Origin of the sequence: Coprococcus sp. AF38-1, from assembly GCF_003603945.1 — a bacterium.
Lineage (GTDB): Bacteria > Bacillota > Clostridia > Lachnospirales > Lachnospiraceae > Coprococcus > Coprococcus aceti.
The window spans coordinates 173,553-228,817 of sequence record NZ_QVGO01000008.1 but is presented as its reverse complement, the minus strand read 5'-3'; the positions used below and the strand labels follow the sequence as shown (position 1 = coordinate 228,817).

General features: G+C 43.2%; 71 protein-coding genes (2 of these 71 cut by a window edge). 10 read left to right on the top strand and 61 right to left on the bottom strand.

Features of this window, described 5'->3' with window-relative positions; all coding sequences use genetic code 11:
- From DW025_RS13270 to DW025_RS13070, 45 genes are all read right to left on the bottom strand, one after another.
- On the bottom strand, positions 1–349 hold the beginning of the coding sequence (locus tag DW025_RS13270; RefSeq protein ID WP_120000307.1) for a hypothetical protein. The gene continues 689 nt to the left of window position 1, outside the view; only the first 349 of its 1,038 coding nucleotides appear in the window; its start codon is at positions 347–349; the stop codon falls past the left edge of the window.
- Between the two features lie 16 nt (positions 350–365).
- The gene (locus DW025_RS13265; RefSeq protein ID WP_120000306.1) at positions 366–1,316 is read right to left on the bottom strand and encodes a hypothetical protein; all 951 of its coding nucleotides are present in this window, start codon (positions 1,314–1,316) and stop codon (positions 366–368) included.
- Positions 1,307–2,131 (bottom strand): hypothetical protein, encoded by an 825-nt coding sequence (locus DW025_RS13260; RefSeq protein ID WP_118649399.1) that lies wholly within the window; start codon positions 2,129–2,131, stop codon positions 1,307–1,309. The genes DW025_RS13265 and DW025_RS13260 overlap by 10 nt, the downstream gene beginning before the upstream one ends.
- Positions 2,124–4,460 (bottom strand): phage tail protein, encoded by a 2,337-nt coding sequence (locus DW025_RS14995; RefSeq protein ID WP_207666814.1) that lies wholly within the window; start codon positions 4,458–4,460, stop codon positions 2,124–2,126. Before DW025_RS14995 ends, DW025_RS13260 begins: the two co-directional genes overlap by 8 nt.
- A 58-nt stretch (positions 4,461–4,518) precedes the next feature.
- Entirely contained in the window at positions 4,519–4,818 is a 300-nt protein-coding gene (locus DW025_RS13250) for a hypothetical protein (protein ID WP_120000304.1), read from the bottom strand.
- Positions 4,819–4,832: 14 nt separating this feature from the next.
- Positions 4,833–5,348: a hypothetical protein gene (locus tag DW025_RS13245; RefSeq protein WP_120000302.1), complete on the bottom strand. Its 516-nt coding sequence runs from the start codon at positions 5,346–5,348 to the stop codon at positions 4,833–4,835.
- Positions 5,349–5,373: 25 nt separating this feature from the next.
- On the bottom strand, positions 5,374–6,027 hold the full coding sequence (locus DW025_RS13240) for a hypothetical protein (RefSeq protein WP_133302890.1): 654 nt from the start codon (positions 6,025–6,027) through the stop codon (positions 5,374–5,376).
- 7 nt (positions 6,028–6,034) lie between these two features.
- Positions 6,035–6,409, bottom strand: coding sequence for a hypothetical protein (locus tag DW025_RS13235; RefSeq protein ID WP_120000298.1), 375 nt, complete (start codon positions 6,407–6,409; stop codon positions 6,035–6,037).
- 14 nt (positions 6,410–6,423) lie between these two features.
- Positions 6,424–6,906, bottom strand: coding sequence for a hypothetical protein (locus DW025_RS13230; protein ID WP_120000296.1), 483 nt, complete (start codon positions 6,904–6,906; stop codon positions 6,424–6,426).
- Complete coding sequence (locus DW025_RS13225; RefSeq protein WP_118649406.1) at positions 6,906–7,244, bottom strand: phage head completion protein; 339 nt, start codon at positions 7,242–7,244, stop codon at positions 6,906–6,908. The genes DW025_RS13230 and DW025_RS13225 overlap by 1 nt, the downstream gene beginning before the upstream one ends.
- A 1-nt stretch (position 7,245) precedes the next feature.
- A complete protein-coding gene (locus DW025_RS13220) occupies positions 7,246–7,779 on the bottom strand; it encodes a hypothetical protein (RefSeq protein WP_118649407.1) in 534 nt (177 codons plus the stop codon).
- A 12-nt stretch (positions 7,780–7,791) separates the two neighbouring features.
- Positions 7,792–8,034 (bottom strand): hypothetical protein, encoded by a 243-nt coding sequence (locus tag DW025_RS13215; protein WP_120000294.1) that lies wholly within the window; start codon positions 8,032–8,034, stop codon positions 7,792–7,794.
- 20 nt (positions 8,035–8,054) lie between these two features.
- Entirely contained in the window at positions 8,055–9,068 is a 1,014-nt protein-coding gene (locus DW025_RS13210) for a major capsid protein (RefSeq protein WP_120000292.1), read from the bottom strand.
- Positions 9,069–9,093: 25 nt separating this feature from the next.
- Positions 9,094–9,747, bottom strand: a complete 654-nt coding sequence (locus DW025_RS13205) for a phage scaffolding protein (protein WP_165854794.1) — start codon at positions 9,745–9,747, stop codon at positions 9,094–9,096.
- Between the two features lie 170 nt (positions 9,748–9,917).
- Positions 9,918–10,085, bottom strand: a complete 168-nt coding sequence (locus DW025_RS14915; protein WP_158576516.1) for a hypothetical protein — start codon at positions 10,083–10,085, stop codon at positions 9,918–9,920.
- Complete coding sequence (locus DW025_RS13200) at positions 10,085–11,587, bottom strand: phage minor head protein (protein WP_120000289.1); 1,503 nt, start codon at positions 11,585–11,587, stop codon at positions 10,085–10,087. The genes DW025_RS14915 and DW025_RS13200 overlap by 1 nt, the downstream gene beginning before the upstream one ends.
- A 3-nt stretch (positions 11,588–11,590) precedes the next feature.
- Complete coding sequence (locus DW025_RS13195) at positions 11,591–12,346, bottom strand: hypothetical protein (protein WP_120000287.1); 756 nt, start codon at positions 12,344–12,346, stop codon at positions 11,591–11,593.
- Positions 12,346–13,032, bottom strand: coding sequence for a hypothetical protein (locus DW025_RS13190; RefSeq protein ID WP_120000285.1), 687 nt, complete (start codon positions 13,030–13,032; stop codon positions 12,346–12,348). Before DW025_RS13190 ends, DW025_RS13195 begins: the two co-directional genes overlap by 1 nt.
- Positions 13,022–14,497, bottom strand: coding sequence for a phage portal protein (locus DW025_RS13185; RefSeq protein ID WP_120000284.1), 1,476 nt, complete (start codon positions 14,495–14,497; stop codon positions 13,022–13,024). The genes DW025_RS13190 and DW025_RS13185 overlap by 11 nt, the downstream gene beginning before the upstream one ends.
- 12 nt (positions 14,498–14,509) lie before the next feature.
- Positions 14,510–15,913 (bottom strand): phage terminase large subunit, encoded by a 1,404-nt coding sequence (gene terL / locus DW025_RS13180; RefSeq protein ID WP_120000282.1) that lies wholly within the window; start codon positions 15,911–15,913, stop codon positions 14,510–14,512.
- Positions 15,903–16,493 (bottom strand): terminase small subunit, encoded by a 591-nt coding sequence (locus tag DW025_RS13175; protein WP_207666813.1) that lies wholly within the window; start codon positions 16,491–16,493, stop codon positions 15,903–15,905. Before DW025_RS13175 ends, terL begins: the two co-directional genes overlap by 11 nt.
- 19 nt (positions 16,494–16,512) lie before the next feature.
- Positions 16,513–16,734 carry a hypothetical protein gene (locus DW025_RS13170; RefSeq protein ID WP_118649416.1) on the bottom strand — a complete coding sequence of 74 codons (222 nt, stop codon included), beginning with the start codon at positions 16,732–16,734 and terminating at the stop codon, positions 16,513–16,515.
- A gap of 199 nt (positions 16,735–16,933) precedes the next feature.
- The gene (locus DW025_RS13165) at positions 16,934–17,380 is read right to left on the bottom strand and encodes a hypothetical protein (protein WP_120000280.1); all 447 of its coding nucleotides are present in this window, start codon (positions 17,378–17,380) and stop codon (positions 16,934–16,936) included.
- An 11-nt stretch (positions 17,381–17,391) separates the two neighbouring features.
- Entirely contained in the window at positions 17,392–17,538 is a 147-nt protein-coding gene (locus tag DW025_RS14910) for a hypothetical protein (RefSeq protein WP_165854793.1), read from the bottom strand.
- Between the two features lie 4 nt (positions 17,539–17,542).
- A complete protein-coding gene (locus tag DW025_RS13160; RefSeq protein WP_120000278.1) occupies positions 17,543–17,809 on the bottom strand; it encodes a hypothetical protein in 267 nt (88 codons plus the stop codon).
- A 6-nt stretch (positions 17,810–17,815) separates the two neighbouring features.
- The gene (locus tag DW025_RS13155) at positions 17,816–18,241 is read right to left on the bottom strand and encodes a YopX family protein (RefSeq protein WP_120000276.1); all 426 of its coding nucleotides are present in this window, start codon (positions 18,239–18,241) and stop codon (positions 17,816–17,818) included.
- On the bottom strand, positions 18,231–18,935 hold the full coding sequence (locus tag DW025_RS13150) for a hypothetical protein (protein ID WP_207666812.1): 705 nt from the start codon (positions 18,933–18,935) through the stop codon (positions 18,231–18,233). Before DW025_RS13150 ends, DW025_RS13155 begins: the two co-directional genes overlap by 11 nt.
- Entirely contained in the window at positions 18,925–19,191 is a 267-nt protein-coding gene (locus DW025_RS13145) for a hypothetical protein (RefSeq protein ID WP_120000274.1), read from the bottom strand. The genes DW025_RS13150 and DW025_RS13145 overlap by 11 nt, the downstream gene beginning before the upstream one ends.
- Positions 19,181–19,390 (bottom strand): Lar family restriction alleviation protein, encoded by a 210-nt coding sequence (locus tag DW025_RS13140; protein ID WP_120000273.1) that lies wholly within the window; start codon positions 19,388–19,390, stop codon positions 19,181–19,183. Before DW025_RS13140 ends, DW025_RS13145 begins: the two co-directional genes overlap by 11 nt.
- A 6-nt stretch (positions 19,391–19,396) precedes the next feature.
- The gene (locus DW025_RS15325) at positions 19,397–19,531 is read right to left on the bottom strand and encodes a DUF4837 family protein (protein ID WP_165854792.1); all 135 of its coding nucleotides are present in this window, start codon (positions 19,529–19,531) and stop codon (positions 19,397–19,399) included.
- A 299-nt stretch (positions 19,532–19,830) separates the two neighbouring features.
- Entirely contained in the window at positions 19,831–20,343 is a 513-nt protein-coding gene (locus tag DW025_RS13135) for a hypothetical protein (protein ID WP_120000271.1), read from the bottom strand.
- Between the two features lie 87 nt (positions 20,344–20,430).
- Positions 20,431–21,111 carry a BRO family protein gene (locus tag DW025_RS13130; RefSeq protein WP_120000269.1) on the bottom strand — a complete coding sequence of 227 codons (681 nt, stop codon included), beginning with the start codon at positions 21,109–21,111 and terminating at the stop codon, positions 20,431–20,433.
- A 16-nt stretch (positions 21,112–21,127) separates the two neighbouring features.
- Positions 21,128–22,726, bottom strand: coding sequence for a DNA cytosine methyltransferase (locus tag DW025_RS13125; protein ID WP_120000267.1), 1,599 nt, complete (start codon positions 22,724–22,726; stop codon positions 21,128–21,130).
- Positions 22,723–23,979: a hypothetical protein gene (locus tag DW025_RS13120; RefSeq protein WP_330522147.1), complete on the bottom strand. Its 1,257-nt coding sequence runs from the start codon at positions 23,977–23,979 to the stop codon at positions 22,723–22,725. Before DW025_RS13120 ends, DW025_RS13125 begins: the two co-directional genes overlap by 4 nt.
- Before the next feature lie 89 nt (positions 23,980–24,068).
- Positions 24,069–24,728 carry a replicative helicase loader/inhibitor gene (locus tag DW025_RS13115; RefSeq protein WP_120000265.1) on the bottom strand — a complete coding sequence of 220 codons (660 nt, stop codon included), beginning with the start codon at positions 24,726–24,728 and terminating at the stop codon, positions 24,069–24,071.
- Positions 24,728–25,648 (bottom strand): DUF4373 domain-containing protein, encoded by a 921-nt coding sequence (locus DW025_RS13110; RefSeq protein ID WP_120000263.1) that lies wholly within the window; start codon positions 25,646–25,648, stop codon positions 24,728–24,730. Before DW025_RS13110 ends, DW025_RS13115 begins: the two co-directional genes overlap by 1 nt.
- A gap of 7 nt (positions 25,649–25,655) precedes the next feature.
- On the bottom strand, positions 25,656–26,054 hold the full coding sequence (locus DW025_RS13105; RefSeq protein WP_120000261.1) for a DUF1064 domain-containing protein: 399 nt from the start codon (positions 26,052–26,054) through the stop codon (positions 25,656–25,658).
- A 106-nt stretch (positions 26,055–26,160) separates the two neighbouring features.
- Entirely contained in the window at positions 26,161–27,003 is an 843-nt protein-coding gene (gene bet, locus DW025_RS13100) for a phage recombination protein Bet (RefSeq protein ID WP_120000259.1), read from the bottom strand.
- Positions 26,990–27,238, bottom strand: a complete 249-nt coding sequence (locus DW025_RS13095) for a hypothetical protein (RefSeq protein ID WP_120000257.1) — start codon at positions 27,236–27,238, stop codon at positions 26,990–26,992. Before DW025_RS13095 ends, bet begins: the two co-directional genes overlap by 14 nt.
- Positions 27,239–27,248: 10 nt before the next feature.
- Positions 27,249–27,569, bottom strand: a complete 321-nt coding sequence (locus DW025_RS13090) for a hypothetical protein (RefSeq protein WP_120000255.1) — start codon at positions 27,567–27,569, stop codon at positions 27,249–27,251.
- Positions 27,570–27,580: 11 nt separating this feature from the next.
- Positions 27,581–28,483 (bottom strand): DUF1351 domain-containing protein, encoded by a 903-nt coding sequence (locus tag DW025_RS13085; RefSeq protein WP_120000253.1) that lies wholly within the window; start codon positions 28,481–28,483, stop codon positions 27,581–27,583.
- 10 nt (positions 28,484–28,493) lie between these two features.
- Complete coding sequence (locus DW025_RS14900; RefSeq protein ID WP_158576519.1) at positions 28,494–28,661, bottom strand: hypothetical protein; 168 nt, start codon at positions 28,659–28,661, stop codon at positions 28,494–28,496.
- Positions 28,658–29,305, bottom strand: a complete 648-nt coding sequence (locus DW025_RS13080) for a YqaJ viral recombinase family protein (RefSeq protein ID WP_120000251.1) — start codon at positions 29,303–29,305, stop codon at positions 28,658–28,660. Before DW025_RS13080 ends, DW025_RS14900 begins: the two co-directional genes overlap by 4 nt.
- Positions 29,306–29,308: 3 nt before the next feature.
- Positions 29,309–29,536, bottom strand: coding sequence for a hypothetical protein (locus DW025_RS13075; protein ID WP_120000249.1), 228 nt, complete (start codon positions 29,534–29,536; stop codon positions 29,309–29,311).
- Positions 29,537–29,626: 90 nt separating this feature from the next.
- The gene (locus DW025_RS13070) at positions 29,627–29,959 is read right to left on the bottom strand and encodes a hypothetical protein (RefSeq protein WP_022215959.1); all 333 of its coding nucleotides are present in this window, start codon (positions 29,957–29,959) and stop codon (positions 29,627–29,629) included.
- Between the two features lie 53 nt (positions 29,960–30,012).
- Between DW025_RS13070 and DW025_RS13065 the strand changes: the two genes are divergently transcribed.
- Entirely contained in the window at positions 30,013–30,357 is a 345-nt protein-coding gene (locus DW025_RS13065) for a hypothetical protein (RefSeq protein ID WP_120000247.1), read from the top strand.
- On the opposite strand, the gene DW025_RS14895 is transcribed toward DW025_RS13065, so the two are convergent.
- Complete coding sequence (locus DW025_RS14895) at positions 30,329–30,469, bottom strand: hypothetical protein (RefSeq protein WP_022215961.1); 141 nt, start codon at positions 30,467–30,469, stop codon at positions 30,329–30,331. The genes DW025_RS13065 and DW025_RS14895 overlap by 29 nt on opposite strands.
- 23 nt (positions 30,470–30,492) lie before the next feature.
- On the bottom strand, positions 30,493–30,711 hold the full coding sequence (locus tag DW025_RS13060) for a helix-turn-helix transcriptional regulator (protein ID WP_242859615.1): 219 nt from the start codon (positions 30,709–30,711) through the stop codon (positions 30,493–30,495).
- A 152-nt stretch (positions 30,712–30,863) separates the two neighbouring features.
- On the opposite strand from DW025_RS13060, the gene DW025_RS13055 reads away from it, so the two are divergent.
- From DW025_RS13055 to DW025_RS13040, 4 genes are all read left to right on the top strand, one after another.
- A complete protein-coding gene (locus DW025_RS13055; protein ID WP_120000245.1) occupies positions 30,864–31,247 on the top strand; it encodes a helix-turn-helix domain-containing protein in 384 nt (127 codons plus the stop codon).
- A gap of 74 nt (positions 31,248–31,321) precedes the next feature.
- The gene (locus DW025_RS13050; protein ID WP_055222309.1) at positions 31,322–31,549 is read left to right on the top strand and encodes a hypothetical protein; all 228 of its coding nucleotides are present in this window, start codon (positions 31,322–31,324) and stop codon (positions 31,547–31,549) included.
- Positions 31,550–31,573: 24 nt separating this feature from the next.
- Positions 31,574–33,151, top strand: coding sequence for a GIY-YIG nuclease family protein (locus tag DW025_RS14990; RefSeq protein ID WP_243104993.1), 1,578 nt, complete (start codon positions 31,574–31,576; stop codon positions 33,149–33,151).
- A gap of 261 nt (positions 33,152–33,412) precedes the next feature.
- A complete protein-coding gene (locus DW025_RS13040) occupies positions 33,413–34,459 on the top strand; it encodes a tyrosine-type recombinase/integrase (RefSeq protein ID WP_165854791.1) in 1,047 nt (348 codons plus the stop codon).
- A 254-nt stretch (positions 34,460–34,713) separates the two neighbouring features.
- Here DW025_RS13040 and DW025_RS13035 read toward each other — a convergent pair whose 3' ends face one another.
- The 5 genes from DW025_RS13035 to DW025_RS13015 form a co-directional block, all read right to left on the bottom strand.
- Positions 34,714–35,616, bottom strand: a complete 903-nt coding sequence (locus DW025_RS13035) for an NAD-dependent epimerase/dehydratase family protein (protein ID WP_120000241.1) — start codon at positions 35,614–35,616, stop codon at positions 34,714–34,716.
- Positions 35,617–35,647: 31 nt separating this feature from the next.
- Positions 35,648–37,462: an alpha-amylase family glycosyl hydrolase gene (locus DW025_RS13030; protein ID WP_165854790.1), complete on the bottom strand. Its 1,815-nt coding sequence runs from the start codon at positions 37,460–37,462 to the stop codon at positions 35,648–35,650.
- Between the two features lie 72 nt (positions 37,463–37,534).
- Positions 37,535–38,695, bottom strand: coding sequence for an ABC transporter permease (locus DW025_RS13025; protein ID WP_120000238.1), 1,161 nt, complete (start codon positions 38,693–38,695; stop codon positions 37,535–37,537).
- On the bottom strand, positions 38,682–39,878 hold the full coding sequence (locus DW025_RS13020) for an ABC transporter permease (protein WP_120000236.1): 1,197 nt from the start codon (positions 39,876–39,878) through the stop codon (positions 38,682–38,684). Before DW025_RS13020 ends, DW025_RS13025 begins: the two co-directional genes overlap by 14 nt.
- 85 nt (positions 39,879–39,963) lie before the next feature.
- On the bottom strand, positions 39,964–40,911 hold the full coding sequence (locus DW025_RS13015; RefSeq protein ID WP_120000235.1) for an ABC transporter ATP-binding protein: 948 nt from the start codon (positions 40,909–40,911) through the stop codon (positions 39,964–39,966).
- A gap of 302 nt (positions 40,912–41,213) precedes the next feature.
- On the opposite strand from DW025_RS13015, the gene DW025_RS13010 reads away from it, so the two are divergent.
- The gene (locus DW025_RS13010) at positions 41,214–42,371 is read left to right on the top strand and encodes a sensor histidine kinase (protein ID WP_120000233.1); all 1,158 of its coding nucleotides are present in this window, start codon (positions 41,214–41,216) and stop codon (positions 42,369–42,371) included.
- A 53-nt stretch (positions 42,372–42,424) separates the two neighbouring features.
- The gene (locus tag DW025_RS13005) at positions 42,425–43,078 is read left to right on the top strand and encodes a response regulator transcription factor (RefSeq protein ID WP_118016722.1); all 654 of its coding nucleotides are present in this window, start codon (positions 42,425–42,427) and stop codon (positions 43,076–43,078) included.
- A 115-nt stretch (positions 43,079–43,193) separates the two neighbouring features.
- On the opposite strand, the gene DW025_RS13000 is transcribed toward DW025_RS13005, so the two are convergent.
- Positions 43,194–43,808 (bottom strand): SH3 domain-containing protein, encoded by a 615-nt coding sequence (locus DW025_RS13000; protein ID WP_015533206.1) that lies wholly within the window; start codon positions 43,806–43,808, stop codon positions 43,194–43,196.
- Positions 43,809–44,088: 280 nt separating this feature from the next.
- On the opposite strand from DW025_RS13000, the gene DW025_RS12995 reads away from it, so the two are divergent.
- Positions 44,089–44,814, top strand: coding sequence for a pseudouridine synthase (locus DW025_RS12995; RefSeq protein WP_120000231.1), 726 nt, complete (start codon positions 44,089–44,091; stop codon positions 44,812–44,814).
- Between the two features lie 51 nt (positions 44,815–44,865).
- Here the strand turns inward: DW025_RS12995 and DW025_RS12990 are convergent, their stop codons facing one another.
- Together DW025_RS12990 and DW025_RS12985 are read right to left on the bottom strand one after the other, a co-directional pair.
- The gene (locus DW025_RS12990) at positions 44,866–45,978 is read right to left on the bottom strand and encodes an N-acetylmuramoyl-L-alanine amidase family protein (RefSeq protein WP_015533208.1); all 1,113 of its coding nucleotides are present in this window, start codon (positions 45,976–45,978) and stop codon (positions 44,866–44,868) included.
- 106 nt (positions 45,979–46,084) lie between these two features.
- Positions 46,085–47,356 carry a M18 family aminopeptidase gene (locus DW025_RS12985; RefSeq protein ID WP_120000229.1) on the bottom strand — a complete coding sequence of 424 codons (1,272 nt, stop codon included), beginning with the start codon at positions 47,354–47,356 and terminating at the stop codon, positions 46,085–46,087.
- Between the two features lie 274 nt (positions 47,357–47,630).
- Here DW025_RS12985 and DW025_RS12980 point away from each other — a divergent pair, with 274 nt between their 5' ends.
- Positions 47,631–48,725 carry a prephenate dehydrogenase gene (locus DW025_RS12980; protein ID WP_243104992.1) on the top strand — a complete coding sequence of 365 codons (1,095 nt, stop codon included), beginning with the start codon at positions 47,631–47,633 and terminating at the stop codon, positions 48,723–48,725.
- Between the two features lie 64 nt (positions 48,726–48,789).
- Positions 48,790–50,067, top strand: a complete 1,278-nt coding sequence (gene aroA, locus DW025_RS12975) for a 3-phosphoshikimate 1-carboxyvinyltransferase (protein WP_120000225.1) — start codon at positions 48,790–48,792, stop codon at positions 50,065–50,067.
- A gap of 176 nt (positions 50,068–50,243) precedes the next feature.
- On the opposite strand, the gene DW025_RS12970 is transcribed toward aroA, so the two are convergent.
- The 6 genes from DW025_RS12970 to pheT form a co-directional block, all read right to left on the bottom strand.
- Positions 50,244–51,140 (bottom strand): hypothetical protein, encoded by an 897-nt coding sequence (locus DW025_RS12970; protein ID WP_120000223.1) that lies wholly within the window; start codon positions 51,138–51,140, stop codon positions 50,244–50,246.
- Between the two features lie 66 nt (positions 51,141–51,206).
- On the bottom strand, positions 51,207–51,344 hold the full coding sequence (locus DW025_RS15225; RefSeq protein WP_243104991.1) for a hypothetical protein: 138 nt from the start codon (positions 51,342–51,344) through the stop codon (positions 51,207–51,209).
- 88 nt (positions 51,345–51,432) lie between these two features.
- Entirely contained in the window at positions 51,433–51,897 is a 465-nt protein-coding gene (locus DW025_RS12960) for a DUF2752 domain-containing protein (protein WP_120000221.1), read from the bottom strand.
- The gene (locus tag DW025_RS12955; RefSeq protein ID WP_120000220.1) at positions 51,837–52,382 is read right to left on the bottom strand and encodes an alpha/beta hydrolase; all 546 of its coding nucleotides are present in this window, start codon (positions 52,380–52,382) and stop codon (positions 51,837–51,839) included. Before DW025_RS12955 ends, DW025_RS12960 begins: the two co-directional genes overlap by 61 nt.
- A 102-nt stretch (positions 52,383–52,484) precedes the next feature.
- Positions 52,485–53,549, bottom strand: a complete 1,065-nt coding sequence (gene queA / locus DW025_RS12950) for a tRNA preQ1(34) S-adenosylmethionine ribosyltransferase-isomerase QueA (RefSeq protein WP_120000315.1) — start codon at positions 53,547–53,549, stop codon at positions 52,485–52,487.
- A gap of 127 nt (positions 53,550–53,676) precedes the next feature.
- Positions 53,677–55,265, bottom strand: the 3' portion of a protein-coding gene (pheT, locus tag DW025_RS12945) for a phenylalanine--tRNA ligase subunit beta (protein ID WP_120000218.1). It continues 841 nt past the right edge of the window; only the last 1,589 of its 2,430 coding nucleotides appear in the window; its start codon lies beyond the right edge, outside the window — the gene reads right to left on this strand; its stop codon occupies positions 53,677–53,679.

Sequence of the window (55,265 nt, the reverse complement as noted above, 5' to 3'; positions counted from 1 at the left end):
GTGATTGTGGCTCCTGTGAGGATTCTACAGGCTGCCCTGTCAAGATCAGCAATGACATATCCTCAAGTCCTTCCTCTGACAGCGTGTATCTTGCAACAAGAATATCAACTCGCTTTTTACCTGTTTCTCCACTAGGGAAAGTAAGATCTTCATATGTACCTGTAACCCTAGCATGGCACCCCTGAAACATAATGTCACACGGATATACTCTAAGTGTCGTTGAATTAACCAGCACTGGTGGCTGGGAGACCGACAAAAATCCATCGCCATCCCATTCTGCTCTGTGCAAGGCTCTATCATCTGCACTCGTTACATGTGGTTTCCCTGTTTTTCCTGTTATTATCTTCATAAAATCCGCCTTTCTTCTATGACACTGAATATTCAATGTCTATGCTGTTATCATCTATCTTCGCTATGATATTTGTTATCTGCTTTTTTACTGTTGCTCCTGTGATTTTCTCTGTGCCACCTGTGATATCGCCTATCTGCATTGACATATCTGGGAGTGTCATATCTAAGCTGTCCACATTAAGCTCCTGTATTCTTGCTATACCGCCTGTTCTAAGCTCATCAATATTTGCTGCCGAACTATAATCATATATTGCTGTGCGTTCTTCCAAACCTTTATATGTCTGCGTATCAGTGATATTTCCCACCTTATCAACGTACAAGTGCAGCACCTGACGGTCTTTGAGCTCGCCTTGACCAAGGCAGATAAGATGATTATATCCATTCTTGACCTGTGTGATATTGTAGTTGATATCCGATCTCATACAATCCTTATCCTCTGTATAATCGTAAGGCACCGCACTACTCATAGTCACATATCCATCTTTAATCGCAAGCCTGAGAACCCTGTTCTGGGTGCTCAACAGCGCACATATGCCATCATAGAGACTCACATATCTGTTGAACTGAAATGATTGTACATTCCATGATTCGCCTGTCATTCTGTATATGCTGCTAAGTCCAGCCACTTCAATGAGCTTATTGATCACTGTAACTGCATCACCTGATACAATCTTGTAATCCGTCCCCGCCGGAGGCTCTATGATCTTGTCACACAAGATTCCTCTGAGATTTCGGCCAGTGTATTTGATTTCTCTGTCGGATGTCACCACACCGACATTATCAACTATTCCGCCGTACTCAGTGTTGTTGATATACCACCAAGAACCGCCTTGCAGGATGTTGTTATCCTGCGCTACAGTGACCTCGAAATCCTTATCCTTTGCAACATCCACATCTATATTGAAGTTCTTGAGATATCCCTGTTCTACCCTGTCTGCATCAGTGTATATCAACCTTATGTCCATTTTGGTTCACCTCTCTCATGTATTACACTTAAATCAAAATCAAAGCTTCCATTCCACATCACACGATGATTCCCGGGGGATATCTTTTCAAACACATCGCTTTGCTTGTCCCTGTATCTGAACATGTTTTCCTGTGTTCCATCTGCTTTCACAAGAGTTATCGTAAGCTCTGCAGAATTAATAACAATCTTATCTCCATCGCCAACAACACACCTAACGCTGTAGTAATGATTGTCAACATATATGACTGGATTAACAGCACCACTATGTATGCTGAGTACAAAATCACAGCTTCTGAAGTCATCTACCTCTAGTTTACTGATATTGTCAGAAATTGAGTTGTAATCATATTCATAACAATACTCATAGCCTTTACCTTCAATAAACTCATCTGGTACATGCTTATAGTTGTGCAACTCTTCCTTCATCCATCTGCCACCATCTGTTACTACTTTAAGTGACAGATTCATCGATGTAGCCACGTCAAGATAATTGCTCTTCGCCGAACTAAACACATAGCATTCAAGATAGTAATCTCCTATATAGAGCCTTCCCTTCTTTTCTGCTATAATATCCTTCTCACAAACCTCATACAGCCTATTCTTAATATCTGTACACTTTTTCTTATTTGCCGCAGATATAACAATAGGGATGGTCTTTGAGACCACCCCTTTTCTAAAATTCTCAGCACGGTTTCTGCTGCTGTCGTATGTCCACTCATAATCTCTGAGATCATTACTGTTTGCAAATGTTCCTTTCTTGCCAAACTCTATAACCTCACCGAGATGATTCACATATTTAAGCTGTTCAAGCATTTCTCACCATCCTTCCGAACTCTCTGCCATCAAGTTTCAATCTCACACCCTCTGTAAGAGCTGTCAGTATCCACTCATACATGTTGTCATCTATGTGTCTTATAATCTCCAGTATCTTATAAAGTACCTTCAGTGATTCCGAATCACCAGTCACTGCTCCACCTGTAGCCTCTGCCATATCCTCGGCTACCTTCTTGATCCAACCAGTATTCTTCTCAAGTGGCACTACAGCCTCAGCTCCATTACCCTCAAGGATACCAACCTGACCACGCTTAAGCACACCACCTTCAGCAAGTTGCGGAGCGTCAAGCTCATCTATTCTCGATATCGACACCTTTGGGATCTTATTCAAGACTGATATAGCCGAATTGATTGCCCGGATAAAGCCATTGATAATCCCTGTAGCTTTACTAAGTATCGCATTGACCGCTGATGTCACAGCACCAGATAATCCGTCCGCTATTGCTGTTCCGACCTTGCTAAATATATTCTTGATCTTCTGCCAGGTGGAGCTAAAGAAATTCACCATCGGTGAAAATGCATTCTTTATACCAGCCCAAGCTCTGCCAAATATATCACTGAACCATGTGCCTACGGCAGAGAATGTGCCCTTAATACTTGACCATATTCCACTAAAGAACTCTGGTGCCGCGTTCCATGCTTTCTTGATTCCCCGCCAAGCCGCAGCAAATGATTCTTTACAGTTATTGATCACTTTAACTATCAACTTGATAGCAGACTTAAGCGTTCCTGAAAGCATCTTACAATACCATTCAAGGATTGGTTGCAGCACATTTAGGTAATCTTCCATCAGCATCGAAAGTAATTCCACCAGTGGTGGTAATATCATATTGATAAGATCTGTCAGCGGTGTGACTACCTGCATTACCAAGTCGATAATCGGTGTCAACATATCCAAAAACGGCTGTAACAATTCAAGTATAGGCTGCAAAATAGCCATCAAAACAGGCAGTAAAGACTGAATAATCTGAGTCACCGGCGGCAAAAGCATATTGATCAGATTCGTAAGTGGCGGTAAAACCGCCTGAATAATCTGCATCATCGGTGGTAAAAGCAGATTAAGCAGTGTTGTCAGTGTTGTCAGCACAGGTCCAACCAACTGCAGAATCGATGGTAAAATCGATGTCAGGGTGCTAAAAATAGAATTTAGAGCGGTTGATATCGACTGTCCCAATTCCCCACCTATGCCGGGCAGTAATGTCTCAAGTATTCCGGGCAGATTATTGACCACCTCAGACAACAACGATGTCGCTCCCTGCATCAACGATGGCAGTAACTGCTCAATAAGAGGCGGTATGTATGGTGCCAGCTTCTGTGCAAGACTTGATATACCTGTAACCACCCTCGGCAGTGTATCGGCTATCCTTGGTACAAGATTATCTGCTACAGCCATAGCCGAATCAACAAGGTTGTTCATCAGCACTCCCATATCCTGAGATGGGTCAGCCATACCTATGAGCAGATTCGTCCATGCGGACTTCATCATGCCGATGGAACCCTGTATTGTCGTGGCCGCTTCTTTTGCGGTGGTTCCCATAGCTGCAAGAGCCTCTTCCTGCGTCATGGTTCCATTCTTCACTGCCTCAGCCGCTTGTTCAGCAGTAAGTCCAGATATTCCCATCTCGACCTGAACGGTGTGAATAGCCTCAATCATCTTATCGAATGACACACTATTGACGTTATCTGCTGTCACAGTCATGGTGTCACCAAGTACACCAGAATCATTGATAAGTCTAGCCATCTCGGATGCAGTGCCGCCATAACCAAGCTTAAGGTTATCAAGCATCGTGTAGTTTTGCTTAGCAAAGCCCTGATATGCATTCTGTATAGATGCCATATCAGTTCCCATCTTGTTGGCATTATCAGCCATATCTACAATAGCTGTGTTTGCCACTTCAGCTGCCTGTGCTGTATCACCTTCCAGACCTTGCAGCAGCGAAGCTGAAAAGCTCGTTACAGTGTCCATGTAATCATTCGCCGACAGTCCCGCCGTCTTATATGCATTATTTGCATACTCAACAACCTTATCTGAACTGTCCTTGAACAGCGTCTCAACACCACCGACAAGCTGCTCGTAATCCGCATACTCGCTTACAGCCTTAGCAGTAATGCCAGCTATTCCAGTAGCCACAGCCATTGTTGCAACCACGGCGACCTTTGCTGCCTTGAGCGCAAACTTGCCGATATTGCCAAACACAGAACTCATCTTTTTGCTTGTCTTCTCTGCCTTGTCGCCAGTCTCTTCAATTTTCTCATTCGCATCCTCATTTGATACTGCGATTCTTCCCAGTAACTTAAATACTTCCAAAAGGGTCTACCCCCTTTCCTCGATAATAAAAAAATAGAGACACACGTTCTGTGTGCCCCTATGGTTTAAAATTCTCTATGATCGACATGGAATCCTTTATGGTTGTTTCAAGTTCGTCTCTGCTTTCAAATGCCCCTGATCTGACCGGCTGTGAACTGCCACCTGATGTGCCATACAGCCTTGCCTTGAAGTCATTGAATGATATGTTTTCCCAGCATTTGTGAATGTACATATCCCAGAGCTTATCATCATCGTCAAGACGCACAAACGTGCATACAAACTCATCAAAGCTCTGATTGTCTATCATCGTATCAAGCAGAGTGTACGGATCCGCATATCTGTGAAATATCAGATCCATGAACTTGAGATAGCCTACTGTCTCTTCTCGAACAATCTTGAAACAACCTTGATAAAATCCGCAAAGCCCGGAAGTGTGACCGCATCATATAACATCTGTGTGAACACAGAGAGGTCAAGATCTGCTACCTCATCCACTGTCATTCCTGACAGGTGTGACAGGCAGACAAATACCTCACGCTGACAGTCTGACAGCTTAGCCAGTATCACATCTACAAGCTCAAACGCAAGGCCAACACCCACATTCTCAAGGAACTTCGATGTGTCCTCATCATCCTCATCACCAGCAAGTTTCTCACGTTCCTTCGCAATGAGCTCTTTGAACCCATTGCCGCTGAATGAATCTTTGAAGTCCTTTACCCCCAGCTTGCTGAACAGCTTCAGGAATGAAGCGATATCTGTTGCTTTGGGATTTCTAAGTGTATATGGCTTGATCTCCTGCACATCCTCTACTGCCTCAGTATCTTCAACTACTTCGGCATTCTCTACTGCTTCTATATCTTTGTTCTCTTTTATCTCGGTTGTTCCCATGATTATCTCTCCTTTTCTATGTCAATTAGTCTGTTACTTCTGTACTGGAATCTATAGACTGCTGAACCTGCTCCGTTGTCGTGCCGGTAGGCAAATAGATGTGGTATGGCAGTGTATCAGCTGCTGGTGACAGATCCGCATAGCACTCCATTGTCAGCGCAAATGTGCCGTTCTCCTTGTTCTTGCCCTCTATCTCAAGGCCTGATGTACAGAGCGCATTGTCAAAGATCACGATAACAGGACGACCATCTAAGAATCTTCCAATGTATCCGAAGTTCTCAATGTAATCATCCTTTTCAATTCTTGCCTTGGATTCGATCACATCGTATCCTTCCGCTGTTGATGTGCCATTCTGTCCGATAATAGCCATCTTGATCGTCTCAGGCGACAGCTCCACCATGTTTGTATCCATCTGTGCTGTCTCGCCTGTCTTAACTGTTAACTCCTTAACTTTAACAAGCTCACCATCAACCTCTATATCCTTGAGCTCAGGTTTGATTGACAGCTTTGTGCCGCCGGATGTTGCACCAATCAGAGACTCTGCAAAGTTCCAAGCCTTCTTTGATGCGTCATACTTCAAGCCTTTGTGAATAGTTCCAGCACCAAACACAATGTTCTTCGGTGTCTTGTCTGTGATACCGGATGACTTAAACTCTTCAAAAGTTAATGTATCTGCCATGATATAATCACCTTCCATTCTTATATTCTTTAATAGTCAAATTGATCTGTATACGTTTGAGTTCTGCATCCCCTGTTGGTACCGGTGACGCATTCCCATAAAAAACGGCAACCCCCGCACCACTTGCAAGAATTGCCGTCCGTTCAATATTCTGTTCTATCTTCTGCTTGTACTTCTCCAGGCTGAACCACGAGCCTCTTGTGAAGCCGTCTATGATGAATGTTATTTCCTGACATCCATCCTCTTCAGGAGTATCACCCTCGGAGTATTCACCAACAAAGTATGCCTTTGGTGGATCATCCTGCCACTCCATGAATGCGTATGGAATCTCAAGCTCATCTGTGAGTACGCTATTGATATATGATAATGTCTCTGTCGTCATTCGTCATCACCGCCTTACTCACTGAACGTCTGATTTAGAATAGAGCCAAGTCGCCTGATGATCTTGCTCTTGGTCTTGTCAAAGGCTTTCTGTAAAGGTCTGAGTGGCTTCTTACCATAGGTAAAAACAGCTACTATATTTCCTGCCTTATCCTTTTTTACCTTACTGAACTTACTGGCTTGTTTCAAGCTCATTCCATCAGGTCCCACAGGAGCCCACCATCCGCCTTTACGGCCATTCTTTTTCAAAGCATATTCGCCTGTGCCGTATTCTTCCCAGATAGCATTCTCCCTAGGATTTCCAATTACAGCCTCACCCTTATCTTCATCGACATAGTGAGTCCATTCGCCTTTGGTGTGACCTGTATCAACTCTTGTCTGTGCTATCTTTGTCTGAGCCTCAACCTCTACAGCAACTTCATACAGGAATGCAACAATAGCATCATTCAGAGCTGCCTCAACCTTTATTCTGTTGTCTGTGAACTCCACATTTCCCATTACTGCCCTCCTGTATACTTCAGATATATCTCAAGCTGCTCATGCATCCCCATCGGATCATCTATCAGCATGATGTCATATACCTGGCCATTAACCACCATACGGCTGTTCTCAGCCTTGATCATGTCACTGAGCTGTTTATAATCAGCCACGAACATATGCGTGGATTCCTGCACCTTGGCATTGTATGTTGTGTACTTACTGTCACCGCCTGAGAGGTCAAGCCATCCGGTCAAGGTATCTTCAGATATCCATGTGACTTCCTGTTCGCCTATCTCATTTCTGGTTATGCTTTTAACCTGTATATCTGCAACTGCATTTCCGCCTATTCCTCGCATCTCAAAACCTCGCTTTCATGTACGGTTTTAAGAAGCCAAGAAGCGACTTTGGATATCCCATGAGGGAATTGTCGCCATCCATATTGAAATAGGTCACAGAGTGCCTACTGATAGTCTCAGACTGCACACCAACCTTATCCCTGTTGTTCAGGTCCCATGAAAGCATGTTGGCAACTCCCAGCTTGATATCCATCGGATATACTATCTTTGTCACCATGGCGACCGGTTCGCTTACAAGCTCCTCATTCACCTCTATATGTCCATTGTCCATATCCACAGCTTTGATGGTGTACAAGCCATCGTTGTAACGTGACTCTGACACCTGTATAGTGTCGCCAACCTTGAACAGCTCAGATGCATACTGAAAGCCTGTCACAGCGTCCACAGGAGCCACAAACCGCCTGTTCCTGTCCTGAAAGTTATTGTTTGTGTACTTCCGGATCAACAGCTCCAGTGCCTGAAGCTTAGCCTCAAGCACTGAATCTTTCTCCTCGGTGTCTACATACTTTTTCAACTCTTCGACAGTCATGATCATATGACCACCGCCTTACTTCTTAGGGATAACAGTATATCCGTCATGCTCCATGAACCAATCTGCCATACGCTTTGATGTGATCTCTGCCTTTCCGTTTGCGAACTGGACACCACCGGCGCCAATTCCACAGTAAGCAGTGCTATTATTGACAGATACTGTCCAGCCTGTAGACTCACTCTCTGTCTTTGGCTCTGCCACTACAGGCTCAATAACTTCGCTTGTCTGATTTGCTGTCTTCGTTTCCTTTGTTGCCATATTCAATCACCCATCCTTCCTTATGCAATCTTGATATTTCTGAGTACACCTGCATGCTGTGTATTCTTGAGGACTGTAGCTGCGATCATCTCAACCTCGGCATCCTTGACTGTACCAGGCTCGTTGAAGTTTGGAAGATACTGATCGATTACAGAACCGCCGTTCAGACTGATTCCGTGGAATCCATCGTTTACGTCAAACTTGACTGCATAGACGTCTGTAAGACCGGTTGTTGCCGAACTCTCCTTTGCGATGGTTCTTGAAAGTCCCTTCTTGACAACATGGCCAGTAGTTGCAGAGCCGCCGCTTACAGTGTAATAGTCCTGCATATCAACAAGCTTAACACCATCGATGGTGGTGACACGCTTTCCAAATGCCTCTTCACTCTCTGTCTTGTATCCAAGGATACGAGCCACTGTCTGAATCTTGGTGATCATCTCTGTGTTAGTGAGCACCGCATCAGCATCTGTGGTCTTGACAAGAAGGCTCAGTGCCTCATAGAACTCATCAGCATTAGACTTGATTGCTGTGATAGATGACAGATCAATAGCCTTGTCTGTGCCGTATTCTGTCGTGGTTCCTGCAAGCATGGAATCAAGTCCCTGGAACTCAGGGTGATCAGTTGATGCTGTTGTAGTTGCATCACCATTGATCAGTGTATAGTGGAAGAGGTTTACCACTGCCTTGATATGCTCCTCTATCTGATATGCCATATTGTCAAAGTTACCTGCTACCCTGTTGAGCACTCTGTCCATCTGAACTGCTCCGCCCATGATTGCAAGATTAGCCTCGCACTCCTGCTTAGTAGCCGCTGAAGCAGTATATGAGCCACCTATCTTTCTGAACTCTGCTGTTGCTGGAAGTACCTTTCTGAGATACTTGTACTTCATTGTTGAGCCACCACCTGATGCTGATACACAGTCATCAAATGTGAGCATCTGAAGTATTGTTGACTGTCTGAGGAAGATATCCACGATCTGTGAGAATACCTTATCACTCATACCCTTCTTGATTTCCTCTAATGTCATTGTCATAGTTTTCACCATTCCTTTCTACTTATTACTGGGTATTGTTCCCTTCATATTTCTGTCTCAATGCCTCTGCCAGGTCCTTAGGTTCTGCATTCGTATTGCCCTGATTCCCATCTGGCAGCTTATTCTCAATGATGTTCCTCTTGCCATCATCTGAGCTGGATGAAGCTGTGAACTGAGCCGGGAACTGTGTCTTTAAGTCTGTGAGTATATTGTCCCAACCTTTGATATGACCTTCATCATCAAGCTTAAGCTCCTCATTCTTCTCCTTGAGGGCCGTCTTGATCTTATAGGTCATATAATCAGTATCAACCGCATGAGCCTCAAGCAGAGCCACCTTGATAGCTGAGTTGACCTTAGTCTCCTCAAGCTCTTTCTGAAGCCTTGCATTCTCTGTCTCATAAGTTGATATCTTCTGCTGCATGCCCTCGTCACCCTTGGAAGCTTTCTTAAGCTCCTCAATGAGCTTATTTGCATTGCCAATCTCCGTGTCTTTGCCGGTGATCAGTCCGTTGAGCTTCTCAAGTTCTGAATCATACTTCTCCTTGCTGACGTACTTGCCCTCGGACAGATCTGTGTATCTTACATGCTTGAGCTTATCTGTCTCAGCGCCGTTCTTCTCGTCAATCTTTGCCTGCACCTGCTTATACAGGTCATCTCCTAACAGTTCCTTTAATTCCATCGTTTCCATCCTTTCTTGGCTTTAATCGTAGCCACACATGGTAGTTATCACTCTTGCCGGAGTTTATTCTTTGTCGGTCACAGTTTTATTGCCTTAAGCCGATTTTGGGCATAAAAAAAGACCATGTTTTTATCATGGTCTGAATTAGCTAAATATTATGTTTTAATTATTTATTTTAAATATCCATTCTCATACAAAAAAACGTTTTCTTCAACTGTCAAAGCTGAAAAAGGGTTAACCCAAGAATCATCCTCTGTTTCAAAATCAGGTGTTTTAAATTCCGATGGAATAAAGCCGAGTTTATCGCATATTCTCTGATATTCTATCTCTTTATCCATCACAGCACCTCCATTTTTACTCCAGCATCTTCAAATATGCTTCTTACATCGTCATTATACCCCTTTATCTCTAATTGAGCAAGTGCAGATGACGCTATTGGCGCATTAAATTTCTCTTTATCCACTGAATATTTATATATCTTCCCGTCGTGGCATGCGACTAGTCCAAATTTATAAGCACGTTTTTGGCAAACCATTAAATCTGCCAAGCTTGGCACGCCACTTCCCGGGTGATTATGGATTGCTATGATTGTATTTGGCCTGCTGTTGGCTAACATTTCCATCATTGCCTTATTTGGCTTTGCTGTACTTTCCTCATGATATTCCTTATTTATTTTAGATTTTCCAGTCATATAGTCAACAAATGCAATATCCTCGTATCTTGTTCCCGAACGATGAGTTAACATTTCTTTTGATCGCTGCCATGCGATTCTATTAACCCTATCACTATCTGATATTTGATTGAATTTTCTTCTGTAATCCGGAGATTCTATTATTTTTTTATGAATAACTGTATCTTTATAAATATATTTTGGTTTACTTTGTTCTTTTTCATGCTCAATCTCACACGACACCTTAAAATACTTCGTCTGGTACTCTTCAAAATCCTTTGTCTTATCCAACCCGAAGTATTCCGCTCGCTCCCTCAGTGTCTCAAGTTCTTCATCATCCAGCGCCCATCTGGCACGCTGTAAGAGACAGCAACGACAGTTACAGTCTTCCGCCGGATCTCCAAACATTCCAGGAGCCTTAATCTTACGACCACCAACCTCAAAGGGCTCATCGACTTCCCGGATCTGTCCATCAAGCATCTGATGATGTTCTCTCGTTGCTCCGTCAAGAGTGGCATCCCACTGTTTCAATACATCTGCCCCTTTGCTTTTTGCAATATACATAGCGTCCAGCGCTGACTGTACCTGTATACGATGCCCTTCAGTCCTCGCAATGCGGATAGAGTTGTTATAAGCCTTCTGAAATGGAGTATTTGCCATGTGTCTTGAGAGCTTACCAGCCACCTCATTCCACGTTGAGCCATTTGCAATGCCTCTTGATACCTCTGCTCTGACCGCTTTCTTGAGGTATGTCACATCCTCGCCCATTTTGTCGTAGAGCGACTTACTGAGCTTGCTGTCCGTCTGAATAGCTCTCACAACTGCCGCCTGATCTATCGGCATGATGATTGGGATGCCTGTCTTTTGCAGGTCATACATGACACCTGTGTATCCGTCTCTATAGCACTTCGTCAGGTAGTCAGACACAGTTGCATATGAGTTAGACTGCAGGTTACTCAGAACACCCTCAAGCTGCGCTTTCAAAGCCTCCTGATACTGTTTCTGATAGATGATGCTCTGCAGATTCTCCATATCAGTTCGTTCTGAAAGCTCTCTTATCTTCTGCTCACAATCTCTCAATGCCCGCTGATATACCTGTTTGAGTTCTTTGATTGCCTGCTTTTCTCTATTCAGTTGAGCTTTAGTTACTTGCTTTTGTGCTTTATTCATATGTTAACTCTCTTCTGATTTTGGTAGCTCTATTGCTATTCTCCAAATTGAACTTGTATTGCCTGGAATGAAATACTCTTGGTCATTTATAATAAAACTTTCACCAGAAACACCTGATGCAACATCTGGCCCAGCTAATATATAGTATGCTGATGGAATAGCGAGATACCCTGCAGGATACACATATTGAGCAAGACTTACCACGTCATGTATGTTGCTATCTTGACTCCATGCATGAGCATAATGAGATGCCTCATCCACATCAGAATAAATGATGTACCTAGCAGAAGTGAATGACATATAAGCTATTCTATCTTCATTTGTTTTTAGATCTTTTGCAGGCAATACGATATGTAATAGATCAGTAATGTTAGATCCCTCACTGAATATTCCAATTCCGAATACCACTCCTTCTTTGCATGATACAAAATGCAAAAATGCATTAGCCGCACCACTATTGGCTGATCTAGTCAAACTCATGTTATACGAATAACAATATGTAGATGTGGACGGAGTAGCCCCCTGAATCACAGTTGTCATAATCAGATTAGCTCCAGAAAGACTAAACTTAAAACCTGTTGTGTTGTGCTCATCATCTCCCATGTATAATATCCACGTAGTGTTAGACTCTACAATATTTAGTTTCATGCCAAGGGCTGCCGCAATCTCCTGCATTTTTGCGTCATTTACGTCCGCATTGTAAAACGTTGAATCCGCCTCTTTTTTTCCCAGTCTTATTCTTTGTACAGTATATCCCATCAACTAACCTCCGTTTCTGTTGGCAATAATCCATATATGCCGCATACATACCCATATGGTTTTGTATATAAAGATGTATTAATAATCATCCCATACGCTCCTGTACTAATTTTTTTCGCATTAGCAATCACATCATCAAAAGATTCATTGCTTGCGGTCGGCACTCCCTTCTCAGTGATGACCGCCGCAAGCCTTCCTTTGACATCACTGCCATGTTTTTTTACTTCATCAAGTTCCTTGTAAAGCTGTCCTGCAAGATCTGTCATATACCGCTCTTCAATCTCACTCTCAACTGCTTCACAGCCCTCAAGAACCTTCATTCTTGTGAGCTTGGTGTTGATCTCGTTGATGATGTTACCCTCACTATCAAGCTTCTTGAAGCATACAGTGAAGCCGACATTGCCCGGCACTGTACATGCAGTAGCACCAACAAGCCAATCAAAGGTTATAATGCTTGCATCATCAGAGAGTGTATAATTCTCTATAAAATACACATCTTTCTGCTCTTCTTCATTCACATAGTTGATTGATATCTGATATTCAGTGAGATCTATGCCCTTATACGTTGCCGGCACTTCAAATGTCAGCCGGTTTACATCTTTGTCATGATATACACCGATGACCTCGCCAGCCGGCATCTTCACCGCTCTTGTATCTAAATCTATCTTGTATCTTTTATTTTCCATCTGCTCCACCTCCGTTCTCGACATCTGTATTGATGTTATCAAGCACCTTCTGAGCCTCTTCCGTGTTCTCCTCCTCATTCTTAGGCAGCTTGTCCTTGATCTCCTCATAATCAATATCAAGCCAATCACAGATAGCTTTGATAATAGTCTCATCATTAAGTATGCTTGCAACATTAAGTATTGTATTGATCTCTGTCTGCCTTACCTGAGCCTCTGTAAGTTCTATTTGTGCATTTTCCTGTGCATTGCTCATAATCTCATGAGCGAACTCAAAATAAACATCCTCGGCCTTATATGCCTTGTTCTCAGCCTTGTTGATCTCGTCAATGACAATCTCTACTATCCTCCTCAAGAACTTTCTAAGAGCTTTCTCTATCTTTTTTGCCTTAAGGTCAAGCAATGAGTAGGCCGCCTTAATGGCTATATTCGTAGTTGCTGATGTGTCCTTGAGTCCGGCGGTATTCAGCCCCATGCCAAACCTGTATATATTCTTTTCATCAAGCTCCAGCTTAGCCTGCCTTGCCTGGTATGGGACGTCAACAGTCTTGACATCTACGTCACCATCCTCACCTATACCTATGATCTTCTTTGTTTTGAGGTTTGTCTGAAGCTCATTCAGGTTGTCTCCCTGAAAGCCTTTGATAGCATATAGTGGGGAATCAAAGTCTATGAGGTTGTTTGACAGGCTTGAGGCCATCAGGTCATAGTCATCTATGAGTGGCTTTACAGGCTTAAGGCTTGAGAACTGCTTCTTGTTGTTATCCAGCCGGAAGAATGGAATATAGCCAAATCCATCAAAGTAGGTGGCCTTATCTCCATTACTCTTTGTATAAAGTACATGAGGCTTTGGGTTGATTGGTTCAGTATCGTCTAACACCACCGCCCCATTATTAACCTGAACATAATAATATGTTTGCTTATCATCCCAGACCTGTATTCTCTCAATAGTCTTGTGCCCTTTGTCTATCCTGTCCGTATAGTGGTAAATCGTGTATGCACAGCCATCATCTGTGTCCTTAGCTCTTACCTCAATAACTCCGATACTGTCAGCATTGGCAAATGACATCATATCTTTGGCGTTCTTGTATGCGTACATATACGCAAAGCCTTTGACCTGCATATCCGTGATAGCGTCAGAAAGCTCAGACATGAACTCATCATTGTTGTTGAAATACTTGTCCATGTGCTTCTGCAGTTCAGTGTCGTTGGACTTTACAATGCCATCCCCTGATAAGATATACTGAGTGCATTGGTCAACCAGCTCTGTGAAGAACGGATGCGGTATCTTCACATTGCTTCTAGTCTTGTCCTCTACCAGTTCGCCGTCCGCATTGTAATAGAACAATCTATACTTCTCTATGTCATGATCGCCGTCATAGTATCTTTCGCCTGTCCGGGCGAACTGCTTCTTTTCTGATGTGCGGTCACTGTCTATCAATTCTTTTATCTCGTCAGGGGTTAGCATTTTTTCACCTCTCTATACCAGCCATGTTCCCTTAGGCTTATCATTCTCATATACACCAGTCAGAGCATCCGGAGCATCATCATGAGCATTCTTACCCTCTTTCTGATACTTCCTTATTGCTTCCGCAAAATCTGGCCATCTGTCTTCCCAATTCACAGGGAAGAGAACGTTCTGCATTACTCCTGTGCTATTTGACAGGATCCTTGATGTCTTATTCTTTGACTGAAAGAACCACTGTATTTTAGTGTGAGTATTTCCCAAAGATTTCAGTTCTCTTATAACGTTTCTGCTGAATCCTCGACCGCCATTATTGCTCTCTATTAAAGCATTACCAACGTTATTGTTTGTCAGCATCTGAGCTGTTGCCGGCTCAGTAACTTCCATTGGCTCTTTTGTATATAAAACGTCAAGTATGTAATATGTACTCTCATACATGCCATAACAAATAGAACACAGGTAATCGCCACCTGTGTCTGCTGTATCTGTATAATTCAATATATATTTGAATAGGTTATTACCCTTGCTATCCCTCGGAATATCCGTATATGTCTTGATATGACTGTATAGTCTGCCCTTGACATCTATAGGCTCCTGCTGGTAATTTGCAAGGATTATATCCTTGTTCATATTCTTGGTCTTTATCTTGTAATCCTTATATGACAGGATAGCTTCACAGAGCATTGCCCCATCGTCTTGTACTGCCTTGTAATTGATATGAACTACATTGTCATAGTTGGCAAGTACATATCCGGCAAGATCTTTTGTTGACCATCTTGTCATAATTATGATGATTTTAAAATCATTCTCTGTTCTGGAGAGCATTGTATTGTTGAACCAGTCAATCTGCTTCTGCAATACTGATTCATTGTAGGCTTCCTCACTGTTCTTGATAAGATCATCTATTATCATGATATTACAGCCAAATCCTGTTGCTGTACCTGTCGGAGAAGTTGCAAGGTAATTGGCCTGTTGACTGCCCTCAAGACTCCATTTCTGTGCTGCAGCCTCGCCATACTTTATCTTTGTGTCAGGGAATATATCTCCATATGTCAGAATGCCCTCTGTAGGCTTTTCTGCTATAACATCCCTGACAGCCTTTGCAAATGTTCCTGACAGGGTCTCATTATATGATCCTGTCATAACCTTTTTGTCTATACCATATTTACCAAATAACCACTGAACAAATTTAGTAGCTGTTCGTGATTTTCCGTGTCTTGGTGGCATATTCACCACCATTATCTGTTGCTCTGCTTCTTCTACGAACCACTGCAGCTTATCCGCAAGATCATGCAAGAACGCTCTGTCGTTACTGTAGAAGTCAGGAGAGGTCAGCTTGCAATACTGCCAGAACTCTCTCCTTGATAGCTCTATCTTTAGCTGTTGCTGTAATAAAGGGTCATGTCTATCAAACGTCATCAATAAGTTTCTTCAATTCTTCGGTTGTAAGCCCCTCAAATACATTTGGTGTGGTATTCTTCACTTCCACCTTTTCTGTGAACATACCCAAATGCTTACCCAGGAGCTCCAACGCCTGTATCTTGCTATAAGGCTTTATTTCAAAGCCATCTCGACCCTTTTTTATAACTGCAATAGCTTTCTTCTGATCCTCTGTCAGTTCATCTGTCAGAATAGGCTCTACTGTCCTGTATTTCACCTGATTGCCGTCCTCGTCAAGTACCGGGACCATGTTCCCATCAACTTCTACCATGGCATCCTTTTCAACTACTCTTGCATAGTCAGATGCCTTTGCAAATGCGATAAGTGCAAGCTCATGTAATACGCTATCCTGAGTTATTTCTGTGCGCTTTTCACGCTCTTTCTGACGTTCTTGAATATATACTTTGACGTTAACATTAGTTAACAATCTGCTTGCAGCGGCCTTTGCCGTCTCGTCTTTTTTCACAGATGGATAAGCAGCCTTATAAGCTCGTGTGCCATTAAGGTCAACCAGCCATTCATCTGCAAATCTTTTTTGCTTTTCTGTTATTGCTCCCAAATGTCACACCTTCTTTCTGTTACTTTCTCACTCTCTTCGGAATCACAATCTTGTACAGCGGTTTACATACATTCTTTACCTCTCCACCCCAATTTATAGTTGGCTGAAATTTGTATATCTTAGTGCACTTAACCATCACCTTTATCATGGCTATTGGTAAAGCCAGCCTGCCAAGTATCGGATGTATGTATTCAAAACTATATTCAGGTCTCACGACCTCAAACCTTTTAATCTTACTCATATCTCACACCTCAAACAAAATAGCCCAGTGGGGGAGAGAATCAACAACGACATTTTCACATTTAACTTAAGGAGTTTACATTTTTAACCACTGGGCATAAGAAAAGGGACACAACCGATTATGGCGAACGGTCATGTCCCTTATGAATCAATATTTCATGGTCTATCTTACAGCACAACCATGTGTTTGTACAATGCTTTTAGTGTGCTATAAATGTGTCAGATTTTAGATAATCGCCCCATGTCCGCTGGAACTCCTGCAGAGCCCAGCCATGAGCATGTCTTATCCAGTCATATGAATATTCCATCTCCTCTGCAATATCCTTTAACGATTTATAATTTATGTACTTCTGATACAGTATCTCTGTATACTTCGTATTACGCAACTGACACATCTGGTGAACTGCTTTATTTCGGAAATCTTCAAATGTTTTTCTGCATTCATTCATCTCAGTTTCAAGGTCAACATATCTGCCAACTGTACGACTCATAGTATCTGCCACGGCACTGGACTGTACCCTTTCCTTTGAATAGTCAAATCCCCCCGGATTCATTGCAAGTTCTTTCATCTTGAAATATTCATTGCTTAACCTGTCCATGTAATCCTCAAGCATTTTGACCTGATTTAGATACTCTTTCGCTTTCACCGCCTCACCTCCTACTTGTTGACCTCAAGCGGAACAAACATGGCTCCTCTGGTCTTTAGTTTTTTCTCTGCTGCTTCCATCTGTGTCTTGATGACATTCATCAGCCATGCAGCACCCGCCATTCTTGCTTCGTGTAGCTTTCTATCTGATTTTGCCATCCTCTCACTCCTTCCGCATGAATCTGTTCATCAAATGGTTGTCAGGATCCATCTTCATTCTGAATCCTATCTGGTCCTTGCCCTGTTTTTCACTGGCAAGCTCTGTGCCCCCAAGAAAACTGTGAAGTTCTTTCAGACAGTCCGGGCAAAGGTTCTTCGATTCCACCGGGTCATCGAATACATCAACTACTCTTGTTCTTATAGCTATTCCATGTTCAAACGGCAGGTCGTAGAACCCGCCGCATCTATCGCATTTGCCTGCATATGCCATTATGTATCACCTCTCCTTTATCAATTCTGGATTATCAAATATGTTGCCAATAACTTCAACTCGATTTCCGTTTTGAACATATTTCCATAAATCATCATTCAAAGACCCACTTCCACTCTCTCCCATTCCGATAGCAAAAGTTGTCCTAAAATCTTTATAAAATACTTTTCCAAGTCTTTTCTTTGTATCTTTGTCCGGGAATGGACAATCATCATTATCTCGTTGGAACAAAATAATGTCACCTTCCCATATCAGCTTGCCGTTCTTATCCTTCAAGCCTGTGCACTGACAGATAGTATCTGGTCGCACTTCAAATGCAAATGGTGCCCCTGCTTTATTGCTGATATACCATTTATTTTCCTTACAATGTAAAAATCCTGCAACCCACTCTCCATTACAAATTTTCGCCTTGAATAGGCATCTATCTTTCATCTACTCCACCTCTTTCGCATCGTTCAAATTCTATTACCCACACCCACGGATTCGCACTCCAACCGTAGTAATCAAGGTCGGATTTCTTGATGGTGGAGTTCCAAAGTTTATGAAATCCATCGATCATATTAGGGTCTCCACCACTATCTGGATCCGAAAGCGTTGGATGCCATCCGTTGTTTTCATAACATGCTTCATCCCAAGGGTCTGTGCCCTCCATGCATGCTTGTTCTTCTGTAATCTCCTGCAACCTCTCCACCCTCACATCCGTAACCTTAAGCCAGATTCGTGCCGCTTCTTTCGGCATGTGGATGGATGGGTGCCATTTCATCTCAATTTCTTTTCCACCCCGGTAAAACTTCTCTGTATCGGAGTAGTCCGCACGGTAGATATACCGTTCTAATCCTTTGCGCCATGTTTCCCGGACATACAGGATATCATCTGTGTGATATGGTGGATTCCACCTTCTTTTTAGTTCTTCATCCGTGATATCCTCTGGAAGTTTGTATTCATCTCCCCAGTTTTCATATGCTGTTTTACTTGGATATCCCCAGGTACCGCAATCACCCCCTGCGAATGTATAGCACAGTCTGCCTTGCGGCTGTGGGTTCACAATTCTTCTGGTACAACTCTTTCTCCCGTCCAAAATTGCCCGAACCATCGGTGTATTGAATAAAATTGGTTTAATTGACATCTACACCGCCACCTTTCACAATCTCGATTGCATGCCCATAACTTCTTGCTTTCTCTTTTCCCAAATTCCCGTCGTATGCATTCTCCCAAAACTTTCGCTCATTTTCTAACTGCTCCACAACCGCATCCACATCGTATATTTTTTCTGAACTGCATAATTCTTCAATCTGATCTACGATAAAGTAATCACAGGTTCCACGATTAGAAGTATTTATGAGTTCCATCACATCATCTACCCTTACATATTTACCACTCATCGTTCACTCTCCTGTTCCATGCTTTAATTTCTTTTCTCTCTGCGGCATTATAAGAACCCGCCCATGTTCCACCGCTTCTTCCGTGGCAATTATTGCAGATAATCTGTGCCCAAAATCCCTTATCTTCTCCCGGAATTCGTTCATAATTCATTTCAGCTTTCCCACCGCAAAACGGACACGGCTTTAATTCTTCATTCATTCTTCATCACTCCTCTGTTATTTCTGTATAGATAAGGTCTGCAAGCTCATCCCGTTCCTTTTCTTTGAGTAAAGATATTATATCTTCGGAATTTTCTATTAAATAATCAGCAATCTGTTCTATGATTTCAGCTATATCCATTTCAATCACTCCAATCTAATTTCTGGCCACAATTGGCACAATATCTATCAGGTAGCCCTTTTCGCTCTGCATCAGCACATGGTGCTCATTGCCTTGATGATTGTCCAGCGCTTTCAAACCCTCACCGGGACATTCTCCTCTTTTCCGTTCTTCGTGAGTATTCTCACCATCCGCCCCGGTCGGCATATGATGTTGAACGTGGCATCTATCTCAAATTCTGTCATGTGTCTCCTCCTTATCCATATTTTTGCGCAAAAAAATACCAACCATTAAATAATGATGGTTGGTATTTTTATCATTTATTTTATTTCTGTAGATTTCCCAAATTCAAACTCACCCTTCTTTATGCTATCATTCTTTTTATAATAAATTTGTTCATATAATTTACTAGAATTGTTATGTTCATTACTGCAATATATAGATAACTTTAAATTTGTATGTTCATCCTCTGTCCACAAATTTTCTAAAGCCTTAGGTAAAATAAATCTAACCGCATATGTAGCATTAGTATCTTTCTTATCATAAGGTGCAATTATTTGTATCTTTTTGTACGGAATATCTAAATTGATAGCATTTAGTATATTTCCCCCGTTGCCATTATATACCGTTATTAACTGCGCTTGTATAAAAACATTTGTAACATAAAACTTTGATAAGTTCACTATTTTTACCCTATATTCATCTTTATCATTTTTTGCAATTTTGTCTGATATAATTATTTTAGGACTTTTGTTCCAATAATAAAAATTCATAAAAACAGATGATATAACACCTGAAATTACACCTGATACAATACTCATAAAAAATGCCATATAGCTCCCCCCCTAGTTATATAAAATTTATTAATATTGTATCATTCCAACCATCATTATTCAATTATCAATGTGCTACTATTCTGCTCATATGTTTAATGAACTGATCAACTTCAAAGTGTTTGTGCTTGGTTTCCATGATTTGATGTAATCAACAGCCTCCTCAAACCTGAGACTAGGTGTATTAGCCCTTGCATTTACATTGAAATAGTCTTTGTAATCCCTGCCAATCTCTGCAAATACTTTCTTTGATAACTCTTCGTAGGCGCATGTATTTTTTCCACCGAGCCATGTTACTACTGTAGATGACATAAGATCTGTAAGGGTTTTCTGCTGGCTATAATCTATTGTCATTGTGTTTTCCAGCTTTGTTACCCTGTCAGATACATCATCTATCATTCCAAGTTGGAGCCGCATCATCTCCTGTGAGGTAAGTGGTTTCTGGTATCCACCTGTCTTACGAATTGATGGAAGCACCTCACTTGTCACCCACTTCTTGAACTTCTTGGCATTTGGGAGTTTACTCGATAAGATGAGGCTATACAAACCTGATTCATTGATTATTGCCATTGTCTGAGTTCCTCCAGGGGTGACAATTTTTGTCACCCCTTTGTCGTCATCATCAATATAATCTCTCAAAGCCCTCTGTGGATTACTATGTCCTAGTATCTCCGCCACATCTTTCCCTACAAACCAAGGCTCACCATCTTTTACTACTGTTCTTATCTCTCCAAACTCTTTATTCTCAAATATCTTCAAATCGTTCATTCCATACCTCCTCTATCTATACAAAACACAACTGTCCGTTCTCTTCTTCGCCTATCCTCATGTTTGGCATCCTCTTCCTTACACACAGCTCCGGAAGATTTGATCTCACCATCGCCGCCGGTATAGGTGGACAGACTGCATTTCCACATCTCTTAACCTGTTCACTTCTTGAATATGTCTTACCTGTGTTGTCATGATCTATGATGTAATCATCCGGAAACCCTTGGCACCCATATAACTCCTTTGGCTCAAGCATTCTGAGACCAATGTCCACTATCTGATACTCAACACCTTGGATTGTTACAAGGCCGAATCGGTCTCTTGATGTCACTGTGTCAAGTGGCTGTTCTATATCCTGCCCTGTACCCTCTCCGTAGTATTTAATCAAGAATGCTCTGACCTCTCCAAAATGTCCGGCTGATGTTGTAACTGTATGCAGCGGCTCTCTCTCATCCTGTCCTATTCCTGTTTTGTAGAACTTACTGAGGAACGAAGTCACAAGGCCATATCTGTTTGAACTGTCCACTGTCATGATCGGATTCTCTATACCTTGACCTCGCACCTCGTCTGAATTGGTCTCCGAATGATATTGAATAAGTGTAGGACTTATTAGACAGTGCTCATTCTTGCTGACAATAGTAGTAAGTGGTTCTCTCACATCTTTGCTACGATCTGCAGAGAATCCAGTCTGACCTATCTGAACCATATATGGTTCTACAACTCCATATCCGTGCTTCCCTGTAATCGTCGGCATTGGATCTCTTATGTCCTGTGGCTTTCTATCGCCGCCATGATTGCACTGGATGATGAACGGCTCCGGATTATCCAGAACGAACTTCTTCAGCCCTCTTGCAATCCTCTGCATAGTCTTTGGTGCAAGCGGCCTCACCGCCCGGATGCCATACTTCTCCTTGATCTCATCTGATGTATCAAAGATACTCGGACAAGGTAAGCTGAAATCAAGCTGTGTATATGCTCCAACATAAGGCTTGAGCAGTCCCGCCTTGACCTCTTCACTGTCTGCCGGTGCATGCGTAGGCTTTGGCCACATGATAGGTGCACCATCACACCTTGCGATCATAAAGAACCTTTTTCTTTTAGTCGGTGCTCCGTAGTCTGCCGCCACAAGCTCTCTGAACTGTACCTCATATCCCAGCTCATTGAGCTGCTTTACAAACTTCCTGAAAGTATCTCCTTGCTTTGCCTTTATCGGATGATGTCCTCTGTTGAGCGGGCCCCATGTCTTGAACTCCTCAACGTTCTCCAGCATGATCACTCTCGGTCTCACAAGAGCCGCCCATCTGCAAGCTACCCATGCAAGCCCTCTGATGTTCTTATCCTTTGGTTTGCCACCCTTGGCCTTTGAAAAATGCTTGCAGTCTGGTGAGAACCAGGCAAGAGCTACCGGGTGTCCCTCACAGGCTTTCACAGGGTCAACCGCCCACACGTTCTCACAATAGTGCTTTGTGTTTGGATGGTTGACCTTATGCATCCTGATGGCTTCCGGGTCATGGTTGATAGCTATATCAACGCTGTATCCTGTAGCCATCTCAATTCCTGTTGATGCCCCGCCGCCTCCGGCAAAGTTATCAACAACAAGCTCTCCGTTTATCATGGCAGCACCTCCGGGTAATCATATATACTCAGCTGTACCGCCGGTACATCTTCCCACGGCACTCCGATATAATCTAGGACTCTTCCCCAGCCGAACTTTTCTCCTGTCTCTGGATCCGTGCAACACCTGTACATGTAGAACTCCCATTCCTTTGGATTTCTCTCTCTGAGTCTATCAAACCTGTGTGGTCGTTCTTCCATATGGATTCCAAAGCCACACATGCTGCAACCTGTACGCTGCGCTCCTGTCGTTCTGAGATTGCCGTGTCCATCATCCTGTATTTGTCCATATATAGCCGGTATGATCGCTTCAACCGGCTCGTAAGGTATTGTGTTGCCAGCCTTATCCTTACTGTATGGCTGCTCATAATAAAGCTTTGCAAACACATCTGTATGTGCGTGATACCAAGTGTCCATCTCCTGAGCAAGTCTCAATATGTCATTTCTGAGGTATGGTGCAAATGGCGCTGATCTCATTACTGTCTTGCCGTAATAATTACACCCATGATCTGTGAGAGCTTCTTCTCTCTGTCCACCTTCGGATGCCATCATGCCAAGGAACGGATAGCTTGAATGAGCCTTAGCCCAGTCATCGCATGGCTTCTCTTTCAGCCAATAGCAACAATCATTTGACACCTTGAAATTTGGCTTGTAATACATAACACCTTCATTCTCGTTCTCATATCCTCCGAACAGGTTAAGCCACTTCTGTGGCAACTTCATGCGGCTGTTCTTCCGGAAGTGTCCAAGCTCTCCACATTCGCCTGTGATTATTGCATGTCGAACTGTCTTATTGTTTTCAGTCGGATTCTGAAGCAGTGCTATCTTGCCCGCTATCCTCTTGCTGATAACCGGAAACCCAACCTCATTGAGTACCTCAACTTTTGTCTTGAGCGGTTTCAGGATTGTCACTCCAAGAGCTTTATGTACCCGCTGTATACTCTTATCTTCCAGAGATGAAACCGAGACCGCTGGAACATTGATCCCTATCGACTTCAGGAATACGTGTAATGTAATACTGTCAAGACCGCCAACACTCACATGAGCCGTTTTGTCTCGTATCCGCATCTGCTCCATGAACTCTTCAGCTCTAAGTCTGGATCGCCGCACCTTAACTTCATACGGCTGGCTCTGGAGCATTATCATCTTCTCCCTGGCTTCTTTCTTGCGCTTCTTGTATTCCTCTAAGCCCTCGTCCGGGCTGTCAAGTTCGCCATCCTCTCCAAAAATTCTCGTTATTAAGTCTTCGTTCATTCACTTCTCAGGAACCCGCTATAGCATTACCCCGGCCGGAGGTTCGGCTCCTTTCGTGTGTTATTTGTTTAGATCATCGGCAGGTATCCTCACCGATTCTTCATTTTTTCTATTTTTTCCCTAATTCTATCCGGCATTGGAACACTCTCTGACTTATCTTCCAGTATCTTAATTTCGCTTACATTCCTTGCAGGCAAGGAACTTATCGCATGTTTCCTTAAATCGTCTATTTCAGTAGAACAGCCCTGAGCGATATTCTGAACGAGCTGCCTTACTTCGGTTGGCATTTTTGCGATTTCCTGTGCCCTTGCAACCTCAGTACGATAGCAACGCTGAAACTGTGACATTACAACCTGCTCATTGAAATCTTCATCTAACGCCCAAATTCGAAGTTGACTTGGAAGTCCAACTGCTTTCTGAACCACCGGAGGCAACTTTGCATATTCTTCCACCGAATTGTAGGCACTGTTCCGAATTGCTTTGCTGACCAATGCCCATGCTTCCATTTCGTTCAGCTCCTGTGGTTTGGTGATTGAGTGAATTTTATCAATCAGTTGTCCGGGAGCTGGTGCGAACCCGCTTGTATTTGTTTGCATATAGACCTTAAATGCCATGGCAATTTCATCTTTGCTGTATTCCTCTAATGCCATAGTCCACGCATTGACCGCTGCTGTTCTGCTTGGAGGGTTGTAATTTGGATATGTAGCCTGCACCATAGCAAGTAAATCTTGCACATCTTCTCTTGTCATCAACTACTCCTCCATTCATTTAAAATGTCCCGCTCACCATTTCTTGAAAATGGCTGCTGATTGTTATTTTTGCTGATCTTATCCCATAAGATCCCCTTGTAGCTGTTTCCCATTGACAGGTCGATTACATCTACCACCGCCGCATCTCCATTTTTCTGTGCCTCTTTGGATATTTTGGTTAGTAACGACTTCATGCCCTGTTCAACATAATCCTCTTTTCTGGCAACCTTATACTCAATCCATTCTCTGACTTTCTCCAAAAGAAAATCCGACATGGAATAATTCAGTATGAGCCTATCCAAAATCTGAATACTATCCTCTTTGGTCTTACGTACTCTTTTCGTTTTGGGCTCATCATTTGCCACCTGCAAGGGGGCTATAAGGGGTGTATTGTCTAATCTTGTTTCCTCTAATTTCCTTTTCTCTTCTCTACTTTCCTTTCCTTTACTCTGTGTATTTCTTCCACCATTTATCGAATTTCTTCCGTCAAAAATTGAATTTATTACCACTTTTTTATTATTTTCGGGTACAGCAATTAAAAGGTACTCTTTTTTCAGTTCAATCTTTTCTCGCTTGGACGTAGCATTCAAATATCTTTTTTGCACCCCTTCAGATGTTAAGATATTGAAATCATTAAAAAGTTGTTCTGAAAAAATGTCCCTTCTGATACAAGCTGCCACTATATCTGCTATTAAATTTTTATTGTCACTCGGTAAACCGTTCTCCGACATAAAGAGCAACAACGAGTCTGTAGTCCATTCACAGTAGTAACCAAATCCTCCATAGATTTTCTGATAGAGTTTGACAAGTACCGCAAAGCCTTTCAGTCCAAATTCAGCTTGTATCAATCTGACCTTTTCTTCCATGTGGCAATCCAATTCAAAGTAATCAAGTCCTGCTTTGGTTGGTCTGCCTGCCATTTATCATCTATACCTCCTTGATTCTGATTCCATATATGTGGAGCATCAACTTGCGCTTTATAATGTATTCCTTTGTTCTCATGCCCTTCGCATCTTCAACAACCATGCAGTTGTTTTCTAAGTCCCAATAAACAAAATCAGCCACATATGCGCACTTACGCTCCAGGAGCTTTCCCGGTTTGAATCTGCCCTTGTTGGGTCCTTTTCCATAGATCTCATTCGTGTGTTCTCTCTGAGCTGGTATCAGTTCAAATTCTCTCTGAAGTTGCAAGCCTGTTATCTTGCCAGCTTTCTCAAGTGATTTCAGCTCTGTGTACCTCTGAGCCTCTTTCTTGCTGTCAAATGTGATGCCGTCTATTACAGCCTTCCTGTTGCCGTACTTGGCTCGTGATCTGTTCCAAGCCATTGTTACTCCTTTCCCCCTGTCGCCCTAAAATAAGAGCAACAGGGATATATGCTAAGACATTACGCTGCGTGTTGTGATGTATTATGTAATGTCAATGTAACCTACTCTACTTGAAACTTCCGAATAGTGCCGCCTCGGCAGCGTTCATCTGCTGCGGCTCTGTCTGTGGATTCTCTGCCGGTGCCGGTTGCGGATCTGAAATATTTGAGTTGCTATTTGAGTTATTTTCAACAGAATTTGAGTTGTTTTTCGCTTCCTGTGATTCCTGCGGATTCTGCATCTCTGGTCGAACATCATGTGGTACTTCAACAGGAAGCTCCACTGGCTCAACCTGTCCCACTTCCTCTGCTGTGTACATACCAGATACATTGTGTGGAAACGACTCACGAAGAGCCTGTACAAGTGCAACCTTCCTGATCATTGTTGCTGGTCTCTTTGACCACTGGCTGTTCAGTGTTCCGTCCTTCTTTCTTCCAACATATTCATCCATGCTCACTTCAACCCTGCAAGAGTGTGCCCTATCCTTTCTGAACACCTCAGCAAATCCGCCGATTACAGTCTCACCAGGAAGCTTGAATGTTCCTATTCTGTATTTTATATCTCCTTCTTCCGTCTCTACGATAATTCCAGATGTACTACCATCATATGCCGGGGTTGATTCAGCTCTCTTCTGAAATGCCTCTTTGCCGATAACCATTGCCGCTGGCTCATTGCCATATTTGATACAGTATGCTTCTTTAAGCCATGGATTTAGGCCATTAAACCTGCACAAATTCATGAAAACTACAAGCTCATTTATTGATACCGCTTCTTTATTGCCACTTACCAAATAATTCCTTACAAGCTCAGGTGACAATGAAACCATCACACCATTTGCGTCATATTCAACTATTCCTGTCTTCTTTGCTCCCTGTGGCTCCTTCTTGGCCAAACTGTTATTTACTGCCATTATTTTCTACCTCCGCTATTATACTCATTAACTCTGTCTCCAGTTCTAACGTATCAATGTTGCTGCTATTTAACTTTGCGATCTCTACAGCCTTATCTATCATCTGCTTTGCCGCCTCTGCACCAAAATCTTCTTCAACAATAGTTCGTACTCCTCTTATAGCTGTCATCATTTCGACGATCAGCATGATTGTTGACCCGTCCAACTGTACTGAACCTTTATTTAATACAATCATCTTGATCCTCCTAATGCATAATCATATCTTCTAACATCTTGCGCAGTACCTCTTTCAGAGCCTGTGGCATTTCCCTTATGTTGTCCTTGTTTATATTGGCTTTTGGCAATATCTTAAATAAAACATCATCTATGAGGTCACTCATAATCTCGTTAATGTCTCCCTCAGCTTTGGATGCTTCCATTGCTCTGCTTATCATTTCTTCTGTAGCAACCTCTCCATATCTTTTAGCAAGCGACTCTCTTAAACTCTTCATTGCAAGTGCTAATTCTGATATAAGCACAGGTGTTGTTCCTCTCATTGATACTGATCCCATTTCTGACTTAATCATCTTGTTACCTCCTACTTAATCGCTCTAAATGTTATATTTCTGCTCTGGAAGAACTCTCTCAAGGCTGCTGCATCATCCGTTGTAAGTTCAACCTCAAACTTGACTACCATCTTCTGTGGTTCCGGCTGTGATTCCTCTACTGGTGCTGGCTGTGCATCCTCAGGTGGTGTCATAGCCTGTGCCATTGCGGCTCTCTGCTCCTCGGCAGCTCTCTCCTGTGCCTTGCATTCTTCTTCAGCCTTTCGTCTTGCCTCTTCTGCTGCTTTTCGTGCCTCTTCTGCAGCCTTTCTCCTTGCCTCAGCTTCTGCCTTTGCCTTGGCAATCTCTGACATCCTCTTAGCCTCTGAGATGGCCTTGTTGATGTCTAATGTCTCCTTGAATACCTCTGTAGCCTCAAATCCGAACTCCGGGAGCTGACTGAGTGTAAGCACTCCGTTGCCGATCTCATACATCTTTGCCCTCATCTGATCTTCGATACTCTTCATTGATACCGAAGCATTCAACCACTTCGGATCCCAGATCTTCTCCAACGTGACAAAATTCTGGAAACCTATCTGAGAGAACAGCACTTCAATGGCTTTCTGCTTTTCGGCCTTGCGTTTCTCATCGTATGCCTTGACCTGTTCATCTATCACCGCTATAGGCTTGTCTATAATGCCTATGATTTCGTTGATCTGAGCCTTAAACACATTAAACGGCTGCATGTATTCTTTCTCTCTTCTGATGCGCTCATCATTGAGGGCTCTCTTCAGCTTGTTAAGGTTCGCCTTGTCTGCCTTTGCGTCCTTGATCTGATCATCTGTGTATACCAGCGTCTCATAAAATGAGACCTTAGATGTAAGCTCAGCCTTGAGCTCTTCGTAGTTAAAATCAATCTTCTCCGGTATCGCTACCTCATTAACTCTTAATTCCATTTTCAACCTCCTAATTCAGCACCAGCTCCATCTGGTGACTCTCCTTGTTCTCTCGCACCATTGCCATGATGCGTGCTGTCTGTCGCTGTCTCTCTTCCTCACAGTCGCAGTGTTCGCCTGGATCCAGGTAAGCACCACACTGCGGACATTCGTTGTAATACATGCCATTTCCTTTCATATCTCCGGGAGTATCAGCGGTGGTTCTTTCTTTGACTGTACGCACTCCCAGAAGTCTCTTTCAGCGTCAATAAGATACTGAATGTCTTTCTCTACCTCCGACCGCTCTATCGGATAGTGTTTAGTCTGCAAATATACCTCTCCATCAATTTCAAACTTGAGCTGTGCCTTGAGTACCGCATATTCAAACTCTGTCACCATCAAGTAATGAAGCACCTGTATGTAATAGTTATCTGGCACTCTGTTATCCCATTTTTTCTTCTGACTTGACTGCAGGATCTCTGTGGTCTTGATCTCAAGCACACCATTGCGTCCATCCCGGTCCATAAGCCATCCGTCAAGGCTTGCATGCGCCCATGGGTACTTATCATTCGTGAACATGTTGTTTTCCACATATCCAACTTGATACTGTGGATAATCCAACTTGAATAGCTCCCTCAGATGCTTCTCTGCCTCTGTGCCGTACTTGACATAAGGCTTATCTGATATGTCCTCCGGCTCTATGCCGTATGCTTTCTCTTTAAACAGTTCCACGTTTGTCTTGTATGGGCTCATCCCAAAGATGGCCGAGGCATCAGAACCGCCTATCTTGGTTCTTGCCCTAAGCCATTCTTCGTGGCTTCCAAGCACTTTCATCTCAACCATGTTCTATTCCTCTCTGGCATCTTCAATGCTGTTCATAAGTTCAAGCACGCCATAAAGTCCCAGCTCCGTGAACACGGTTCCAAGCAAGTACGCCACCAATCCTACCGCCGGCAGTGCAAGCAGCACTTTTGCGTTGAATAAGATGTTGTAGGCCAACAGCAAAAATAAAATAGTCATTATTACAAGGCTCACCATCTTGACAGCCTTTGTGTCTAAGTTCTTCCTCTTCATTGCTTTTCTTCCCCTTTTCTGCTATGATTTTCTTGAGTTATTTTTTATTTGCACCGGCGGAACTGCTATTCCAAAGGTGCTTTTTTACTGTCAGGGATCTAATTCATCCCAGTTTATGACGGCTTCTTTTGCTACCTTATTTATGTCGAACGGCGGCACTCGTCTGCCAGCGTCAAGCTGTTTCTTGTACTTCAGATAATCCACCAAGGCAAGCACATTGACCCTTGTTACTCCGGCACCATCCAGTATGGTGTATGGTCCATATCTGCCAGACTGGACATATCTGTCAAGATCTGCTATACGTCTGGTTGCTGTAGATAATGACATCTCAAATATCTTCATCATTTTCGCCTTGCTTATGTACGGCAACCGGCCAATCTCCCTGACACCTATTACCTGTATGTCTTTGACTGCTCTGCTCATTGCTCTCATCTCCTTTCCTGTGATATAATTGATAAAAAACTAGGGGGGATCTTATGCCTGTCACAAAATCAGATATCAAAATATTGAATTATGTCCACCATCGTCATTTCCGACCTGTCACCTATATGTTGCTTTCTGGTAAATTCAGCAAGCATGAAGTAAACAATCTTATCAAAGGTGAACTCTTGTCCTACGTTCCTGTAATCGTTGATTATCAAGGAATCCCATCGGAAAAGCTTGCCGCCGAATCTGCAATATCACTTACCAAAGATGGTATATATGTAGTTGAACAGAATCAGTGGTTTGATACCCAATATCTGCTTACGCAAATAATCGTCCCTATACTGGTTGGTGTTGCAAGCGCCGTCATCACAACAGTCTTATTACGATTACTGTAGCTATGCCTATGGCTGCTCCTATCAGTCCCATCACTGCAGGTCTGATATAATCGCACCAAAGATCTTCCATGAAGTACGGCTCTTTGAGTTTTGCCTTTATCTTCTTTATCATATCTCTCCTTTCTGCTGTCCATTTTAATTGGATTTAGATGGCAAAAAAATATAGTCTAACGGCATATCATACAGTCTTGACAATTCCTTAGCCTGTGAGATTTTAGGTTCTGATGTACCTTTTTCCCAACTAACAATAGTCTGCTTACCTACTGCCATATGTTTTGCTACTTCTTCCTGTGTCATTCCTGCATTTACTCTTGCTGCCGCTAAACTAATCTGGATCTTTTTCTGTGTTTTCAATTTTGCTCTCACTTCCTTTCTGTATCATGTTCACATTGTATATCCATTTTAATTGGATGTCAATACCAAAATTCATTTTAATTGAACTTTTTGTTGTCAATTATTCAATATTGTTGTATTATAATAATAAGTTTTAAAAGGGGGTGCACCTTATGTCAGACGATAAACAAAAAGAAGTGTTTGCAAGAAATTTAAATAAATATTTAGAAAGAAGTGGAAAAACCCAAAAAGAGGTTGCTCAGGCAATTGGAGTTATTCCTACTACATTTAATACTTGGTGCTTGGCACAAGCTCTACCTAGAATGGGCAAGGTCCAACTTCTTGCTGACTATTTTGGTATAAACAAATCAGATCTTATCGAGGATAACTCGGATACTGAGTATTATTTAGACGCTGAGACCGCAAAGAAAGCACAAGAGATATTCGAGAACAAGCAACTCTCTCTTCTCTTCGATGCCGCAAGGGATGCCAAACCCGAAGATTTAGAGATAGTACAGAGTATGCTCTTGGCTCTCAAAAATAAAGATAATAAATAATGCTGTGCAAAAAACATCCCACTGTTTTTGATATATATATATTGCATAAATAATCAAATAAGGAGGGGATAGCAATGACGGATGATATATATGTTCAGTATCTTGATATGAAAGCAACTAAAGTAAAAGAAACTGTGACGTGTAATGAAGATGGTTCATATACTGTGTTCCTTAATACACGCTTCACAACAGAACAATTGAATGAGGCATATATCCATGCTTGCAGACATATAGATCGGGATGACTTTCACAAGGAGTCTGCAGATTCTATTGAAGCTTATGCACATGGGTTGCAAAAATAATTAACAAATGAAGGGAGAAATTCGATGAATCAAAAACAAGAAAACAAATGGTATTTAAGTACATGGTTTATTGCTATTCTATGCGCATGCTGGTTTCTTATACTTCCGGCAATCGGTGGCATAGTATTGATGATAATGAAGACCATGGACGAAAAGAAACAAAAGGAAGCCAATCAACAAATTATTCAACAGAATGCCCAACTTGCGGCTCAGAATGCTCAGATGAATCAAGCAATGCAAGACATGAATAAGACTATGCAAGATTTAGGGGTGCATGACCATCAGCAGTCAATGGCTAAGCTTAATCAGGTGAATGCCGAAATATCCGAAAGCCTTGCCACTATAGATAAATTACGTTCAGATATTGCTACACTCCAAACGAAAGATGATAAGTTGCAAAAATCAGTAGCGACCCAGGAGCGAAAGATCTCTCGTGCTAAGGAGATCTACAGCAGTATTGAATATGCATTAGATAACTTCATCACTGCTGACATTCCATATAATGAATGCCGAATTAGCCAATCAGATATTGAGGACGCTAATCTCATTGCCCCATCTGTTATCCTTAAATTACATTGTATGGATATAAAAAGCTTGCGAAAAGCATACAGAGAAAACGAGAAATCCATTGACACTCTCAGACAGCAATATGCTATCAGATACACTACTAAAGCCAACAAAACGATTTACGACCTCATTGTCAAGGGGCTGGAATCTGAGATGCAGAACGTCTTGTACAATTTAAAATATGACAAGCTTGACAACGGTATTGAACAAATAAAAGATATCTGTGCTAAGTATCTAAAGATTGCAGCTGAAGGTAATCAAACAATTGCCGGAACTCTTACTAAGTTCATAGGTGAAATGGAATATCTTTTCATCAATGCTGCAAAGATAGAGTATAACTACTACGTCAAGAAAGAACAGGCAAAGCAAGAACAGCTTGCAATCAAAGAACAGATGCGTCAGGAGGCAGAGGAGCGCAAGGCTCTTGAGGCCGAACGTAAAAAAGTGGAGCTTGAAGAGTCAAAATATGAGAATCAGATATCTTCCCTCAAAGAACAGGCGGAAGCTTCAGAGGGTGAAGCCCTTGCTGCTCTGCAAGCTCGTATCCTTGAACTGCAGGCTCAGCTTGCAGATGTAACAATCAAAAAGGATGAAATAGCAAAGTTGCAAAATGGTAAAGCTGGTAATGTTTATATTATCAGCAACTTGGGGTCATTTGGTGAGAATGTATTCAAAGTCGGAATGACAAGAAGAATAAATCCACAGGATAGAGTTAATGAACTTGGAGATGCTTCTGTTCCGTTCAAATTTGATGTACACAGCTTTATTTTCTCTGATGACGCTTCTGGTCTTGAAACCGAACTTCACAAGAGACTTAATGATCGCCGAGTAAACAAGGTAAATCTTAGAAAAGAGTTCTTTAATGTATCAATAGATGAACTTGAAGAACTTGTAAATGAGATCTGCCCTACTGCAGAGTTCAACAGAACAATGCTTGCTGAAGAATACAGACAGTCGCTGTCAAGTTCTGAAGCATATACTTCTGAATATTCAACAGAGGATGAGACAGATGATGAGGATGATGAGGATGAATAATATCATCTTCACATTATAAAAAAATCCCCCAGGTGCGGGTACACCTGAGGGAAGTTACCCACAAACCGAAGGCTTATGAATAACAGTGATCGCAAACTATATTATACCATAAGCCTTCCACTTTTGATAGGCTTATTTTTTATGCCTATTTTTAGAGGAGTTGATATTATGTGGTCAGAAATACAAAAAAATGGAACCGTAAAGTATTGTGAGAGGTACACAGATCCGCTCACAGAGAAGGTGAAGAAGGTCACAGTGACGATGCCTAAGGCATCACCGCAGAATAAGAACAAGGCAACCAGAATTTTACAGGGGAAAATAGATAAGCTGTTGACTGCATCCCCGGTTAAATCAGATACAACACTCAAGGAGCTGGCTGATGCTTATATAGCATCATTGCGACAGCGCAAAAGGAAAGAAAGTACAATTGTAACTGAGAAATCATATATATATCGTTGTGTAAGCACAATCGGTAATGATGTACTCGTTGACAAACTTTCTCCCCGCTATATATATGATCAACTTCTTGCTACCGGTAAAAAAATCAGCACAATAAACGGATATATAAAATATCTGAAATTCACTCTAAAATGGGGGGTGAAAAACGACTATCACTCAAATCATGATATACTATTAAAACTTGACTATATCAGCGAAGAGAACTCCGATGAAATACCAAATGTACATGACATCAGCAATGAATATCTGGAACATGATGAGATAACAAAATTACTTAATTACTTTATAGACAATAACCACTGGCAGGACTACTATATATCCTATTTTCTGATTCTTACAGGCATGAGGATTGGGGAGCTTGTGGCACTTGAAGATTCAGATGTGGATATCAAGTCTAAGACCATCCACATTACAAAGACTTACTATCCCTCTACTAAGCATGCTACGTCCGCTAAGACCAAGGACTCGATTCGAGATATTCATATACAACCGGAATTGCTCACACTCATCAAAAAGCTGCGGCTATGGCGCAAAGAGGCTATGTTTGAAAATGGAATTAAAAGCACACTTTTTATGCCACACTTGAAGACAGGCGGCTATTTTTCCTATGGAACCTATAACCTACACTTGAAGACAGCCGCCTCTGAAGTTCTTGGCAGAGAGATAACTCCGCACAAACTGCGGCACACACACGCATCGATTCTGGCAGAAACTATGTCAGCAGAACAGATATCCCGCCGATTGGGACATCACGATGACAAAATAACAAAAGCAATATATATTCACATCACTCAAAAGATGATACAAAAAGATAATGCCGCTGTCGATTCCATATCTATTATCAATTAAGAAAGACGACCATTCAGTTGAACCTGAGTGGTCGTCTTTTAAATTTTGCCCCTTTTCTGCCCCTAAACGCTTTATTTCAATAACTACAAGTGGCATAAACCCTTGATTCTTCTAGCTATTCATACATTATAAAATTTATACACATCGTATATCTCGACGATATTTGAATGTATATCTATAAAAAAAGATCCGGAGCCGAAGCTCCAGATCTCCCTAAATACATATCATTTACAATATCGCTGCACCAACGTACATTATTTTAAATTACAGTCTATATATTCCATATATGACTTTTTCCCAACTTCTGATTCATTTTCCACATACCACTCTGCGCATTCTTTCAATCCATCTTCCAATGATATTGTCTCCGGGTATATTTTGTTCTGCTGCTGCACATCGAGATAATATTCATAGTTATAAAAACTGAAATAATTTCTCTGTTCTATATCCTCACTGACATTTACAAACGCAGGGATCTTATCAAAGCAGGCGTAACACATCGTCACCCAGTCTTTTATAGTGACCTGCTCCACATTTCCCACATTCATGATATGAGTCTCCGGCTTTTCCTCTATTACTCTCTCCATCAGGATACAGAGATCCTTCACATGGAAGAACTGCAGCTTCATTCCACCATCTCCGGGCAGATAAAATGGTCTGTCCGCCCTGGCGCAGTCAAATACAAAAGCCTCCCTGTATACATTGTTCATAGGTCCATAAATATATGGTGGCCTGAGTATGTAAGCATCACTCACTCTGTCAAGTAATGCATCCTCCGCAGCAATCTTATCCGTACCATATGACCCCCAGTATCTGTTGAGTGCCCGTTCTGAATCTTCACGGAATGGCTGATCTCCATACTCTGGATACACTGCACTTGAGCTGATCATGATATACTGACCAAATGAACCAAGGCTGTCACATAAGTCTGTGATATCTTCCGCATTATATGCGGTTATGTCCGCCACAACATCAAAATAGATGTCTTTGAGTTTGTCTCCCAGGTCATGCCTGTCCGTTTCTATAAGTTTCACACCTGGAACCTGCGGTCTTGAATTTCTGTTCACCACATACACCTCATAGCCTTTGTCCACAAAATACTGCGCCGCATACCGGCTTACAAATACTGTACCACCCGTTATTAGTATTTTCTTCATGAAGAGCCTCCTTTAAATTGGAATTTTTTATCTACTCACCAAGTTCCAGCACCACGCTCTCATTTCCAGCTAATTTCACTGAACTAAGGTCTGACACACCTGTCTCACCAGAACTTGAATAAAGTACATTTGTAACTGTTATGTCTCCGCACTCAGCAAGTGATACCGTCTGATCGCCCTCTGCAAAGTTGTGCACCACTAGCAGTTTCTGTCCATCCGCCTCACGGAAGTACGCTATCACACTGTCGCTTGTGAGCGCTGCCGCTCTATAGTTTCCTTTCATAAGGGCAGGATTGTCTTTTCTAAGCGCTATAAGTGTCTTGTAATATGAATACATTGAATCCGGATCTTTCATCTGTTGGTCAAGTCCCTTTGTCTCTGCATTCTGATCGTCCTTTTCCCACGACGTATTATATGTACTGTCACCTCCCCAAAGAAAAGGCGTCCTTATCATCTCATCCGGCTTACTGCCGTACATTCCAAGCTCCTCGCCATAATATATATATGGATTGCCTGGAAGTGTCATATATACCGCTGCTATCTGTCTCGCCTTATCCAGACTGTTCACCGACGATGCTATCCTGTCCTGATCGTGATTTGCTCCAAATACTCCATTCAGATAGTTGACATCCACGCCGTCATATTTATTCTGTATATTCTCTATCGCCACGGAAAGAGAATCGCCAAATCCTGGCACCGCCATGCCTTTCTGTACGCAGTTCAGTATCTTCTGCTGAATTGCAAAATCAAACTTCGTGTCAAATGGCTGGACATAATTTTCCAGCACCTTGTCATCCTGCCATACCTCACCCACCAGGTATACATCAGGATTTATGCTCTCGCAGTAACCGGCAAATTCGTTCCACCAGGTGATGTTTGCCGCTTCAGAATCTTCCTGCTGCTTGAACTCATGCGCCCCATAGATATGAACTGCGGCGTCCATACGGAAACCATCAAGACCAAGCTCCAGAAAATGACCGGCGGCATCCTTCGCAGCCTGTCTAACATCCGGATTGTTATAGTTCAGATCCGGCATATCCGCGCCGAACACACCATAATAATAGAAGTCTCCTTCCTGGTGCCACACCATATCTCCCCAGCTTGATTTGTCGAGGAGATGATTGCAGTCTTTCTTGTCGGTCTTGTACACCCACCTGTAATAATCTCTGTACTCGCTGTTCTCATCTGACTTTGCAGCCTGAAACCACGGATGATTGATACTGGTGTGATTGATGACCAGATCCATGATGACTTTCATGCCTCTGCTGTGTGCCTCATCAAGCAATCTTTTAAGATCATCCTCTGTTCCGTAATCGGGATTCACCGTCATGTAATCCGTCACCGAATACCCGTGATAAGTATCGGATGCAGTGATCGGCATGAGCCATATCCCGTCGATTCCAAGTTTCTGCAAATAGTCAAGTTTCTCCGTGATGCCATTCAGATCGCCTATACCATCGCCGTCTGAATCGGCAAATGATCTGACAAATATCTCGTAATACACACCGCGATTACCCTCTTCGTCGGTCTTCTTACGAGTCTCTGCCGTAAACTCCGCCACGTCATACGAATCACTTGAGTATGTTCCCTCTACATAAGGCTCATCCTTGTCTTCCGTAGCTTTTTTTGACTCCTGTCCATCTTCTTCTGATGCTCCGGCATCTGTCTGATCGTTTGTCTGACCATCCGCCAAAGTCTCTGCTTCTGACGACGCAGCACCGTCCGCTCCGTCATCTGTTTTGCCGCACCCTGTACCGAGTCCAAGTGTAAGGGCCAGCATAACCACTGCAAGTCTCTTCTGCAGTCTGAGTAAGTTGTTCTGTTTCAGCACTTTCTTTTTAAGCACTTTCTCGTTCCTCCTATACTCCCTCCAAAGAACATTATAACAGACCATGCCTCATAACTTCCAGTGTATTTTCTAAGCCATAGCCCTGCCGGCGGTCTTGTACCTGTCAACGATCACTCCAACAAGTATGAACAGTACGGCGAATAGCATCTGCACTCCCATGCTTACAAATATGCCTGACACCGAACTGCCGGATGCGAAATTGTCGATGGCATCCGTTGCATTTGCGTACCAATATGCTGGAAGGAAATGTGCTATCGCCATCACAGTGTCACTTAAGAACTCTCTCGGCACAAATATCCCGCAGAGGAATGCCATTCCAAGTGATATGACATTTGCACACATGGAAAGAATCTGTTCACTCTGGGTAAGCTTGCTAACTAGAAATGCCAGCGAGAGTGCTACACAGGCATACACCAGCATATTGAGTATGAACATTCCGCCCCTTGCTGAGACTATATCATATTTTATAAGTATTCTGGAAAGTACTATAAATACTACAGACAATACGCATCCAGTAAACATCATCCCCAGGACAAGTTCCCTGTTCAGCCTGAAAAATTTGTATGATGAGCACTCTATTCTCGCTCTAAGCTTTTTCCTGTTATATACCTGCAAAACAGGCGCTACCCCAATTATCATAACGCAGATCATGACCCACCCCAGATAGTTGTAAAAATTATATAACATGGAATGTCCTGAGGTCTTTCCTTCAGCCATATCGACTTCAGCCTTCTGCTCAAGTGCCATCCTCGCTCTCTTATCGGCATCGTTCACATCATCTCCGGCCCTCTTGTACAGAGACACCATATTCATGTAGCTGTCAAGCCTTGTCTCAAACAGCATGGACGCCTGACTTCCGGGGATAGTCGTTATCTCAAGCAGACCATCCGCAGTATCATTTGCCCATGCATCGCCAAAGCCATCTGGTATCCTGATCACACATTCCACCGCCCTGTTGTAGAGAGCATCCTGAATACCTCGTTCGTCCATATCAACGCCATCTACAAGCTGCTGCGTATCACTCAGGTAAGCCATCAATTTTCTGCTCATCTCACTGCCATCCTCATCGCTCACCGCATATTTGACCGTTTTATCCTTATAATAGTTCTGTGGATCTGTGTTTCCCACATTGATGAACACAATCATGACTCCACACAGGATTCCCACATACATGATCATCTGCCCAACATATTTTCTCAAAACCTTGAAAAAAGATTTAAACACTTGCATATCTGTTCCTCCTTACCATGAGAATCCCAACTGCTATGAGCACCACAGCCTCAATAGTCATTATGACGATATTCTCAGTGAAAACCTGGTGGTCACTGTAAACATTCAGCGCATAGAATGAATCCGATATCAGAGCCGCGGGATTGAGTTTATTTATAATCGGCACGTGCTGCTGTATCTCATACTTTATCCCGTTTATACACAGATCAGAAAGGATGGACATCACCATGGATATTCCGATCACAATACCTATCTTGGTCCCCTCAGCAAGCTTTGATATAGCCCCAACTATGACTCCTATTGCCAGACCGATAAAGCAGCCCACAAACAGAGTAAGCAGGATCTCCCATACTCTGTCGCCAAAATCCACTCCTATGCAGGACATGTATATAAAGCTTATGACCTCGACCACAAAATGTATAAGCAGCAGCGCAGCAAATTCTGCCAAAACAAATGTCATTTTTCTCTGTGGGGACACATTTTTTCTCTTTCCCGTAGCGCTCACATTTGCCTGAAGATTGCTCATCATCTCTATAGATGAAAGTGATGCAAACAGACAGCTCATGGCAAATATGGCATAGAAATAATTGTTATACACATTCTGGCTGCCCTCAGTGCTGGCCTTCTCTGTATAATATGATCTCTGTTCTGAGAGTTTTTCCACAAGGTCCGACATATCATCCACGCCGGAAGTCCCAGACATATACTGTTGGAGTCCAATGCCATCAGAAGCCATCCCCCCCTTAGGTTCGGTGCCCTCCTTATATATATCCTTAAGTGCATGCTCGTACTGCTTGTACTCAGAGAGCACTGTCTCAAGTATGCTCGCATTGACAGAGCTCTCTGCAACTGTAAGTCTCACATAATCTGTATATATGATGCCCTCGACCTCTTCATCAGCCAGTGACATCTCCGCATCGCTTTCGCTCATTCTCGTAACCGACAGAAGGGCATCATCGCCATCCGACAGCGCATCCAGCATATAATTAAGTCCATTTATCGATTCATCTTCAGTGACCACTGCCACCTTGATATTCCTGAACATCTCATCCTGTTCATATATGTTGCCAAATGCCATGTACATGAATGTTGCAAGAAGCAGCGGGAATACCAGTGTCCAGAAGATCGACACCCTGCCTCGGACCATGATCTTTATGGTGTATAAAAAGTCCCGTATAAACATAATTTTCTCCTTTAATCCTGATTCATCTCAAGTTTCCATATACAATACGATTTCAACGATCTCATATCTCTGCCCTGAATTTCGTTTAGTCTCTGAGTTCCTTGCCTGTGATCTCCAGGAACACATCATTGAGTGTTGGGAGCTCCGTGACTACCCTGCCAAATGATATGTCGTGCTCCTTGAAAGATTCCATAAGCCTCACCAGATTGTGTCTTCCACCAGAATATCTAAGTGTCAGCATGCCTCCGTTATATTCGTCCTCATACACATGTGGCTGACTGTGAAGCTCCGACATCTGCTCGCCTGTAAGTCCAAGCACCTCAACCTTGATGGTCTCGGTATTCTTGATCATCTTCTTGAGCTCATCCTTTGTTCCGACTGCAACAGATTTACCTTTGTCCATGATGACTATCCTGTCGCAGATCTGCTCGACCTCCTCCATATAATGAGAGGTGTACACGATAGTCGCGCCTTCCTCATTCAGACGTTTTATCCCCTCAAGTATTCTGTTGCGGCTCTGTGGATCGACCGCAACTGTCGGTTCATCGAAAAATATAAGCTTTGGCTTATGCGCTATTCCGCAGGCAATATTCAGTCTTCGGAGAAGGCCTCCTGATAGCTTCTTTGGAAGGAATTTCCTGTAATCCGCAATATCCACGAAATCCATTGTCTCCTCAACACATTTGCGTCTCTTCTCTTTGTCCTTTATATAGAGGCCGCAGAAGTAATCAATATTCTCATATACAGTCAGTTCATCGAACACCGCCACATCCTGCATTACAACTCCGATCTCTCTCTTGATATCGTAGCTGTCGGGCTTCATCTCTTTGCCAAATACCTTTATATCGCCCTTGTCAAATGTGAGCAGGGACAGTATACAATTTATAGTTGTCGTTTTGCCGGAGCCGTTTGGTCCAAGGAGTCCAAGTATCTCCCCCGCCTTCACCGTCAAACTGAAATGATCCAGCGCCAGTAGATCTTTATATCGCTTTACCAGATTGGTAACCTCTATTGCATTTTCTGAATTACTCATATATATCCTCCTGTTTTGATATTCTGTTTTTTGACCCTCATTATCTTATGAGTGTCGTTCATAACATGATAGTCTGCACGCATCAGCATGCTACATTCTTTATTACATGCTCTCATTATATACACCCTTGATCTGTTTTCACAGTGAACAACGTCATCTTCACAATGTGACATTTGTCATATTTCTTTTTCCCTCATATTTATTTATAATAATTATTACACTAGTCTGCACACACTGCCTGGCACGGCTATTCAGACAGCACGATATATACTACAGCATTTTCTACATTATGGAGAATAATTATGAAACATCTCATCAACAAAGGACTCCTGCTGGTCTCAGCATTTGTCATGATATATGCGCATAATACTGCCACGGACACCCGGATCATCATCGCACTGCTCCTGTCGCTCATTGCCGGTGCGGTCTATCCGGCACTTTCCGGGATCTCCGCAGTGAACAGAGCCACCACGAAGGGCGCCGAGAACCACAGCAGAATATATCCATACATATGCGAGACACTGGTATGCGCGTATCTTATATCCGCATTCTGGCTGCACCCAGTCTATATGTTCGTGTCCATAGTCAGCTACGACATGTACAGATACAGACAACGGCTGTCACCAGTCATACTTGTCCTGTTATCCATATACATGTGCGTCAACTATCCTCTGATGTCAGTTCTCCCGCAGATATGCCTCATCGCATTCTCATTTGCTATGAGCGTGTACTGCTGCCGGATAAATCTGCTGAGGGCTGAGCTTCTTGCCATGAGGGACAATACTGCAGAACACGACATGCTGGTTGCACAGAACACACGCCAGTTGCTGGAAAATCAGGACAACATGGTGCTCACCGCCACCCTGTCAGAGCGAAACAGGATTGCCCGGGAGATTCATGACAATGTCGGTCATATGCTCACCAGATCCATACTTCAGACCGGTGCCATCAAAGTTATCAACAAAGACGAGCGTCTTGATAAGCCCCTGGCACAGCTGCAATCTACGCTGGATACCGCAATGGACAGCATGAGAAAAAGTGTCCACGATCTACACGATGAATCCATAGACCTGCGCACTGCCCTATATGATGTGATCAACAACGTCAGCGACATGGACATCTACATGGATTACGACATGTCAGATAAGCTTCCAAGAGAGATCAAATACTCATTCATCAACATAGTAAAGGAAGCCATTAACAATACGCTGAAGCACAGCAACGGCGACCATATGGATATCCGCGTGCGGGAACACCCGGCATTTTATCAACTGTATATAACAGACAATGGACAGAACATCCGCTCCGGTCTATCCCCGGCACAAGGAAGCGCTTCTGGCGGGATGGGCTTAAATGGTATCCAGGAAAGAGTAAACAAACTTGGAGGCACAATGAAGATATCAACCGACGACGGATTTTCCATATTGATCAATATCATGAAAAGAGATTTTACAGACTGAATTCCAAACAGATATGCAAAATATCCTGATTATAAATAGGAGGAAACCGACAAATGAATGTAGTTATAATAGATGACGACCAACTGGTGGCACTGTCACTTCAGACCATACTCGAAGCCTGCGACGACATACAGGTATCCGCCACAGGAGGCAGTGGAGCTGATGCGATCAGACTGTACGAAGAATATCAACCGGATGTTCTACTCATGGACATCCGCATGGAGAACATAAATGGCCTTGAGGCTTCTGAGAATATCATGGTCTCTCACCCGGATGCCCGCATTCTTCTCCTGACAACATTTTCAGATGACGAATATATAATCAAAGCACTGAGTATCGGGGCAAAGGGATATATACTGAAGCAGAATTTTGAGAGCATCGCACCGGCAGTAAAAGCAGTATACAATGGACAGACTGTATTCGGGGATGAGATAGTTGGAAAGCTCCCTGATCTTATTGGACATATGGACACTACCTCATCAGATGTCCAGCCATCGCCATTTGCCGGAATGGAATACGAACTCAGTTCCAAGGAAATGAATATTATCAGACTTGTTGCAGATGGACTGAATAACAAAGAAATCGCATCAAGCCTGTATCTGAGCGAGGGTACAGTGAGAAACTATATCAGTTCCATCCTTGACAAGCTGCAGCTGAGAGACCGCACACAGCTGGCGTGCTTCTACTACAAAAAGCTAACCAATTGAGCAACAGTCAATACAACACTAAAAAAGCAAGCCGCACGCCATCCTTGAATGACATGCGGCCTGCTTTTTCTGTCTTACTGTGTTGTACCTGGGTGAGGGGTACTCATATACACTACTACTGAAGTGAGGCATCCACACTTACATATTCTGTTGAAATATATCCGATCGAGCCATCGTATAACTGAACTCCTATCCAGCTCTCATCCTGTGATACAACGTCGAACATCTCTCCACTGTTCACTGTAGCTATGATATCTGATTCTGATGACTGCTCTGTATGGACATACACACCATCATATATCACTGATGCTGTTACGCCCGGAAGCACCTCTGAAGGGGTCTCTTCTGTTGTCGCTTCCTCTGTTGTCACTGCCTCGGTAGACGCTGAAGTCACAGACTGTATACTACCTGATGCATTGCTGGCAACTCTGGCCGTATCGTTGGCCGATACTGAACTTCCTGCAGGCACCACTGCGTCGATGGCAAGCTGCACACTGCTGTCTGCCATCATCACTGCCTGACTCTTGTTGATAGTCACACTATCATTCGCATATAATTCATCCGCAAGCGGGTCAGCCTTCTCTCCAAAACTTATGACAGCAAATACACAAAGAGCCATTACAACCACAAGTGCTGTCATCAAAATGTTATGTCTTAAATATTTATAACTGAGAACATTCCTTCTCATGTGATCTACAAATCTTCCAAACTTACTGCGTGATCTAGTCATCAATTTTTCCTCTTTTACCCTTAATCCAAGCTATTTTCTATGTAGTATTTCGTAATCTAAATTTTACAAAGTTACCGCATTTGTTACATTTCTGTTAAATATAATACACTACACATGTGCATGTGTCAACTGATTCTGACAAAAAAATACCAATTTCTAGTGGTTTTACACAACTGTTTGTAACGACATGTTGTGTTTTGTAACATTTAACTTTTCTGCTGAAAAAAGCGCATTTTCGTGGTATCATATGACATCATACAGTCAACTAAAGGAGTACATTATGAGACTTGATAAATTTCTAGTTGAAATGGGGATCGGCAGCCGCAGTCGGGTAAAGCAGTATGTGAAAAAAGGCACTGTCACCGTCAATGGTGCCCCGGTTAAATCCTCAGATGTAAAGATAGATGAGAACAACGATACTATAAAATATAATGGCAGGATTCTGAATTATTCTAGATACAGATATTTCATCCTGAACAAACCTGCGGGGTGTGTAAGCGCCACCAAAGACAACGTGCATCAGACCGTTATCGATCTGCTAAAAGGAGAAAATACAAAAGACCTGTCACCCGTGGGACGGCTGGATATAGACACAGAAGGACTTCTACTTCTGACAAATGACGGAGCACTGACCCACCATCTTCTGTCTCCTGCACACCACATTCCCAAGACATATTACGCAGAGATTGACGGATATGTAACAGATGATACCATAAACATTTTCGCCACAGGTGTGGATATCGGAGATGAAAAACCTACACTGCCCGCAGATCTGCGCATATTATCTTCCGACAGCACCGCTGCCAGATCGGAGATCGAACTCATAATAACAGAGGGACGTTTTCACCAGGTCAAGCGAATGTTTGAGGCCGTCGGCATGAAAGTTACTTTTCTGCGAAGAATTGCAATGGGTGAGCTGAAGATAGACGAATCGCTTCCAACAGGTGCCTACAGAAGTCTCTCGGAAGAAGAGGTCAGTCTTCTCCGGTTCGATATGCCACAATAAAAATAGAGAACAGGAAATCCTGTTCTCTGTTTTTATTTATGTTACTGACTTCTATTCTGTAATATATTTATCAAGGCCATCTGCTATTCCCTTGGCGATCTTGTTCTGATAATCGTCTGTTACAAGAAGTGCCTCCTCAGATGCTGTAGTCATATAGCCAACTTCCACTATGGTTACCGGAACTGTACTCCAGTTTATTCCGCTCATGGTATCCGTCTCCCATATTCCATCGCTCTTAGCTCCTGTGGAAGCCAGAAGTCCTGATAAAACATCCGTGGCAAGACTCTTGCACTGATCATAGATAGCTGAATTATATGGATTAGATGATGTCTGACATACTGTCATCACACCTGTCGCATTACCGTCTGTCGATCCATTTGTATGGATCTTTATAACTGCATCTGCCTTAAGGTTGTTCGCATATTCTGCTCTCGTCGCATTACTTATATCAACATCATTCGATGTTCTGATCATCTTAACTGTATAGCCTCTGGATGTGAGCTCTGCCTCAAGCTTCTGTGCGATCTGAAGATTCAGCTCATATTCCTTTATTCCTGTTGATACACCTGTGTTGCCAACAGTTGCCTTTACTTTTGTTTCTGTAGCAGCAGGGCCTATCGGCTCGGTCTCTTCATTTGCATTCTGCTGATGTCCGGCATCTATAACTATCATCTTGCCCTCACCAACATTGGATGTAGTTCCCTGTTCTGTGGATGCATCCGATGAATTCTCTGTTGTCGCCTCAGTCGATGCATCAGACTTATCTCCTCCGCCTACGACCTCAAGGAGCTCTGAGAATATATAATATTCCCCACCATCTATAGATACCTTGCTCCACTCATCGTTATAACCGATTCTGTCCAGCTCAACATCATTTGCAACTTCCTGATATATCTCTCCATCAGTTGATGGGCTCGTTCTGACATTCACATAGTCAAGAGTCTTTACTTTGTCATTACATATTGTAAAGCCATCCTTGTCCTTCTCCGGCTGTGCCTCAGTGGTTGCTTCCGTAGTCGCCACCGTCACTGCCTCTGTGGTCGCCTCTGTCTCCGTCGGATTGGCTGTAGTAGCATCGTCACCTTTGCTTCCGCATCCGGCAAATGCCAGCATGGAAGCAAGTCCAAAGCAGAGCACTGCATATTTTAAATGTTTCTTCTTCATGAGTATCCTCCGTAAGTGATTATTGAAGTTAAAAATACATCATCTTATTGTAACACAATCGTAATAACTGCACAAGTAAATTGCTCAAATACCTGATTTCAACATACTACATTCCAAATACGGCCCCGCACAGCTTCTCAAGCTGGGCATAATCCTCCGCACTTCCCAGCTCCACCGCTGAATGCATAGCCAGTATAGGTATTCCCATGTCCACAGCCCTGACCGGCAGATAAGATGAAGCTATAGGACCAAGAGTCTGTCCTCCTGCCATCCCCGATCTGTTCACCTGTCGCTGTATCTTTATATCATGTTTTCTCGACAGAGCCATGATAACCGCAGATGCCTCACTGTCAGACACATATCTCTGGCTCGCACTTGATTTGAGTGCCACTCCGCGCCCCATTACAATCTGATTTGTCGGATCACTTTTCTCTGAATAATTGGGATGGGTTGCGTGCGCCACATCAAGTGACAGCATAAATGCATCTCTCATAAGGCGTCTTCCTGCTCCATCCCCAATGTCCAATCCTTCCATGATTCGCTTTATTATCTCTGACAGAAGCACTGAATCTGCTCCCTGCTTCGATCTGCTGCCTATCTCCTCATTGTCAAACAATGCTATAACATTTGTATTATTGCCATTTGTCTCTCTGCACATGGTGTCAACAAGCGCTGACACGGAAGTTACATTGTCAAGTCTCGGAGAAGCTATCATATCCTTATCTGCCCCAACTATCTCCATTCCATCCATGTTATACAGGTATAGATCATAATCAAGAATATCGTTCTTCAAAAGCCCAAGGTCATCTGCCACATACTGTAATATATCTTTGTCCTTCACCTTCTGACCATCCAGACCATATACAGGTATGAGCTCCTTCTGCACATTCATTTTCTCCCCGGGTGCATCCTTTCTCAGATGCGGTGCAAGGCTTGGCACTATGCACATGGCACGCTCTGAATCATACAGATACGTCTTCGGCCTGAACGGATCCGTGGTCTGCGCCATGACCTTGCCCGCGATTCCAAGCGGTCTGTCAAACCATGTCTCCTTGATAAGTCCGCCGTACGGCTCTACATTCAGTGTCTGGTAGCCGCTTCTGTTCATATCCGGCTGAGTCTTGATCTTGAGCATAGGAAAATCTGTATGTGCAAGGCCGATATTCAGCCTGCCATACTCAGGCATCTCCCCTGCGGCAAACGCCACCATCATAGATGAGTATGGCTTCACATAATATCTTCCTCCGGCCGTGAGCTCCCAGCGTTCTCCCATATCTAGCTCCATGTAACCGTGATCCTGCAGCATGGCTTCACATTCCTTCACTACATGAAACTGTGTGACACCGGCGTCAAGTAGTCTGCAAAGTGTATCTATCATAATAAATTATCCTCCTTATAATGGTCGGTCGACAAACGCACACATCAGTATACTTTCTTATGTGCATCGTCTGCGTTCTCCACAAAGATTTTAGTACAAATCTTCAGCTTATACAATTCCCTTACTTCTTATTTTAGCTTAATATCCACATCTGATATTCAAGTTTTTTTATCGCAATGTGAATCTTCTCTTGCCCTGTCATTCAAAAGGCTGTATAATCGCCAATAGATACTTTAACGCTTTTATGCGTCAAACTGTTAAAGGAGAACGTAAAATGAATGATTTTTCAATAGGATTTATCGGTCTGGGACTTATCGGAGGATCTATTGCCAAATCCATCCACCGCATTTTCCCTGATTACAGAATAGTCGGCTTTGACAATAATCTATCTACACTCAAGGAAGCTGTCTCCGATGGGACACTGACTGAATATACAGATGATATCCATACCATAGCAGAATGTAACTATATCTTTCTGTGCGCACCGGTCCACTATAATATAGAATACCTGCGCCAGCTAGGGCCATTCCTTACAGACAGCACCTTACTGACTGATGTCGGAAGCGTAAAGCTCGACATATACGAAGCAGTCCAGGAGCTTGGGCTTGCCAGGTATTTTGTCGGCGGACACCCTATGGTCGGCTCTGAGAGATCTGGCTATGAGGCGGCCACCGACAGGCTCATAGAGAATGCCTATTACTTCATCACACCTGCAGACGGAGTTCTGCCGGGCAAGACTGAGGAGTTCTCCACATTTATCGGAGATCTGGGCGCAATACCGATCACATACTCACCTGTTGAGCACGACCGTATAACCTCTTACATAAGTCATGTGCCCCACGTCATAGCCGCCTCACTGGTCAACCTTGTCGCAGCGGCAGACAGCCCGGACAATATTTTCAAATCACTGGCAGCCGGTGGTTTCAAAGATATAACCAGGATCGCATCCTCCAATCCGGTGGTATGGGAGCACATTCTTCTGGCAAATCCTGACAATATCGTAAACGGTCTTCAGGAATATGTTGAGCTTATAGACAAAATGATTTATCATATTAAGCAGCGCGATGCGGCTGGGATAAATGCTTTTTTTGCATCCGCCAGAGATTACAGAGATTCCATTCCTAACAACAGCAGCGGTGTCATAAGAATGCACCATGAACTGTTTGTAGATATCCCTGACGAGGCTGGTGCGCTGGCAGAGGTGACAGCTTTTATCGCAGAGGCAAAGATAAGCCTCAAGAACATCGGAGTCTCCCACAACCGGGAGGATGAGGAAGGGGTTCTCAGACTCTCATTCTACGATGCTGATGCAAGACGGAATGCGCAGGATGTGCTAAAGGCCGCAGGCTATAAGATTTATAACCGTTAAGAGCCGGAGAATAAAATATTTTAACCAGACATATTACACTAGATTAAAGGAATACTGAGAATTTATGAAGATCAACAGAGTAAAATCACTTAACGGAGAGCTAACAATACCGGGGGACAAATCCATCTCCCACCGTTCCATCATGTTCGGCTCAATCGCAGATGGAATAACCGAGGTACACGGATTTTTAAATGGAGCAGACTGTATATCATCCATGAACTGTTTCAGGCAGATGGGTATAGACATTGATTACGACGGCAGTGTCGTTACTGTACACGGCAAAGGACTGCATGGACTGTCAAAGCCTGAAGGCACACTCGATGTCGGCAACAGCGGAACAACCACCAGACTTATATCGGGTATACTTGCCGCTCAGCCATTTGCAAGCAGGCTTATAGGTGATGCTTCTATATGTAAGCGCCCTATGAAGAGAATCATGACGCCTCTCTCCATAATGGGTGCCGACATCACATCCGAACTCGGAAATGACTGTGCACCGCTCCTTATAAACGGAAAGGAACTCCATGGAATACATTACAACTCACCTGTCGCGTCAGCACAGGTAAAGTCATGTGTACTCCTTGCCGGACTCTATGCAGACGGCGAGACAAGTGTCACCGAGCCATATGTGTCAAGAAACCACACTGAACTCATGCTTGAGTCATTTGGCGGCAATATAAAAGCAGAGGGAACTACGGCTACCGTAAAGCCTGTGGATAATCTTGTTGGACAGAAGATACTTGTACCTGGAGATATATCATCAGCTGCTTACTTCCTTGTTGCAGGACTTATCACTCCGAACTCATGCATCACCATCAAGAATGTTGGAATCAACCCGACCAGAGACGGAATACTTGAAGTAATCAAGGCAATGGGCGGCGATATGGAATACTCCAATGTAGTGAGCGGATGCGGTGAGCCAACCGCTGACATAACAGTCAGGACATCAAGTCTCAAGGGCTGTGTCATTGAGGGTTCCATCATACCAAAGCTCATAGATGAGATCCCTGCCATAGCAGTTCTCGCATGCTTTGCAGACGGTGAGACCATCATCAGGGATGCCCAGGAGCTCAAGGTCAAGGAATCCAACAGAATAGATGTCATGGTAAACGCCCTCTCATCCATGGGTGCAGACATAACTGCAACCGATGACGGAATGATCATACGCGGTGGAAAGCCTCTTCACGGTGCAGTGATCGACAGTCACTTGGACCACAGAATCGCCATGAGCTTTGCCATTGCAGGACTTAACGCTGATGGCGATACAGAGATCACCGGAGCCGAGTGCGTGAACATCTCATATCCGGGATTTTATGATGATCTGGGTGGGCTGGAACGTTAAAGATATAAAGATTATTTTTAGCACAAATAAAGGCGACACTACAGTCTGTGATGCTTTGCATCCTACCAGACAGCTGTGTTGCCTTTATTTGTGTTACTTTTTATCCTAATAATTTAATGATATCCTGCTCTGTCCAATATTCATTTTACCACAGTTCATGGACTATTCACAACAGCTTACTCCGTTGCCCTCTCAAACTCATCAGTTCCAGTATCTTCCCAGTTTGTCTTTCCACTGCTTATCACTTCTCCACTGGAAAATACATATGCATAGATATCTTCTATTTCGGCGCTGCCATAATCATATGTTCCATCACCGCCTTTTTCAGTACGATACCTTACATACAGACCGCACTTATCATTTTCTGACTTGCCATCATATACAATGTATTCCACTGTAGTATCACTTTCAGACAATATACATCTTGATGATGACTCCGAGGCGCCGTAATATACTTCGAATTTTCCAGCTGTGGCATCTGAATATTTCTCAAAGATCGCCTGATACCCGACTGTAATTTCCTTATTTTCTGGCTGATCATTTACATCAGGATCAACAGAGGAATCAGTGGAGCTCTCTGCATTCTCCCTGCTGTCACCCGAAGCTTTTTCCGTTATCGCAGAGTCTTGTTCGCTGTCTTTTTCTATATCCGTATCTTCTCTTCTATATCTGGTCGTGAGACGTCTACTGCTGGTCTGCCCATTAAAACGCATGGTCACAAGCTCGTCACGCTGTTCAGAGCCAGACACTACCACCTCCACACGATCAATATACCATGTCGTCTTTAGATCGCTTTCGTCAAATCTTGCACCATCATTTGCCACTTCAAATGACCTATATGCAACCGTCTTCTCCTTGCCCTTCAGCACCAGTCTTCCATGGGCAGCTCCAAATGGAAAATCCGGGTCACCAACAGAATAGATCACAAGCTCATAATCACCATCCGGAGACGTTAACACACTTATCTGCTCAGCTTCGTAACGCGTCTTATATCTAACATAACCTAATGGCAGCAACACCACCATTACCAATATGCAGGCTATGATAACAACATACTTTGGTATCTTATTCATGACTATTTCCTGCCTGTCTCCTCATACATTCCTATCTTCTTCATGTTTATATAAAATTCTAAAAAATTAATTATTATTCTGCGAACAATTGACCGCATCAATAGCTATCACCAGCATAAGTGCCATGATCTCATCACACGGATCTGAGATATCAAGTGTGTATGTATCTCCCCAGCTGAGAAGCTGCTTTACTATATTTGCCACCAGCCTGCTTCCAGCTGTGACACTGTAATTCCACGAAAGGAAATCTCCATCACACTGCCATCCTCCATACTCAATACTGTACGAAGGCTTAAATAATGTATCCCGGCACCACCAGTTTCACCACGTAAGACACAACAAATAACCCCAGCCACACATACACATACCACAATCGGAATCTCACAAGCGGTGTCCTGCCATTTGTGGCAAGCCTGATCGTATTGCCCACCAAATATATGATGCAGATGCACGCCAGATACACAGTCGCCACATGGTAATACATAGCCGTCAGAATATGTCCGTGGAGCATGGCAAGTACAGCCCTTGTCGTACCGCATGCGGGACATATCACCCCTGTAAACCGGCGTATCTGACACCCCTCAAGCCATGATGTATCTGGCAGGACACGAAGGAGCAGTATATATACCGCCGTGCCGATAAGCAGTGTTATGAGCACTGCTATCTCCGCAATATATAACTGCCCCTCTGTATGTCCTAGAAGTTCAAATAATCTATATACTTTTCCGCTATATCTTTCTGCGTTTTTATGTTCCATAGAATATCCTTTGTCTCTATTGAGTGATTGCCACCCTCATATCTGTAGAGTGGTATATGTCTTTCCTCGCAAAGTTTGGTTATCTCACCCGTGTTCACTAGCGGATCCGCCGTTCCGTGAAAAGCTATGCCATTTGAATTGGCATATTGCATGGTAATCTCAAGTGGTGTGAAATATATATTTCTTACTTTAAGTCCTTTCTCCACCGCATATTTTGCAGATATAGCCGTGCCTATACTCTTAGACAGGAAGACTATATCCTCAGCCTCAGAGAAATCCACATCCTTCAGACAATCTACCGCTTTATTCCAGCCATCATCAAATACCTTTTGTATCTCCTCCGGGAGATGTCCCGAAAGCTTGCCGTATGTCACATCAACAATATCATATCCATGTGCCATCATATATTTTTTACTGTAGTAAAGTAATGGTTTATCAGTGTGATACCCGATTCCCGGGAATACCACGCATATCTTCTTTCCCATATATCTGTCTCCTCTCCGGATATAAGTCCCATCCAGAGTATATAAAAATTATCAGCACCCCTATTACATCATGCCTTTATTCTAATCGTCCTGATTCTTCTGCTATTTTATCAGCATAGCATCGCCAAATGAGAAGAATCTGTACTTCTCCTCAACCGCCACCTTGTACGCCTCAAGTATATGTTCCCTGTCGTACAGCGCAGAAACAAGCATAAGAAGCGTTGACTCAGGCAGATGAAAATTCGTGATGAGCGCGTCAATAACCTTGAACTTGTATCCCGGATAAATGAAAATATCCGTCCATTTGCTGCCTGCATGAACTGTTCCATCGTCGTCCGACATAGACTCAAGAGTTCTGGTACTTGTCGTTCCAACGGACACAACTCTTCCGCCTGCAGCCTTTGTCTCGTTGATCATATCAGCAGCATCCTGCTCTATGATACAGAACTCAGAATGCATGTGGTGATCTAGTATGTTCTCTTCCTTCACTGGTCTGAACGTTCCAAGTCCGACGTGAAGTGTTACATGCGCGATCTTTATTCCCTTTGCCTTGATCTGCTCAAGAAGCTCTGTTGTAAAATGCAGTCCGGCGGTAGGTGCTGCCGCAGAACCGTCATGCTCTGCATAAACTGTCTGATATCTGTTCTTGTCCTCAAGCTTATGTGTGATATATGGAGGGAGTGGCATCTGTCCCAGCTCGTCAAGGATCTCCTCGAATATTCCATTGAACTCAAATCTGATGAGTCTGTTGCCCTCCTCAACTATATCGACGACCTCACCAACAAGTTTGCCCTTTATAAGTCCTGTCTCAGGGTCAGGTTCATTTGACTCTGAACCAAATACTATACGAGCACCCACCTTACACTTTTTGCCCGGTTTTACCAGAGTCTCCCATGTACAGTCGTCCTTTCTCTTCAGAAGAAGAACCTCTATGGATGCTCCCGTATCCTCCTTGACGCCCATAAGTCTCGCCGGAAGAACCCTTGTATCGTTGATGACCAGACAGTCTCCCGGATTCAGGTAGTCTATCACATCATAAAAGTGCTTGTGCTCTATCGTATTATCTTTTCTGTCCAGGACCATGAGACGTGACTCACTTCTCTTGAGGAGTGGGTCCTGTGCTATAAGCTCCTGTGGCAGATCATAGTAAAAGTCTGTTAATTTCATCATATCGTAATTCCTCACATATTTATTCACACAAAAATAACTGTCTGACGCTGGATATATACAATATCTCCGCGCCAAACAGTTACATATTATACTACTATCACAAATATTTCAAGGATAGCGCCTATTACGCTCTGATCTCGATTCCGAGCTTTCCAAGCTCCTTGAGGATCTTGGCAATGATTCCATCGACCTCTGACGTCTCAAGTGTTCTATCCTTAGCACGGAATGTCATGGTGTAGGCTACTGACTTCTTGCCCTTGGCGATCTGCTCGCCTTCATATACATCAAAGAGCTTGTAGCTCTCAAGCAGCTTGCCGCCACATTTCTTTATGACTTCCTCTATCTGTCCGACAAATATTTCCTTGTCCACAACAAGACTCAAATCTCTTGTACTTCCAGGGAACTTTGCGATTCCCTCGTACTTGGTATCGAAGTTTGAAAGCATAACCAGTGTAGGCATATCGATGACTGCCACATATACCTCACCCTTAAGGTTGTAGTTGTCACATACCTCAGGATGTACCTGTCCGATAAATCCAATTGTCAGGTTGCCCTTCTTGAGCTTTGCCTGACGGCCCGGATGAAGGAATGTGTACTCTGACTCAGGCTCGTATGTCACCTGTCCCTTGAGACCAACCTTGTCTGTAAGCTCCTCGAGAACTCCCTTGAGATCAAAGAAATCTCCCTGACCATACATACCGATAGTCAGCTTCATTCTCTCCTCTGGAAGCTCTGTGAGTGGAAGTGACTTTGGAAGATATACATTTCCGAACTCATAAAGTCTTGCAACCTTGTTCTTTCTATTATAGTTGGTTGCCAGTGATGTGAGAACACCGTTCAGTGATACAGTTCTCATGATACTGAAGTCCTCACCGAGAGGATTTGCTATTGTAACTGTCTTTCTAAACTCACTGTCAGCAGGCAGTAGCAGCTTATCAAACACCTTAGGGCTCTCGAATGAGTAGCACATGCCGCCAGAGAAACCATTTGCCTCAAGGACATCCCTTGCGATGGCATTGATCATCTGGTCGTATGGGAGCTTACCAACTGTTGCCTCACCTCTTGGAAGTGATACAGGAATGTTGTCGTATCCGTAGAATCTTGCAACCTCCTCTGCCAGATCTGCCATGCAGTTCAGATCCTGTCTGAAGCTTGGCACATCCAGTGTGTTTGTCTCTGCATCGTATGTGAGTCCAAGTCTGCCGAAGTAGTACAGCATCTTCTCAGGCTCAACATCTGTTCCGAGAAGCGCATTCATCTTGTCTGGCTCAAATGGGAGCTTCTTGCCCTGTACAGGATTTGGATATACATCGACAGCTCCGCCGACTACCTCACCTGCGCCCATCTCCTCGATGAGCTGACACGCTCTGTCTATTGCCTCCATAGCAAGATTTGGATCAAGTCCCTTTGTGAACTTGGCTGCCGCATCAGTTGCAAGACCGATCCTTCTGGATGAAAGTCTGATATTTGTTCCATCAAAGCAGGCTGCCTCAAAGAGCAGTGTATCGATACTGTCTGTTACCATGGAATTCTCGCCGCCCATGATTCCGGCGATACCGATCTCCTTCTCACCGTCACAGATCATCAGAACGTCATGGTCGAGCTTTCTCTCCTGTCCATCAAGTGTTACAAATGTATCTCCGTCATTTGCACGACGGACAACGATCTTGTTGCCGGCTATGGTGCTGAGATCATATGCGTGCATTGGCTGTC

What these genes read in the sequence shown, in the direction of transcription:
- DW025_RS13265 (WP_120000306.1), bottom strand. Translation starts at nt 1,316, where the DNA reads ATGGACATAAGGTTGATATACACTGATGCAGACAGGGTAGAACAGGGA.
- DW025_RS13260 (WP_118649399.1), bottom strand. Translation starts at nt 2,131, where the DNA reads ATGCTTGAACAGCTTAAATATGTGAATCATCTCGGTGAGGTTATAGAG.
- DW025_RS13250 (WP_120000304.1), bottom strand. Translation starts at nt 4,818, where the DNA reads ATGGATCTGATATTTCACAGATATGCGGATCCGTACACTCTGCTTGAT.
- DW025_RS13245 (WP_120000302.1), bottom strand. Translation starts at nt 5,348, where the DNA reads ATGGGAACAACCGAGATAAAAGAGAACAAAGATATAGAAGCAGTAGAG.
- DW025_RS13240 (WP_133302890.1), bottom strand. Translation starts at nt 6,027, where the DNA reads ATGGCAGATACATTAACTTTTGAAGAGTTTAAGTCATCCGGTATCACA.
- DW025_RS13235 (WP_120000298.1), bottom strand. Translation starts at nt 6,409, where the DNA reads ATGACGACAGAGACATTATCATATATCAATAGCGTACTCACAGATGAG.
- DW025_RS13230 (WP_120000296.1), bottom strand. Translation starts at nt 6,906, where the DNA reads ATGGGAAATGTGGAGTTCACAGACAACAGAATAAAGGTTGAGGCAGCT.
- DW025_RS13225 (WP_118649406.1), bottom strand. Translation starts at nt 7,244, where the DNA reads ATGCGAGGAATAGGCGGAAATGCAGTTGCAGATATACAGGTTAAAAGC.
- DW025_RS13220 (WP_118649407.1), bottom strand. Translation starts at nt 7,779, where the DNA reads ATGATCATGACTGTCGAAGAGTTGAAAAAGTATGTAGACACCGAGGAG.
- DW025_RS13215 (WP_120000294.1), bottom strand. Translation starts at nt 8,034, where the DNA reads ATGGCAACAAAGGAAACGAAGACAGCAAATCAGACAAGCGAAGTTATT.
- DW025_RS13210 (WP_120000292.1), bottom strand. Translation starts at nt 9,068, where the DNA reads ATGACAATGACATTAGAGGAAATCAAGAAGGGTATGAGTGATAAGGTA.
- DW025_RS13205 (WP_165854794.1), bottom strand. Translation starts at nt 9,747, where the DNA reads ATGGAATTAAAGGAACTGTTAGGAGATGACCTGTATAAGCAGGTGCAG.
- DW025_RS14915 (WP_158576516.1), bottom strand. Translation starts at nt 10,085, where the DNA reads ATGGATAAAGAGATAGAATATCAGAGAATATGCGATAAACTCGGCTTT.
- DW025_RS13200 (WP_120000289.1), bottom strand. Translation starts at nt 11,587, where the DNA reads ATGAATAAAGCACAAAAGCAAGTAACTAAAGCTCAACTGAATAGAGAA.
- DW025_RS13195 (WP_120000287.1), bottom strand. Translation starts at nt 12,346, where the DNA reads ATGGGATATACTGTACAAAGAATAAGACTGGGAAAAAAAGAGGCGGAT.
- DW025_RS13190 (WP_120000285.1), bottom strand. Translation starts at nt 13,032, where the DNA reads ATGGAAAATAAAAGATACAAGATAGATTTAGATACAAGAGCGGTGAAG.
- DW025_RS13185 (WP_120000284.1), bottom strand. Translation starts at nt 14,497, where the DNA reads ATGCTAACCCCTGACGAGATAAAAGAATTGATAGACAGTGACCGCACA.
- terL (WP_120000282.1), bottom strand. Translation starts at nt 15,913, where the DNA reads ATGACGTTTGATAGACATGACCCTTTATTACAGCAACAGCTAAAGATA.
- DW025_RS13170 (WP_118649416.1), bottom strand. Translation starts at nt 16,734, where the DNA reads ATGAGTAAGATTAAAAGGTTTGAGGTCGTGAGACCTGAATATAGTTTT.
- DW025_RS14910 (WP_165854793.1), bottom strand. Translation starts at nt 17,538, where the DNA reads ATGGCAAAATCAGATAGAAAGCTACACGAAGCAAGAATGGCGGGTGCT.
- DW025_RS13160 (WP_120000278.1), bottom strand. Translation starts at nt 17,809, where the DNA reads ATGGCATATGCAGGCAAATGCGATAGATGCGGCGGGTTCTACGACCTG.
- DW025_RS13155 (WP_120000276.1), bottom strand. Translation starts at nt 18,241, where the DNA reads ATGAAAGATAGATGCCTATTCAAGGCGAAAATTTGTAATGGAGAGTGG.
- DW025_RS13150 (WP_207666812.1), bottom strand. Translation starts at nt 18,935, where the DNA reads ATGTCAATTAAACCAATTTTATTCAATACACCGATGGTTCGGGCAATT.
- DW025_RS13145 (WP_120000274.1), bottom strand. Translation starts at nt 19,191, where the DNA reads ATGAGTGGTAAATATGTAAGGGTAGATGATGTGATGGAACTCATAAAT.
- DW025_RS13140 (WP_120000273.1), bottom strand. Translation starts at nt 19,390, where the DNA reads ATGAATGAAGAATTAAAGCCGTGTCCGTTTTGCGGTGGGAAAGCTGAA.
- DW025_RS15325 (WP_165854792.1), bottom strand. Translation starts at nt 19,531, where the DNA reads ATGGATATAGCTGAAATCATAGAACAGATTGCTGATTATTTAATAGAA.
- DW025_RS13135 (WP_120000271.1), bottom strand. Translation starts at nt 20,343, where the DNA reads ATGGCATTTTTTATGAGTATTGTATCAGGTGTAATTTCAGGTGTTATA.
- DW025_RS13130 (WP_120000269.1), bottom strand. Translation starts at nt 21,111, where the DNA reads ATGAACGATTTGAAGATATTTGAGAATAAAGAGTTTGGAGAGATAAGA.
- DW025_RS13125 (WP_120000267.1), bottom strand. Translation starts at nt 22,726, where the DNA reads ATGATAAACGGAGAGCTTGTTGTTGATAACTTTGCCGGAGGCGGCGGG.
- DW025_RS13120 (WP_330522147.1), bottom strand. Translation starts at nt 23,979, where the DNA reads ATGAACGAAGACTTAATAACGAGAATTTTTGGAGAGGATGGCGAACTT.
- DW025_RS13115 (WP_120000265.1), bottom strand. Translation starts at nt 24,728, where the DNA reads ATGACAAGAGAAGATGTGCAAGATTTACTTGCTATGGTGCAGGCTACA.
- DW025_RS13110 (WP_120000263.1), bottom strand. Translation starts at nt 25,648, where the DNA reads ATGGCAGGCAGACCAACCAAAGCAGGACTTGATTACTTTGAATTGGAT.
- DW025_RS13105 (WP_120000261.1), bottom strand. Translation starts at nt 26,054, where the DNA reads ATGGCTTGGAACAGATCACGAGCCAAGTACGGCAACAGGAAGGCTGTA.
- bet (WP_120000259.1), bottom strand. Translation starts at nt 27,003, where the DNA reads ATGGCAGTAAATAACAGTTTGGCCAAGAAGGAGCCACAGGGAGCAAAG.
- DW025_RS13095 (WP_120000257.1), bottom strand. Translation starts at nt 27,238, where the DNA reads ATGATTGTATTAAATAAAGGTTCAGTACAGTTGGACGGGTCAACAATC.
- DW025_RS13090 (WP_120000255.1), bottom strand. Translation starts at nt 27,569, where the DNA reads ATGATTAAGTCAGAAATGGGATCAGTATCAATGAGAGGAACAACACCT.
- DW025_RS13085 (WP_120000253.1), bottom strand. Translation starts at nt 28,483, where the DNA reads ATGGAATTAAGAGTTAATGAGGTAGCGATACCGGAGAAGATTGATTTT.
- DW025_RS14900 (WP_158576519.1), bottom strand. Translation starts at nt 28,661, where the DNA reads ATGAAAGGAAATGGCATGTATTACAACGAATGTCCGCAGTGTGGTGCT.
- DW025_RS13080 (WP_120000251.1), bottom strand. Translation starts at nt 29,305, where the DNA reads ATGGTTGAGATGAAAGTGCTTGGAAGCCACGAAGAATGGCTTAGGGCA.
- DW025_RS13075 (WP_120000249.1), bottom strand. Translation starts at nt 29,536, where the DNA reads ATGAAGAGGAAGAACTTAGACACAAAGGCTGTCAAGATGGTGAGCCTT.
- DW025_RS13070 (WP_022215959.1), bottom strand. Translation starts at nt 29,959, where the DNA reads ATGAGCAGAGCAGTCAAAGACATACAGGTAATAGGTGTCAGGGAGATT.
- DW025_RS13065 (WP_120000247.1), top strand. Translation starts at nt 30,013, where the DNA reads ATGCCTGTCACAAAATCAGATATCAAAATATTGAATTATGTCCACCAT.
- DW025_RS14895 (WP_022215961.1), bottom strand. Translation starts at nt 30,469, where the DNA reads ATGATAAAGAAGATAAAGGCAAAACTCAAAGAGCCGTACTTCATGGAA.
- DW025_RS13055 (WP_120000245.1), top strand. Translation starts at nt 30,864, where the DNA reads ATGTCAGACGATAAACAAAAAGAAGTGTTTGCAAGAAATTTAAATAAA.
- DW025_RS13050 (WP_055222309.1), top strand. Translation starts at nt 31,322, where the DNA reads ATGACGGATGATATATATGTTCAGTATCTTGATATGAAAGCAACTAAA.
- DW025_RS14990 (WP_243104993.1), top strand. Translation starts at nt 31,574, where the DNA reads ATGAATCAAAAACAAGAAAACAAATGGTATTTAAGTACATGGTTTATT.
- DW025_RS13040 (WP_165854791.1), top strand. Translation starts at nt 33,413, where the DNA reads ATGCCTAAGGCATCACCGCAGAATAAGAACAAGGCAACCAGAATTTTA.
- DW025_RS13035 (WP_120000241.1), bottom strand. Translation starts at nt 35,616, where the DNA reads ATGAAGAAAATACTAATAACGGGTGGTACAGTATTTGTAAGCCGGTAT.
- DW025_RS13025 (WP_120000238.1), bottom strand. Translation starts at nt 38,695, where the DNA reads ATGCAAGTGTTTAAATCTTTTTTCAAGGTTTTGAGAAAATATGTTGGG.
- DW025_RS13020 (WP_120000236.1), bottom strand. Translation starts at nt 39,878, where the DNA reads ATGTTTATACGGGACTTTTTATACACCATAAAGATCATGGTCCGAGGC.
- DW025_RS13015 (WP_120000235.1), bottom strand. Translation starts at nt 40,911, where the DNA reads ATGAGTAATTCAGAAAATGCAATAGAGGTTACCAATCTGGTAAAGCGA.
- DW025_RS13010 (WP_120000233.1), top strand. Translation starts at nt 41,214, where the DNA reads ATGAAACATCTCATCAACAAAGGACTCCTGCTGGTCTCAGCATTTGTC.
- DW025_RS13005 (WP_118016722.1), top strand. Translation starts at nt 42,425, where the DNA reads ATGAATGTAGTTATAATAGATGACGACCAACTGGTGGCACTGTCACTT.
- DW025_RS13000 (WP_015533206.1), bottom strand. Translation starts at nt 43,808, where the DNA reads ATGACTAGATCACGCAGTAAGTTTGGAAGATTTGTAGATCACATGAGA.
- DW025_RS12995 (WP_120000231.1), top strand. Translation starts at nt 44,089, where the DNA reads ATGAGACTTGATAAATTTCTAGTTGAAATGGGGATCGGCAGCCGCAGT.
- DW025_RS12990 (WP_015533208.1), bottom strand. Translation starts at nt 45,978, where the DNA reads ATGAAGAAGAAACATTTAAAATATGCAGTGCTCTGCTTTGGACTTGCT.
- DW025_RS12985 (WP_120000229.1), bottom strand. Translation starts at nt 47,356, where the DNA reads ATGATAGATACACTTTGCAGACTACTTGACGCCGGTGTCACACAGTTT.
- DW025_RS12980 (WP_243104992.1), top strand. Translation starts at nt 47,631, where the DNA reads ATGAATGATTTTTCAATAGGATTTATCGGTCTGGGACTTATCGGAGGA.
- aroA (WP_120000225.1), top strand. Translation starts at nt 48,790, where the DNA reads ATGAAGATCAACAGAGTAAAATCACTTAACGGAGAGCTAACAATACCG.
- DW025_RS12970 (WP_120000223.1), bottom strand. Translation starts at nt 51,140, where the DNA reads ATGAATAAGATACCAAAGTATGTTGTTATCATAGCCTGCATATTGGTA.
- DW025_RS12960 (WP_120000221.1), bottom strand. Translation starts at nt 51,897, where the DNA reads ATGGAACATAAAAACGCAGAAAGATATAGCGGAAAAGTATATAGATTA.
- DW025_RS12955 (WP_120000220.1), bottom strand. Translation starts at nt 52,382, where the DNA reads ATGGGAAAGAAGATATGCGTGGTATTCCCGGGAATCGGGTATCACACT.
- queA (WP_120000315.1), bottom strand. Translation starts at nt 53,549, where the DNA reads ATGAAATTAACAGACTTTTACTATGATCTGCCACAGGAGCTTATAGCA.